The sequence below is a fragment of the Bacillus sp. FSL R5-0286 genome, from assembly GCF_038593245.1.
GTDB lineage: Bacteria > Bacillota > Bacilli > Bacillales > Bacillaceae > Bacillus > Bacillus altitudinis.
Map to the genome: position 1 here is coordinate 864,655 of NZ_CP151977.1, position 57,671 is coordinate 922,325.

The window sequence follows — 57,671 nt, forward strand, 5'->3', positions numbered from 1 at the left end:
CAGAATGTTTAGCATTCGCCCATGGTTGAGGGTAAGCGGTTGTTCTTAATTGAACAAAGTCTTCCATATACGATTTCCCATTTGAACTCATATCTCAAGCACTCCCTTTGGAAAAATTAGCGTTTCCCTGATGCCCTCATACGTTCCTGTGGACGTGTATTCGTCTCACCGTTCGGCCTTTTAGACGCATAAGCATCTGTGGCCCCTGGTTCGCCTTCAAACTTGTGATTCACTTGATTTGGAAAGCCCTTTGCTTTATTACGCATACTGATTCCCTCCAAACAATACAAATCATTTGCGTCTTTTGAAGACGTAAGGGTAGTATATGAAAAAAGAGATTTTTTTAAAAAGGCACTTTCTGCTAGATGAAGGAGGAACCAGTATGGAACAATATTTTGAGCGATTAACCGAACAACTAATGGAAAAAAACAATATGCTCACATATGAAGAAGCACGTACATGGGTAGAGCTCCTTTGGAGTGATTTTGAAACAACTTATGCAAAGGCTGGCCGCAAGTATAAAGGACAAGAAACGACTGAACGGATTGTCCGAGAATGGATCGAAAGCTACGGCGCTCAGCTGCATTTATTTCAAAATAAACAATCGAAGGCAAATGAGCATCTGCAACAAAACGACAAAGGGCTGCTGCATTAAAAGGGTTGCCCTTTTCACTTCCACTCATCTTTTTCAATAAACAGGAAAATATATAATTGACCAAGCAATTTTATGAAACAATACCCAGTCTGTGATCAAAATTACAGGCTTTTTACAATGGATAAACTTAAAATTACATTAAATTCATGTTGGTGAAAATCACTGGAAATAAAACTCTGATATAATGTAACGATTAAGGATACATGAAATTTATGGATAATAAAAAAGGGTTTCGTTTTCTGACAAAAAAGGAATAATGAACATAACAGACTATGTGAAAAAAGTGAAGAGAAGGTGCGATATGGAACGGGAACTGCTCTCTGTTATAATTCCTTCTTACAATGAAGGTGAAAACATCAGACGAATCTTTGAGGCACTCGAGGAAGAGTTTCGCGATTTTCATTATGACTTTGAAATCATCTTTGTGAATGATGGAAGCAAAGACAATACGCTTCAATACATGAGAGAGCTCTCTCACAAAAGTGCAAAAGTCAAATACATTTCCTTTTCTCGTAACTTTGGGAAAGAAGCTGCAATTTTAGCAGGTCTTGAGCATGCAAAAGGGGAAGCTGCGATCATTATGGACGCCGACCTGCAGCACCCAACGTATTTGATTCAGGATTTTGTTAGAGGCTACGAAGAAGGTTATCATCAAGTCATTGCTAAACGAAACCGTAAAGGGGACAGCAAGCTTCGTTCTTACCTATCATCGATGTATTATAAAGTGATGAACAAGGTGGTCGAAGTGGACTTGCGTGATGGTGTAGGAGATTTCCGCTTAATTTCCCGTCAAGCGATCGACGCATTGCTTCAGCTAAAAGAGGGAAATCGTTTTTCAAAAGGCCTTTTTTGCTGGATTGGCTTTGAAGAAAAGGTCATCTATTATGAAAATGTGGAAAGACAGCACGGTGATACAAAATGGTCACTGAAGAAATTATTTAACTACGGGATTGATGGTGTCATTTCCTTTAACAACCGCCCGCTGCGTATTTGTTTTTATACGGGTATTTTGATCTTATTTCTCTCTTTGATTTACATCGTGGCGACCTTTATTCAAATCGTCAGAACGGGCATCATGGTACCGGGTTATTTCACTTTAATCTCAGCTGTGCTTTTCCTCGGTGGTGTCCAGCTCTTGAGTCTAGGTGTGATCGGAGAATACATTGGCCGGATTTACTATGAAACGAAAAAGAGACCGCATTACTTAATTCAAGAATCAAATGTCATGGAACAAGAGACAAGCTCAAAAGAACAAGACCGAGTGTTAACGCAGTTATTTAAATAACGTGGAGTCAAATAACCGGCAAGCACGAATCGCTTGCTGGGTTGTTTTGTTTCAATGAACAGTGGATCTTTTGGAGAAAGGATTTAGATGATGAAACGTAGATGGATACTCATTGGAATGTGCCTCATTCTTGCTTTATTAGGACACTCCTTTTTCTTATATGAATATACGCAAGGCCGATATATGACGGGAGATGGAGATGGCATTTCGCAAATGCTCCCGTTTAAAAAGCTGCTGTATGACGAATACGTCAAAGGAAACTTCTTTTATTCCTATCAATTTGGTCTAGGCGGCGGTACATATACGCAATTAGGTTATTATTTTACAACGTCGATGGTCTTTATGGTCACAGTCGTTGTTGTCTTGCTGTTAAATGTGCTTCACCTTGTACAGTCAACAGACATTCACTTTTGGGCAAATGCTGTTATTTGGCTGAGTGTGATCAAGCTGACAGTCATTCTGTTCATCGCATATCGTGTGCTTCTTTCGATTGTGCAACATAGGCTGGGGGCGCTGACAGGTGCCGGTATTTACGGACTGTCTATTGTGTACTTTCGGCATCAAACGTTTTGGGAGTTTTTCACCGACAGCATGATGTGGCTTCCGCTGCTTGTGCTCGGGGTTGAACGGATTTTTAAAACAGGCAAGCCGGCATGGTTTATTGCGGCTTGCAGTCTCATGCTGATCAATAATTTTTACTTTGCTTACATTCACTTTATCTTTTTAGCCATTTATCTCGTCTTCAGATATATGATTAAGCTTCAAAGCGAGGAGCGAGGCTGGAAGGTGTTCTGGACACTTACGATCTCTACGTTGTTATCGTTTGGGATCAGTGCTGCCTTTTTTATCCCGTCTGTTTACGGCTTTCTCAATAATGTAAGACCGCCGTATGAACAGGCAATTCCTTGGTTTGCGCTGCATGATCATCTGCTGTTTACAAGCAGGGTGTATTTATTGCCGGTCATCTTTCTGATTTGTCTGTTTCTCGTTCCGCTATACCGGAACAGATGGTTTTTCATGTTCACATCGATCAGTGTTCTGCTGATCATTTTTCACTACAGTCCAAAGATGGCGAGCGTGTTTAATGGTTTTTCTGCACCGCAGTACAGATTTGAATACATTCTTGCTTTTACAGTTGGAGCAGTCGTAGCCATCACCATCAAGCATTTCTCGCAAATGGAGTGGAAGTGGAAAAAACGTGCGGTTTTAGGCGCTTGGATTGTATTCCTTCTCGCAGTCGCCCTTTCAGAACGAGCAAAGGGAAATATGGATGTTGTTGTATTTACCGGAATAGGACTGCTTGTGATCAGCTTGTTCTTCCTCTCGATACATGCGGGGAAACGTCTGCACCTTCATCTCTTGTCAGCTGTGCTCATTGTTGTGAGCTTACTGACAGCAGGCGTGTATCAGCAGGGCTACTTATTTGAAAGAAGCAATATTAAGAGCGTATCAGATACGTATCTGAATAGTGAGGCGTATGCTGGACATGAGCAAATGAAGCTCATTCAGCAAATTCAAAGCCGCTCAAAAGAAGATCCGCTTGCCCGGATTGATTGGATGAACGGCGTGCGCAACAACACCCCGTTATTTGAAGGCTTTCAAGGCATGAGTGCGTATTCAAGTATATTGAATCAGCATCTGCTCCAATTCTACTGGAATGACCTGCAAATTGATATGGGACGGGAAAGTGTCAGCCGGTATGCAACAATGGGGGACAGGGCGAATTTATACAGTCTGACCTACGGGAAGTATTATATGAGAGACAAATCGATGTCTTTCTCACCGCCGGTTTATTTTAAGCCCATATTGGAAAGCGAACATTATGAAGTGTATGAAAATACACGCCCGCTCCCATTTGCAAGAACAACGAGTACCGTCTATTCAGAAAAGTCACTAGAGCATGCGTCAGCACTTGATAAAGAACATGCGATGTTGCAAGGTGTGATCTTAAACAAAAAAGGAAATGCTGAAATCGACCAATCGCCTGATCGAATAAAGGATACAAACATTCATACTGAACAAGCTGTATACGAAAATGGCGTGCTTGATGTATACGGGAAAACGGGCGGGCTAAATATCACCCTTCCAGATGATATCGCTCGCGTGGGGGATGTGTATGTGAGCTTTTATGTGAAGCGGACCGACCGTAACGAAGGGTTTCAGTTATCTGTGGATGACTACGTCACATCACGCAAAAGCAATACGTCTATCTATAAAACAGGCGTTAATGACGTGACGATCCGAGTCCCTGCGGAAAAAATCCTTTCCATACGAGTTCCAAAAGGGACGTATGAGCTGAGTCAATTAAAGCTGTATCATGAGCCTTACCGCACCCTCGCGCGGGCATATGAAAAAGAAAAACAGGATGATGGCAGCCAACAGGTGAAACTTAAAAATAACCGCTTTACGATTTCTTATGAGAACAAGCGCGGCGATGATTATATGATTCTGCCTGTTCCATATGAAAAAGGCTGGGAGCTCACGGTGAACGGCCATCAAACCGATATTGAACAAGCCAATTATGCGTTTATCGGTTTTCCAATAGAAAAAGGAAAAAACGAGATCGTGCTAACCTACTATCCGCCTTATATCAGAACTCTCGCATTGATTTCACTCGTCAGTTTGATCGGTGCGATTTTATATGCACGGAGAAAACACAAGAAACACCACTTTTCAGCATAAGTGGTGTTTTTTTTATCTTTCATCTCATACGTAAGTTTCTTCATCCCATTCAATCGTGTATTCGTTCATTTTTTTATCAATATCGTTTTGAATACTCATGTGCTGAAATAGCGCATTCAATTCTTCTGTCCTCTTTCTTCGATCCTTTTCATAATAATAGAACGCATCTCGATACTCATGATCCCTTAGCATCTTTGCTATGAGCATGGCATCTTCTAGACTATACGATGCTCCTTGACCAACAAAAGGGTTCGCCGTATGTACCGCATCACCTACAAGAACAACACGTCCTTTTGACCACACAGGAAAATCCTTTATTTCATAGATACTTCTTGGAAAGAACATGTTTGTATGATCGATGATGTCAGAAAGGTGTTTAGGAATGTTCCAATGTTCCATTTGTTTATATAATAACTGTCGGATGGTTTCTTGATTGGCTTTCTCAAAATGTTTTGTAGGTAACTTCTCAGGACACTGAGAGAAAGCTTGCCATAAAATATTCATTTTATTTGTTGGATGCGCTTTCCCAAAAATGAATTGAAAGTTTCCGTCATTGTAAAAATAACTTGTTGCCTCATCCAATACAAAATCCTTCACAAACGATACTCCTTGTAGTCCCCAAAAACCGCTATAGTCTAATTTAGCATTAAACGCAATAGCCTCTCTTGTTTTAGAAAAAGTTCCATCTGCTCCTATTACGATATCACCTGTTATCTCAGTTTCATCTTCAAAAAGAACCTGAACGGAATGAGGCTGCTGTTTGATTGAGATTAACTTTTTGTTGTACTTCACTTCTATTCCTTGACGGTGAACTTCTTTTAAAAGTGATTTGATGATTTGGTCTCTCATGACGTTCAGTAAAGGGGCATCATAATATTTTTCACTATAATTGTGAAAGATCGCTTCTACTTCATTTTCACTGTTTATTTGCTGGATTTTCTTTATCACTGTTGCATTTGCTATCACTTCATTTTTACACCCGATTCCATCCAAAATCTTTACCCCATTCGGAGACAGTAAAAAACCTGCTCCTGTTTCTAATTCTTCATCTGACCTGCTTTCATAAATCGTACTTTCCATTCCAGCCTTTTTTAAAAATAAAGCAGTAGCCAATCCTGCTACACCACTGCCGATAATGATCACATTTTGAGAATTCATCATTTTTCCTCCCTTTTTATAAACAGACCGGTCGGTTTATTTTGGCGCAAAAAAATAAGCTTTTTCATATAGGACAGCGTATCACAATTCCCCCTTTTCATTTGGTAATTAAAGTATATGATAATATGTTATAAATGATTTAGCAAGAATGAAACTAACCAATTTCTGATCAACTTCTTTTAAAAACATAAAGGGGATAACAAAACATGAACAAAGACACCGTGATAAAACACTATGAACACACCCTTGAATGGGTGCAGTCACTAACGGAAGTAACAGAAGAAGAATGGCGTAGCGCCATCGCTGATGGAAAGTGGAGCATTGCTGAGATCATCGCACATTTCGTTCCATGGGATGAATTTATTTTACACGATCGCCTAAAGGAATTTTGGAACAATAAAGCGTTACCTCAGGCACCTGATGTGCATGAAATGAACCGGCAGTCAGCCGAAAGAGCAAGAAAGGAAGAGAGAAGCGAGACGATCGGGCGATTTATTGCTGTTAGAACAAAATTGCTTCAAGAAATGAAGAAAATCGAAGCATCTCGCTGGAATACATCCTTTTTGATCGGTCAAACCGAGCTGACGTTATCAAGTTATTTTCAAGGTTTGATTAAACATGATCTCCATCATATGGAGCAGGTCAAACAAGCGCTCTCTACAGAAAGACGATAGCGCCTCACGAAGCTTCCTTATCAAACGAAAACGACGCATAATCAAACAAAAAATGAAATAACCAAAGACTTAGCGCAAAGAGAATTTCTTCAGAAGTAGTCAGCAAAATGCCGTCAACCAATTCGTCTGATACATAGACAGCACCCCAAATAAACAAAAGGTGAAATAAAACGGCATAGAAAACGATAGATCGTTTTTTGGACCGACACTTACGAACAAACCGCATGAGCACGTGTTCCAGATGTTCAAAAGAGATCCCAAGTACAACATAGATGCCCATAAACAGAATCAACGATAAAATCGATTGATAAAAAGCACCGGTCAAATGAAAGAACAGCACACAAAACAATAAAAATATGTAACAGACAGCTGACGCCGCCATGAGCCATTTCAGCCCTTGCCATAAAGCGTGAACAGATTGTTGCATGGGTAAACAACACTCCTTTACATGAAGATACCTGCAAAAAGGACAGCCTTTTTGCAGGAAGGTTGGAATTAATCCTCTTTTTTAGGTGCAGCGATGACAGGATGTTTGTCAGTATCAAGCAATTTCAAGAATTCTTCGCCTTGATCTAAATGATCCAAAACAAGCTGTTTCGGTGTGACCGCAAGCCACTGATTGAGCGAGATATCTGCATAATGATCGCTCTTAAAGATTTCTAAGAAATAGAGCGGTTCGTCGCCTGTATTTTCTACATAATGCCCCATCGCAAATGGCACATAGCCAACGTCTCCCGCCTGATAGTTGAAGGTTCTCGCATGTCCATCAGAAGCAAAGACCGTCATTCGTGCCTTTCCAGAAATGAAATATTGCCATTCATCCGTATTTGGATGCCAGTGCAGCTCACGGATGGCACCTGGATCAACTTTCACAAGAGCGGATGCAATCGTTTTAGACGCTTTGAAATTGGTAGAATCCGCAATCCACACTTGTCCGCCGCTTGACGTAATCGGCTCTTGCTTTAACAGCTCATATTTAAAGGAGTTCGGGACTTCTCCTTGCTCTGTTTTCACCTTGTCACACTCAAGGGAACCAGGAATTCCTTTTTGGAAAATATACTTCTCTTTCTCTGGCAGTTTTTCAAATTGCTCCTTTGTCATTCCAAAGTTTTGGAGCACAACTTCCTCTGGCGTATGGGCAAGCCAATCAGTCACTTGGAACGTACTATTTTCAGAGAAGGAACCATCATCAAACACAAGCAAGAATTCAGCTCCCGGTTCAAGTGCTTGAATAGAATGCGGCAAGCCTGAAGGGAAATACCACAAATCACCCTCGGTCACATCCTCTGTAAAATTGCGCCCCTCTGCATCAACCGATGTAATTCGGGCTTCCCCATAAATCATGTACGCCCATTCCGCTTCCTTATGCCAGTGCAGCTCGCGAATCGCACCAGGTTTTAGCCGCATGTTCACAGAGGCAAGACTTTTAGAGATTGGTAGTTCACGTACCGTGACTTCTCTTGCGTAACCGCCTTTTTCTAAACGGTTGTGCGTATCAGAAAAAGAATATTTCATGTTGGGAACCGTTCCATGATCGGTTTCTGGTGGCGTGAGCATATCTGGGTTTTGTCTGTCTCGCTCGAGATTACGTGGAATTTTGACCGTTGCTCCTTTTTCTCCTCGAATCGGCTGCGGTACACCATTTTGCTTTTCACTCATGATAAAATCCCCTTTCAACATCGTATTGTGTGAGGTGACAAAAGGCCTTTCATTTCGCCCTCGTTTTCATAAGGTGAAACGAATCAAGAAGATGTCAATCTGATTCATCATTTTTTTGAACAGCGACCAATCGTTGGATGAGCTTGCTTAATTCATCAAACTTTCGTTCAAAACGTGTCAGCAAATAAATCGTTAAAATAGCAGGAAATCCAGCCTGACCGAGCTGCTTCAGCCATTCCTCCGAAAAAAAGGTCTCCATTTGTCTCACCTCCCAGCGGATGCTCGTCTTCTCTATAAGTGGTATGAAAGAAGAAATAGGAAATCAAAGGGGGAGAAAATGAACCATTAGACCCGTTTCACAAAGTTTACTTTTTTTAACTTTTGTCCACTTAATGCAAGTAGAGAGAACAAAGGGGAGGATGCACATGGATTATCGGCTGTTATTGAAAGCAAAATGGAAGGAGATCATTGATCACCCGCTCATTCAGCAATTTTTAAGTAATCCTAAAAACCAGCAGCTGCTCAGGCAAGTCATGGAAGAGCCAAACGAAGAAAATGCGAAAAAACTAGATTCCGAGTTCAAGCAGTTTTATCAAAAAATCCGCATCATCAAGTATATTTCCACAATGATCCGCATCTTTTCAGTCGACTTTGACAAACGAGTGAAAAAAAAGCAGCAGCGTTTTCCGCTCATACTCGATCATCCTGATACGCAAGAAGTGAAAGATCCTGTTCAAACAGATACGTATGAAGCCGTGCTCTTCAACCAGCAAGACTTAGGGGAGCACCTGCAAGATCAAAGATTGTACAAGGCCTACCAGCAGCTCACAGACAAACAAAAAATGGTCTTAACCCATATTTATGTTGAAGGTCAAACAATGAAAGAAATAGCCGACCGGCTAGGCGAAACGAGACAAAACATCTCAAACATCCACAAAAAAGCGCTCAACAAACTAAAAGAAGAAACAGGGGGAGATGTCCGTGCACGAAGACAAAATGACCAATGGAGAAATGGAAGAACTCATTGAAACCTTCACACCCATGATCAAAAAGAAACTACAAAACACGACATATCAAGAAAGAGAAGACCTCGAACAAGAACTTTATATCAAACTCATCGAAAAAGTAGACTGGCTGATTTACCAAGAAGGACCTGGCTTTTGGGAGTTTATTGTGGAATATATGACGAAGATGTAAGAGGAACTGATGGTGCGAATGTGAGGTGAACATAAAATCCCCGGGACATTCGCACCTTTTTATTCGACAAAATTGAGAAAAAATGTATATTTTATAAAGGGCAAAACAAAATTCTTTATTGAAAGTTGTGGGTTTTGCCTATCATTTCCTAAAAAATGTTACAATTAGGGCAGAAATCGCAGTCGCACTCTATGTGAGTGCGTGGATTGAAATAAGCTGCCTCTTTGCACTAGGTTAGTATCTGTTAGTCGCACTCTATATGGGTGCGTGGATTGAAATAGGTTATATTTTTGAGCGATGTCCAAAAGTTCACGTCGCACTCTATACGAGTGCGTGGATTGAAATCGTATCCAGATACGCCATTGATAAGGGAAAGGCGCGTCGCACTCTATATGAGGCGTGGATTTAAATAATGATTGTGTGACCGTGCTCAGGTGCTTCTATGTGTCGCACTTTACAGGAGTGTATGGATTGAGGTAGCTTGAAAGAAATGTTGACAGTTGCGCTTGATTTAGGTGTGAAAAACATGACTCTGGCTCAGTAGTCATATTTTTAAATGAATTCAAACCTGTTGATGAAATCATGAAAATACCTTTAGAGCAATAGTTTTTATTTAAATAGGATTAAGAAAAATTCGGTGCGAATGTAAGGTGGACACAAAATCCCCGGGACATTCGCACCTTCTCATTCGACAAAAATGATAAAAAATGTATATTGTTTAGAGGTGAAAACAAAATTCTATATAGAAACTTGAGGGTTTTGACGATCATTCCCTAAAAAATGTTACAATAAGGTCGGAAATCGCAGTCGCATTCTACATGAGTGCTTAGCCATTCTTGATTTTAAGTAAGAGAAAACATAGTTAAAGTTAAAGCATGTATGTTTGATCGGAAATTATTAGTGGAGTAACTATACTGATTAAAATTTACTTTTCCTCAAAGATTGGGAGAAGAGTAGTCATTTTAGTTAATAGAGTCAATGAATTAAAAACTTGGTGCGAATGTGAGGTGAACATAAAATCCCCGGGACATTCGCACCTTTTTATTCGACAAAAATGAGAAAAAGTGTATATTTTATAAAGGGGAAAACAAAATTCTTTATTGAAAGTTGTGGATTTTTCCTATCATTTCCTAAAAAATGGTACAATTAGGGCAGAAATCGCAGTCGCACTCTATGTGAGTGCGTGGATTGAAATGTATTGTAATTCCGTTAATTTTTGGATGTTTACTGTCGCACTCTACATGAGTGCGTGGATTGAAATATTGACGCTTTACTTTCATATAGGCTGTCATAGTCGTCGCACTCTACAGGAGTGCATGGATTGAAAATTTGAATTGGTAGCATCATAGACCAAGTAACCCCAGAACTGGCTCAGTAATCCATATTTTTAAATGAATTCAAAGCTGTTGATGAAACAGTGAAATAAGTATGTTTTCAAGAGCAATAGTTTTTATTTAAATAGTATTAATAAAAAATTGGCGCGAATGTGAGGTAAACATAAAACCCCCGGGACATTCGCACCTTTGAAAAAAATGATAAAAAATGTATATTTTATGAAAGGGAAAACAAAATTCTTTATTGAAAGTTGTGGATTTTGCCTATCATTTCCTAAAAAATGTTACAATTAAGGCAGAAATCGCAGTCGCACTCTATATGAGTGCGTGGATTGAAATTTCGCTGCTTGTATATCCTTTTGTTGTTAATGTTGTCGCACTCTATATGAGTGCGTAGATTGAAATCATTTGCCGCTCACCTTCTTTTGAAGCGTGAAACGTCGCACTCTACATGAGTGCGTGATTTTAAAAGATTGTGTCTTAAACGGGTATGACATTCTCAGAGATCATGATCTTACAACACCCTCTTTCAGATACAAAAGCCTTCAAAATAGACTGTTCATATGTACAGTGAAAACATGACTCCTTGCAGTCATGTTTTTTTCTTCTTCTTTTTCCTAAATAAACCTTAAAAAATCTCAAAATAAGTCGAAATGAAAAGTAGTCATTTAGATTCAAATTTTATCCATTCGTAGTGAATGATGAAGGAGGAATTGGTTTGGGTGAAACGGAGCGAACCGGTAAAGTTGAGCAGCTGATCTTAGAGAATTATCAAAGATTAAACAGCATGATATCAGAAGAAGTGGACTTTGCTTCTAATCATGGTGGGCTGACAGGGGATTCTAGAGAAGTGATGTGGATGGAGTTTTTTCGGAAAATCATTCCTAAAAAATATTCATTAGCACAAGGTGTCATCATTATTGACTCAGAAGGAAATCATTCTAACGAAGTCGATATTGCCGTATTTGATGAACAGTATACACCGTATGTGTTCCAACACAATTCGTTGAAGTTTATACCGATTGAGGCGGTTGCGGTTGCTATTGAATGTAAAAGCTCTAATTTGAAAGAAAAAGGTTTAGAAGAATGGTCTAAAAAAATAAAACAGCTAACACCAAAAACAACAGGAATTGCTAGAACGGCCACAGGTTACTTTACAAGTGAAAGTAACACACAAAAGAGGACGCGTCCTTTACTCATTTTAGCAAGTAACTTTAAAAGAGAAGAGGACCAAACAATTTCAAATAAAGCAGCTGAATTAGCGGCGTCTTTTGATTTTATGCTCATGAAAAAAAGCAATGAATTTCAATTAAAAGTACCTAATGAACATGAACATCTAAGATGGTGGTCAAACGAATTAAATTGTTTCAAACAAGAAAAACGATCTAAGGAAGAAGAACAATTTCTAGATGAAAACAAACTCAGCGATTTACGTATTGATGGATACGATCTGTTAACGCTAAACTTCCAATTAAATCAATTGCTGATGCTCATCAACAACCCCATGTTTTTCCCTCACTATGCATATGCCAAGCTGTTTCAGAAACAGATAACAAAGTGAAGAAAGGAGAGCGACATGACAAGGGAATCTAGTAAACCCAAAACGAATTGGCATGATGTGAAACATGCGATTGACACGAAAATTCATGAAGACCAAAGACTTTTTAAAGAGCCGCTCACTATTCATTTGGTTACGCCAATGTTTGGGGGAGGGCCCAAATCAAACTCAATTGATCAAGACAGACCCATTCGAGAAAGTGCAATTCGTGGACATCTTCGTTTCTGGTGGCGTGCAACTCGAGGAGCTGCCTGCAAAAATGCGAATGAATTATCTAAAAGAGAAGCAGAGATATTTGGTCATACAGAAAAAAGCAGCTTAATTAAAGTAATCGTTGAAGAAATATTTAAAGAAAAAAAACAAATCAAATTCCCTCCAACATATATTTTTCAAAAAACACCAAATAAAATGTTTATGGGATATTTCAAAATGAATGTGTATTTGACCGAGAGTGCTTCAATGACTTCACAAGACAAAAAGAAGTTAGGCAATGAAATCGAAGCTGCACTATGGGCGTGGATCAATTTTGGGGGACTTGGCGCAAGAACGAGACGTGGTTGTGGGAGTTTATACTGTGAAACATTTTCTCCTAAAGTGCAAGAAGTCATTAAGGAGCGATTTGATCAATGGTTTAAAGAGAAGATATGTCAATATGCTATCTCTATTCCCGAAGTGCCTCGTGAATGGGCAACGCTAAGCTGGGAGTTTAGATTACAAAATAAAGCTTCTCAAACGCATTTATCCTGGACGAGAACAATGGATACATACATTGAATTTCGTAAAAAACATAATATCCAAAATGGGGAGGCTGGGAGAAGTTATTGGCCTGAGGCAGATTCCATACGTCATCTAGCGAATATGTCACATCCTGATCATGAATTACCATATCCTTCAAATAAACCAAAGGGATATATCGCTTTTCCTAGGGCGCAATTTGGTATGCCGATTGTTTTTAACTTTAAAAAGAAATCGAAAAAAGATAAGGAGCGAAGCGAAGAAGAAATAGCAAAAAGAAAGTGGTTTCAAAAGGAGCCTAATACAAAGACGTTAGTCCCGCGAAATAAAAATCGTTTGGCTTCACCACTCATCTTAAAACCGTTAGCTATTAATCAAAAGGAATCAGTGGGCATGGTGATGGTGTTGCAGCAACCAAAGATCGAAGCGTTATCGCTTTTAGGGTACGGAAAGCCTTTGCCCAATGTGACAGATGAACAAAGTATCTACCCAACAGCCACCTACTCAAACAATCCTTTACGAGACGAGAGTGGCCGGACGCACTCATCGGCGATTCAAGCCTTTTTACATAGCAAGGAGGTGCAAACATTTTGTCAGAAGAATCACAAAAACAAACATTAATGCTATTTTCGATAGGGCCTGTTCAAGAATTTATTGCGCAAGCAAGGCGGACGCGTGATTTATGGTTTGGCTCTTTTCTTCTATCTGAATTAAGTAAAGCAGGTGCGAAGAAATTTCAAGAACTGGGTGGAACGCTTATTTTCCCTGTGTTCAACGAATCATCTGCAGAACCAAACAACGCACCAAATAAAATACTGGGGGAAATCTCATACGAACAGCCTTCATCCGTTGCAAGACAAGTGAAAAAAGCAATATATGACAAATGGAAGGAATACGCAGACTTTGTTAGAGAAATAGTTGATCCTTATATTCAAATAGGCACATGGAATCGACAAGTAGATGATTTAATAGAATTTTATGCTGTGTGGACTGAGGTGCAAAATCAAGACAGAGCGGCAAATGCGTCCGCAAGTCCATATCATTTGGCTCTTCAAGAAGTCGAAGGTTTAATGGCGGCACGGAAGACTTTAAGAGATTTTAAACAAAATGAGCCAGGGGCGTTATTCGGTGAACCAAAATCATCACTTGACGGTGGACGAGAGTCTGTTTTCCAAAAGAAAAAAACACCACAGCAAGTGGCGCAACTAGCGAAATGGGGAATTGGTGAACATGAATCATTAGATGCGATTTCAGTGATCAAACGATTGTCCTTACATAAGCATCCGAGTATGACATTTCCATCTGTATGTGATAAAGCTTTTGCTCCCTATCAAAATATGTTGGACCAAAATGAACAGATGAAGAAAGCAGCCACACAATATGTGAAAGATGTAGAAACATATCTTAAGAATATGAATCTGACAGTAGCCCCTATTGATTTGAGTGAGGCATCGCTTTTTTATGAAAGAAGAATAGAAGATTATCTTGAACAACGTGGACTTGTCGGGACCACACGAACAGAAGCGAAAAATGACATCACACAGCTGCTCGAAAAATATTTCAAAGGTAAATACAGCAAGCATCACGGCCAGCCGATCAAACCACCAGCACCTTCACCTTACTATGCCTTTCTCATGGCGGATGGAGATAAGATGGGCAGCCAACTACGAAATATACAGCATGTAGAAAGCCATATTGCATTTTCTAAAACGCTCTCAACTTTTGCTTCAAAGGCTTGTGGGATTATTTCCAAATGTGAAGGTACATTGATCTATGGCGGTGGAGATGATGTCATGGCTTATGTACCGGTGCATCAATGCTTAGAAGCAGCTGGGAAATTACAAAGTGAATTTGTTTCAACGATGAAGGCTCATCAACATAGTGAGACACCTCCTTCGATTTCAATTGGCATCGCCATCGTTCATATGCTTGAGCCTCTTGAAGAAGTAAGAAGCATGGCACGTCAGGCTGAACAATATGCAAAACAAGAGCGAAATTCATTAGCGATTCAATTCCAAAAACGAGGCGGAGGAGACACAATGAATATCTCAGTCTCATTTCAAATAGATCCAGTGGCCTCTATCCAAGAGATGACGACGTGGTTAAAACAGTCTTATTTCACATCTGGCTTTGCATATGGCTTACGAGAGTTGTATCAAACATACGAACAGTCTTCTTTTATAAAACAGCCGGAAATTTTAGATGAACTCATTCCACTAGAGATAAGACGTCTTGCATTCAAAAAGAAAACGGAAGCAAAAACAGAGCAAGAAACGAAAGAGTGGATCGATCAATTGATTGCGAAGTATATACCGAAGAAGAATACATTAGAAGAATTACATACAATCGCTGAATGTATGATCATTGCTCTTCAACTAGAGGAGGTAAGTGGACATGCCTGAAAGATGGTTTCACATTCAACCGCTTGATCCGCTGCTTATTCGTGATGCACGCCCATTTCAAAGTGTACCGGGTATAAGGGCGCGTTCATTAAACGATGTTCCGCCAAGTGTGGTCGCAGGAACACTTCGTACAGCTTTAGCGAAGAAACGACAATCAATCAAACACACCACGCCACTTTCTTATTATGCAAAATCTCTTGTGCGAGGTCCTTTATATCGTTGGCATGATCATTTATATGTGCCAATGCCTCATGACCTTGAGTTATTCGATGATGAGTATGGCATGTATCAAGTGAGACCAAAGCCAATGATGTCGAAAGGACAGGGCTTTTTTGGTACAGGAAAAACAGGCCGTTTTAGTGAGGCATTATGGCCACCAATTGGAGCTGGTGCTCGTAAAAAAATGAAATCGCCGCCTGCTTTTGTATCACTAAAGTGGATGGTGAACTGGCTGACAGACGCAGTGGATGAGAGTCAGGTGAAGAAAGCCTTGACTGAATACCAACACATGCAGAAGGAAAATCATTCTTTCAAAAAGGAAACACCACCGGCATTTATTCCAGCATTACGGCGTCAGGAACGAACACAAATTGAGGTGGAAACTGGCAGTAAAAGAGCAAAAGATCAGCATCTATTTTCAACTGAATCGCTCTTATTCCCAGATGACTTTAAACTGGAGGCAGGAATAGATTTATCTACTGAAGAGTCAGAAGAATTAAAGCCTTTCTCAGGCATTCACCCAATCGGTGGTGAACGGCGGCTGGCTCATATAGAAGACCGGCCACATGTATACCAACAAGATTGGACATGTCCGGATGCTATTAAAGAATCGATCAAAAACAAGCCGTATGTTCGCATGATATTGGCGACACCCGCTTATTTCAGTAAAGGGTGGCAGCCCGGATGGCTGGATGAACAGCTCATGTCAAAACCACTATTTGATACAAATGTACGACTCAAATTGGTTTGGGCCTCTGTTCCACATTGGCAGCCAATCTCTGGATGGAGTTTAGCAAATAAAGACAAAGGGCGTGAAAAAGCAATACGCCGCTTAGTCCCCGCAGGTAGTGTTTACTTCTTTACAGTAGAAGAAGGAGATCCAGCAGAACTGGCCGAAAAAATGTGGCTTCAATCAGTATCTGATCGTAACCGGCGCAAAGAAGCGTTTGATCGTGAAGATGGCTGCGGGTTAGCACTTTGGGGAACATGGAAACCGAATGAATAAGAGGAGTGAGATGATGGAAGCAAGCCGTTGGTTTTGGATACATTGTTTATCCCCCCTTCATATTGGAGCGGGTGAAGGAGTTGGCGTGATTGATATGCCCATTCAACGAGAAAAAGTCACAGAATGGCCGATTATACCTGGAAGCAGTATCAAAGGCGTGCAGCGTGAACATTATCGCGCGAAAGGACAAGACACATTCGTACAAAAAGTATTTGGTACACAAGGAGATCAAGATGGAAGCGCAGGAGCAGTCGTCATGACAGATGGCCGGTTATTTTCATTCCCGGTGGCGAGTAGATACGGTACATTTGGATATGTGGCAAGTCCACTCATATTAAAAAGATTAGCCCGCGATGCAAAAGCATTAGGTGTATCGCTGGATATCCCTGATCTCATAGAAGAATCAAGCACGCTAGTCACCATGAATTCTAAATTAGTAGAGAATGACGAATTATATCTAGGTGAATTTCAAGGGGCTGCGAAAAAATCTCAACAACTAACCGATTTTGCTGAACAGATGGCAAAACTTTTATTCGACGATAAACAATCACAAACTCTTTGGATAGAGCGATTTGTGATTGTAAGTGATGACGTTTTTCAATACATTGTCACCATGAATTCTGAAGTGACACCTCGTATTAGAATTGATCATGAAACCCAAACAGTTAGTAAAGGTGCTCTCTGGTATGAAGAGTATGTACCAGCAGAAGCCATATTTTATGGGCTAATATGGTGTGATCGTGTCGATGGAAGCAATGATTTATCTGTTAGACATCAACTTTTAAATCAACTAGAAAAACAGATGTATCTTCAATTAGGCGGAAACACAAACGTAGGTAAAGGAAGAGTATCCTGGCGCATGACAGGAGGGGAGGGATCATGAAACTCATTCAACATCATTATGCTGAGAAAGCGTATCAACATGTGATGAATGCCAAAACGAATGAGGAGAATTTCTCAAATCAATATGGACAACTCTGTCACAGATTCGCCTCAATGATCTTAACAAATGGGTTAAGGCTCACCATTACATTTTTTGAAGCAAAATCAAAAAAAGGAAATGCTTATCAACAATTCGTTCAGGATATAAAAGAAACACTAGATATACAAGGAGATTGGTCAGCTTCTAATCGAAATTACTTAATCAAATCAAGACAAGCTTTAAGTGCATCTGTTTGGTTAAAAAGATATGCGGAATCTATTTTAAAGGTGGAGCAAGGGACGGAAAATGTGGAGGACATCCAATGAATCTGTCATTAACCTTAAACAAAAGCAAATGGTCGATTCAAGGCTCTACATTGTCGAGCGTTATAAAGGACAGTGCGAAGAAGCAGTCATTTTATGAAAATGTGATTAGTCTACATCGAAATCAATGGGGAGAAAATCGCTTATTGTATGAAAAATTTTTGGAGCGATATTATACTGACAAGAACCCCACATGCCTAGTCAAATCCATATCACCGTTAGTCATTGGACATGGAGGAGAGGGTGTACTTGAAACGGGATTGTTATTACACCCGATATACGGCATTCCTTATTTACCAGGAACAGCTTTAAAAGGCGTAGCCTCTCATTATGCCCACTCTGTATTAGGTGAAAACTTTCCAGAACTAAAACAAGGTGGTAGTGATTACAACACATTGTTTGGAACAAACGAACGTGCTGGCATCATCGAATTTCATGATGCGCTCATGATGCCTGAGACGGTAGGAGAAGCATTCAAAGTAGATGTGATGACACCACATCATTCAGACTACAACAGCGTCAAGCTAGATAAGATAAACAAAGGGGGAAGTGTTCCAGCCCCTCGAGACGATGACTCACCAACACCGATCCATTTCTTAACGGTGGTCAACGGCCGCTTTCAACTTCTATTGAAAACAAAAAAGAATCTACCAGAAGAAGCGGAATGGCTCGAACTCGCCAAAACCATCTTACTAGGCGCTTTAGAACACGAAGGAATCGGTGCTAAAACAAATGCAGGTTATGGAAGACTTAAAATGGACGACGACATTTCATGAAACTTGGTGCGAATGTGAGGTGAACATAAAATCCCTGGAACATTCGCACCGTTTCATTCGACAAAAATGAGAAAAAATGTATATTTTTCAGGGGTGAAAACTTAATTCCTATATAGAAACTTAAGGGTTTTGACGATCATTCCCTAAAAAATGTTATAATTAGGGCGGAAATTGCAGTCGCACTCTACATGAGTGCGTGGATTGAAATCCCATAGCTCCAACAGTACGCACATCAGCCCACTCGTCGCACTCTCCATGAGTGCGTGGATTGAAATTTCGGTTTCCGGCTTACTAACGCCTGACCAGCCGGGTCGCACTCTACATGAGTGCGTGGATTGAAATCATGATCTTCACAGCTTGTCCCTCCCCTTCAACGTCGCACTCTACATGAGTGTGTGGATTGAAATTCTTCAAACAGATACTTAGCATCTGGATGGGAAGGTCGCACTCTTTATGAGTGCGTGGATTGAAATTTCTTTTTGGCTGTCGTTTTCAATGACATGAAGCGTCGCACTCTATATGAGTGCGTGGATTGAAATAACGAATTTTTTATCAGTATCACCAAACAGCATGGGTCGCACTCTATATGAGTACGTGGATTGAAATTCAAATGGCAACAGGGTGCTTTTTCTTTTCATGCGTCGCACTCTACATGAGTGTGTAGATTAATAATTGTGAAAAACATAACTCTGCCTCTCAGTAGTCATGTATTTAATTAAATTCAAAGTTGTTGCTGAAATAATAAATATGATTATCAAGATTCAAATAGATTTCAGACTAGAAAAAGTCGGTGCGAATGTGAGGTGAACATAAAATCCCTGGAACATTCGCACCGTTTCATTCGACAAAAATGAGAAAAAATGTATATTTTTTAGGAGTGAAAACAAAGTTCTATATAGAAACTTAAGGGTTTTGACGATCATTTCCTAAAAAATGTTATAATTAGGGCGAAAATCGCAGTCGCACTCTACATGAGTGCGTGGATTGAAATATTTCAAAAGGGAATAAAAATCGACCAGGCAACTGTCGCACTCTACATGAGTGCGTGGATTGAAATTGCAACTTCGTTAGATGCTTTAAACGCCAGCTTGTAGTCGCACTCTACATGAGTGCGTGGATTGAAATACGGTTAGGGTTTTCGGTTAAAAATATTCGTCCGTCGCACTCTACATGAGTGCGTGGATTGAAATCGTTCATCCCACATCGGCGACACCTCCGGTTAAATGTCGCACTCTACAAGAGTGCGTGGATTGAAATACTTTGATCACTCCATGTGATATAATTAAGATTCGTCGCACTCTACAAGAGTGCGTGGATTGAAATTCTGAATAGACCTTTTTCAATTCAACGGATTTAGTCGCACTCTCCATGAGTGCGTGGATTGAAATAGCGATGACAAGGCTCGCAAACACATTGTATTTTGTCGCACTCTCCATGAGTGCATAGATCACAGTTTCTGCGTTTTATACAAATTCAAGTACTATCCAGTTCAAAATCTACACATATGAATAATCCAAGCCCTACACAACAAAAAAAGACTCGCTCACACAGAGCCGAGTCTTAATTTTTTTTGCAGTTTTTCTTCACTGAAAATCCAGCCGGTATAGGAATTTTTGATTTGGTGGTCCATGTCGATATGGCAGATCGCAACAAAAGGATAGTGACCTTTGCTGCGGTAGCGCAAATCAATGAACCGTACCTCATAATGATCCTTGTATTTATCTACTTCCCACCGGTAGACAGGGGAGAAGGAGAGAAAGGCTGAAATGTTTTCATCCTGTTTGGCAATTTTCATAATCTCAGTATCAGGGACCGGCACACGGTTAAAGGTGTCTAAAATGATGATCTCACCATTCATACTGCGTCCAACATGGAAAGAGGATTTACATTTCACAGCAATGCGCCATTGTCTGAACTTCATTGTAGGCGAAATAATAATGTCTTCAATCTCATCGAACCGTGCACGCAGCTGACGTTTAATCTGAAGCTGCATGATGACCCTGACGATATAGTAACAAAAAATCACGGCATACAGCGTAATGAACGTATAGCCGGGATGACCGCCAATCGCCCAAACGACAATGGCGACAAGATGTGTAAAAAAGATAAACGGATCAAACGTATTAATGATCCCAAGCGCTACCCATTTCTTTGAAAATGGGCGAATGGCCTGTGTGCCGTATGCATTGAAAATATCGACAAACACATGAAGCACAACGGCTAATAGTGTCCATAACCAAAGGTGGAGTAAATTTGCCCCCGGCACAAATGGGAAAATCACAGCCGGAATTAGCAATGACCAAAACAGTACAGCCGGAATGGAATGAGTAAATCCCCGGTGATTTCTTATATAAACTGCATTATTTTTTAGTTTTAGCACAGTATCAATGTCTGGTGCTTGGGAGCCGGCGATGGTCGCGATCATCACGGCGTGTGCCATGTGTGGATCTGCGCTGACGGCTGGATCTAAAAGCGCAAGTCCCCCAAGAGAAATGCCCATTACTACATGAGTACCAGTGTCCAATTGATTACCTCCTAGTTATCATGCTTAGGAACAATCATACAAAGTATACGTCTCCAATCAAGACTATGTGCAAAATCACTTTTGCTTTATCTCGATTTAATGTAACATGTTAACGTATCTACAAACAGTATACAACAAATAAGGTTCTTTTCAGAACGTTAGCCCTCGGTCCAATGAGAAGGAGTATAGAGATGAAAGACATTCAAGAAAAGCTGGACCGCAAAGATATTGCGGGCTTTCAGCATGATTTAATCGATTGGTATGAAAAAGAACAACGAACACTTCCATGGCGTGAAAATCAAGATCCATATCGCGTTTGGGTATCAGAAGTGATGCTCCAGCAAACGAGAGTGGATACGGTCATTCCGTACTTCAATCGGTTTATGGAGCAATTCCCGACGGTGAAAGATCTTGCTTTAGCTGATGAAGAAAAGGTCATGAAAGCATGGGAAGGTCTTGGCTACTACTCACGAGTGCGTAATTTACAGGCAGCTGTGAAAGAAGTCTATGAATCCTACGGGGGCGTTGTCCCTGATACGAAAGAACAATTTTCAAAACTGAAAGGTGTAGGCCCGTATACGAGCGGCGCAGTGCTGAGTATAGCCTATAACAAGCCATACCCTGCGGTAGACGGCAACGTGATGAGGGTCATTTCCCGTATCTTGTCCATATGGGATGATATTGCAAAACCAAAAACGAGAAACATTTTCGAATTTGCGGTTGATCAGCTCATTTCCCGGGAAAAGCCGTCAGAATTCAATCAAGGGCTAATGGAGCTAGGTGCACTTATTTGCACCCCAACCTCTCCTGCATGCCTCATTTGTCCTGTAAACATGCATTGCTCAGCACTTGAGGAAGGCGTTCAGCATGAGCTGCCGGTGAAAAGTAAAAAGAAAAAGCCGACTGCGAAATCAATGGCAGCAGCGGTGTTATTTGATGATGCAGGCCACCTCTATATTCATAAGCGTCCAAGTACAGGTCTGCTTGCGAATTTATGGGAGTTCCCAAACATGGAAACAATGAAGGGAAGAAAAACGGAAAAAGAGCAGCTGATTGATTTCTTAAAAGAGGAAGCGGGTGTACAAGCAGAACTTGGTGATTTAGAAGGCACCATTCAACATGTATTTACCCACCTCATCTGGAATATTTCTGTTTTCTTTGGACGTGTGAACTCTGTATCTGATGACACGATGCTGAAAAAAGTCACAACAGAAGAATTTGAGGCATATGCTTTGCCAGTCTCACATCAAAAAATATGGAAGATGGCTCTTGAACAACCTAGTCATATTTAACCGTTGTACCATGGGTATAATCGGCTTCATTTCGGTGCAGACCCCCGCGGTTTTCAATTTCAGAAATGATTTCTCGATACTTAGATTGCCCTTCTTCGTTTAAATAAGGTAAAATTTGTTGGAAAGCATGATGAAAAAAAGCAAGCTCAGTATCTTTCCATTGATCCTTTGACATCATGCCAAGCTGGCTTAAATCGCGTCCGACATACATGAATGTAACCTCCTAATAGGAACTTTCCTATTAGTGTGAAGCGAATGGACGAAAACTATTCAAATCAGGAGATGAACCATAATGAACAAGCGTAAATGTGCACTAATTACAGGCAGCAGTAGAGGTGTCGGGAAAGAAGTAGCCCTTCGCCTGGCTGAAAAAGGATATGACATTGTCATTAACTATGCAAGAAGCAAAAAAGCAGCACTTGAAACAGCTGAAGAAATTGAAGCGATGGGTGTTAAAACATTAGTTGTCAAAGCCAACGTTGGTCAGCCAGAGAAAATCAAAGACATGTTCCAGCAAATTGACGAAACGTTTGGCCGTTTAGACGTATTTGTGAACAATGCGGCATCTGGCGTTCAGCGTCCAATCATGGATCTTGAAGAAAATCATTGGGACTGGACCATGAATATCAATGCGAAAGCCTTGTTATTTTGCGGACAAGAAGCAGCCAAATTAATGGAGAAAAACGGCGGCGGACATATCGTCAGCATTAGCTCACTAGGCTCTATCCGCTACCTTGAAAACTACACGGTGGTCGGTGTATCTAAAGCAGCACTAGAAGCTTTGACACGCTACCTTTCCGTTGAGCTGTCACAAAAAAATATCGTTGTGAATGCCGTATCAGGCGGCGCCATTGATACAGATGCACTCAAGCACTTCCCAAATCGTGAAGAGCTATTAGAAGACGCTAAGAAAAATACACCAGCAGGCCGTATGGTGGAAATTAAAGACATGGTCGACAGTGTAGAATTCCTTGTATCAGGCAAAGCAGATATGATTAGAGGACAGACGATTATCGTCGATGGCGGACGTTCTTTGCTTGTTTAAAAAAAATCATGAATAAGATGTACACCTTCTGCACAAATTAATGTGCGTGGAGGTGATAATGATGGATAAACAACAAAACAAAACAAACGCACAACAAGTGAAAAAACAAAACCAAGCTGCTGCACAAGGCGGTCAATATGGCACTGAATTTGCTAGCGAGACTGACGCACAGCACGTAAAAAAATACAACCAAAAAGCTGAGCAAAACAAACAACAAAACAGCTAATCACTGAAACAAAGGGAAGCACTTCATCTACGAATGAAGTGCTTTTCTTTTTGCCTCTCCCCACCATCCGACAAAACCTGTAAAACCTCTACATAAACAGTCAAAGGACTTCTTCCTTCTTTCAAGAAATGGTATAGATACAAAAAGTCGATACGAATGAAAGGGAGGAGTTAGATGTCTGATTTCGACCAGCTTGTCAAAGAACAAATGCAGCTTATGGATCAACTGCTCGATGTACAAGGAGAACTTGATCTGTACTTAGAGACAGAAAAACGATTGCTGCAAGGTGAAAAAAAGGAAGAGCGGCATAAGCTTCATGATCAAATCAAACAGAAACGAGAGGAACTGCAAAAAGTCCAAACACTATTTACAAAACAGACTGAACAAGTCATCAATTCGTATAAACAAATGGAGAAGAGCTCAACCGTGATGTAAAAGAGTGTGCCGTTCAATTGGGTTGAATGGCTTTTTCATTTCATTTTTTAATGATGTAACGGTATAATATAATAGAGACATGTTTAGTTGGGAAATTAGGTCTTTGGACTGTTAGGTTTGTTTGTTATAGAAAGTAGGGGAGAAAATATGGGCTATCCCAAGGAAGGAGAAACCATCCAAATTCAAAGCTATAAACATAATGGCTTGATCCACAGAATTTGGAATGAAACCACCATTCTGAAAGCAACGGAATTGTGTATCATTGGTGCAAACGATCGAACAATGGTGACTGAATCCGATGGCCGAACATGGATGACAAGAGAACCGGCTATTTGCTATTTTCATGCAAAACAATGGTTTAATGTCATTGGGATGCTTCGAGATGATGGGGTGTATTATTACTGCAACATCAGCTCTCCTTTTGCGACAGATGAAGAGGCGATTAAGTATATTGATTACGACTTAGATGTCAAAGTCTTTCCGGACATGACGTATAATATTTTGGATGAGGATGAATATGCAGATCATAAGAGGCAGATGAATTATCCAAAAGAAATCGATAGTATCTTACGAGAGCATCTAAATACATTACTGCATTGGATTCACCAGCGGAAGGGACCGTTTGCTCCAGAATTTGTGGATATGTGGTATGAACGTTTTTTGCGTTATACAAAATAAGTAACAGCAGCTAAAACCTGTTTGGCTTTTCAAAGCCAACAGGTTTTTGATTGCGTACGGATAAGAGGCACTGATAGATTGGGAAGGAGATTTACATGGGGGTCATAAAACGTTACATGGCTTTTGTAACACCGTATAAAAAACAGATTGCATTGACAATGGTGATCGGAATGATTAAGTTCTCGATCCCCTTAACATTGCCTCTGCTTTTAAAGTATGTCATTGATGATGTGATTCAAGGCTCTGGATCGGCTGAAGAAAAAACATCCACTCTCTTTATTATTATGGGAATCATGCTTGTATTATTTTTAGTGATGAGACCGCCTGTTGAGTACTACAGACAATACTATGCGCAGTGGACAGGCAGTAAAGTATTATTTGATATTCGGGAAAAACTGTTCTCGCACATTCAAAAGTTGAGCCTTCGTTATTACGCCAACACGAGAACAGGGGAAATTATTTCAAGGGTCATCAACGATGTTGAGCAAACAAAGGAATTTGTCATCACAGGGCTTATGAACATTTGGCTTGATTTGATGACCGTCCTGATTGTGATAGCCATTATGTGTACACTGGATCTTAAACTCACCATTGTGTCTGTCATTATTTTTCCGCTGTATGCGTTAGCAGTGAAGTATTTTTACGGACGGCTTCGCAAGCTGACAAAAGAGCGGTCGCAGGCACTGGCTGAGGTACAAGGGCACCTGCATGAGCGAGTACAAGGAATGCCTGTCATTCGCAGCTTTGCGATTGAAGAATACGAACAAGAGAATTTTCACGATGAAAATAAAAATTTCTTAAACAAAGCGATCAATCATACGAATTGGAATGCCAAAACATTCGCTGTCGTCAATACGATCACAGACATTGCGCCGCTGCTCATCATTGCTTTTGCTGGTTATACCGTCATTAACGGGTCGCTTTCAATTGGGACAATGATTGCCTTTGTCGGCTACATTGATCGGATGTACAACCCGATTCGCCGTCTCATTAACTCATCGACGACTTTAACTCAGTCAGTAGCATCAATGGATCGTATTTTTGAGTTTATTGATGAACCGTATGAAGTAACAGACAAGCCGAATGCAAAAGAAGCCAATCACTTAAAAGGAGAGGTAGAATTTAAAGATGTGTCGTTCCGTTACGAACATACACAGGAAGAAATTTTACACAATATCTCCTTGAAAGTAGAAAAAGGTCAAACCGTTGCGCTTGTAGGAATGAGCGGCGGAGGGAAGTCGACGCTCGTCAGCTTAATTCCAAGATTTTATGATGTCACAAGCGGATCACTCGAAATTGACGGCATTGATATTAAAGAGTACAAGGCAAGAAGCCTCCGGAATCAAGTCGGGATGGTCCTCCAAGATACATTCTTATTCAGTGACACCATTAAAGAAAATATCGCTGTGGGAGACCCAGAAGCATCCTTTGAGAAAATTGTGTCGGCGGCCAAAGCGGCTAATGCCCATGAGTTCATCATGTCTCTTCCTGAAGGATATGACACAAAGGTAGGAGAACGTGGCGTAAAGCTGTCAGGCGGTCAAAAACAACGAATTTCAATTGCGAGGGTATTTCTTAAAAATCCACCGCTGCTTATTTTAGACGAAGCGACGTCTGCGCTTGATTTAGAAAGTGAACATTATATTCAAGAAGCGATGCAAAAGCTGGCAAAAGATCGCACAACTTTTATTGTTGCGCACCGTTTATCAACGATTACACATGCGGACCTCATTGTGGTCATGGAACAAGGCGAGATTGTGGAAAAAGGAACACATGAGGAATTAATGAACCGAGACAGCCACTATCGCCATCTATTTACCATTCAAACATTAAATTAGTAGAAGCCTATCCGATTCTAGCGGATAGGCTTTTTTATGCTTGTCAAAAACATGACATATTTCCCAGCTTGTCTCAATACAATTTTAAAAAGTATGACGGGGTGGTGAAGATGTGAAAGAACAAGAAGTATTGCTAGATGTCAAACAGCTATCCATTGCCTTTCAGCAAAAAAAGCAGAGAGTGCCGATCGTCCATGACATCTCATTCTCTATTCAAAAAGGAGAAACCTTAGGTATTGTGGGCGAATCTGGCTGCGGGAAAAGCATCACATCGATGTCTTTAATGGGGCTGAATCACCAAACAGAAACAACAGGTCATATACAATTTGAAGGTCAAAACCTGCTGTCACTTTCGGAGAAACAATGGCGAGAGGTCAGAGGGAATGACATTTCAATGATTTTCCAGGAACCCATGACTTCTCTCAATCCACTCATGACCATCGGCAAGCAAATGACAGAAGCCCTTTTTACACATCAGGCTATCAGCCAAAAAGAAGCAAAAGTGAAGGCAGTAGATTTGCTTCAAACGGTTGGCCTGAAACAAGCAGCGTCATTACTCAAAAAATATCCACATGAACTATCGGGCGGCATGCGTCAGCGTGTGATGATTGCGATGGCGATGCTGTGTCACCCAAAGCTCATGATTGCAGATGAACCAACGACTGCACTTGATGTCACCATCCAAGCACAAATTCTTCGTTTGCTCAAAAAGTTAAATGAAGAGATGGACACTGCTATTTTATTTATTACTCATGATTTAGGCGTCGTGCGGCAAATATGCCAGCGTGTCATGATTATGTATGCCGGTCGAATCGTAGAAGAAGGAACCGTTGACCGTATTTTCCAAAAACCTCTCCATCCCTACACGAAAGGTCTTTTCGCCTCTGTTCCATCATTTAAAGAGAAAAAAGAAAAACTCATGTCTATTGCGGGTCATGTACCTAAGCCAGGAGCTATTCGGTCCGGCTGTCAATTTGCACCACGCTGTCCATATCAAATGACGCAATGTCTTGAAAAAGACCCATCTTTACAATCCATTTCACACAATCACCGCGTCGCATGTTTTCTAATGGAAGGAGGAGAAGACACTGAATCACCCACTGTTGCAAGTGAATCAACTGACGAAGCGTTATGACACATCGGCATTTTTTTCTAAACACAAACAGACGACTTTGGCTTTAAATCAAGTGTCCTTTCACGTGAAAGAAGGGGAGACGCTCGGCATTGTGGGCGAATCTGGCTGCGGGAAATCAACCCTTGGCAAAAGCTTAATGAGATTAATCGAACCGACTTCTGGCTCAATCCAAATGAAAGGAAAAGAAGTGACGCTTCTGAAAGAACGAGACATGCGTTCCTTCAGAAAAGACATTCAAATGATTTTCCAAGATCCATACGCTTCCTTAAATCCACGAATGAAAATCAGAGACATTTTAGAAGAACCACTCATTGTTCATAAACATGGAACAAAAGCAGAAAGACAAAAGCGTGTAAAAGAGATGCTGCACATTGTTGGGTTTGACCCATCCTATGGAGACCGTTATGCGCACCAATTCAGCGGCGGTCAGAGGCAGCGTATTGGAATTGCTAGGGCGCTGATTACTCATCCAAGTCTTGTGATTGCCGATGAGCCAGTTTCCGCTTTAGATGTATCGGTTCAAGCGCAAATATTGAATTTAATGCTGGAATTGCAAAAGACGCTTTCTCTGACGTATCTGTTTATTTCTCACGATCTAGGCGTTGTCAAGTATATGAGCGACCGAATTGCAGTGATGTATGCTGGCCGTATTGTAGAAATGGGTCCTGCGGAGGACGTATTTCACAAGCCCCTTCATCCTTATACATCGCTTCTTCTGAAATCCATTCCACATATGGATCACGTGCTGGAAACGCAGGATGTGTCAGCGGAAGAATCCACCCTGGTGTCAGAAGATGGCTGTCCTTTCTATAAAAGATGTCCAAAAAGGTGGGCGCAATGCTTGCAAGCTGTTCCGCCTTTGTATGAGGAGGAAACAGGTCATGCAGCTGCGTGTTATTTATATCAAAAGGAGGAACACAATGAAGAAGACATGGTTATTCAGTAGTTTCATTTTTGTGCTGGCACTTGCGTTATTTTTAGGGGGCTGTTCATCTTCATCAACATCAGAAGAAAAAGCCACAAAAGACACTCTCGTATTCGGTAGAGGAGGAGACTCTACATCACTTGATCCGATTACAACAACAGAAGGCGAAACCTTCAAGGTCACAGAGAATATGTTTGAAAAACTTTTGAATTACGGTGAAAAAGACACGACCATCCATCCAGGCCTCGCAACAGAATGGGATGTTGCGAAGGACGGAAAATCGTACACGTTCTACTTAAGAGAAGGTGTGAAATTTCACGATGGCACAGACTTTAATGCAGAAGCAGTGAAATTCAACTTTGACCGCTGGATGAATGGAGATGCCGAAAAATTTCCTTACTACGGCATGTTTGGCGGCTATAAAAAAGATAAAGGGCATGTCATTAAAGACATCATCGTCAAAGGAGAGCATGAAATTGAATTTCAACTCAAACGCCCGCAAGCAACATTTCTGAAAAACATCGCCATGTCACCATTTGGTATCGCTAGTCCTGCAGCAGTTGAAAAAAGCGGTGATTCATTTAGAGAAAACCCAGTGGGCACAGGACCATTTAAGTTTAAAGAATGGAAGCAGAACGACCGTATTGTCTTAGAAAAGAACGAAGATTACTGGCAAAAAGATAAACCAAAACTGAAACAAATCATCTTCCGCTCTATTCCTGAAAACTCTGCTCGTTTAAATGCGCTTAAAACAGGCGAAATCGACTTAATGGATGGCGTCAATCCGTCCGATTTAGATGGCATTAAAACAGACAAAGCGCTCCAGCTGATTGAAAGACCATCCATGAACGTAGGTTATATCGGGCTGACAGTGACGAGAAAGCCGCTTGATAACAAGTTGGTTCGTCAGGCGCTCAATTATGCAGTTGATAAAGAATCAATCATCGAGTCGTTTTATGGAGGGCTTGCTGAGCCAGCAAAAAATCCACTTCCTCCGTCATTAGAAGGCTACAATGACGAGATTGAGCCATATCCATATGATCCGGAAAAAGCAAAAGAACTATTGAAAGAGGCAGGCTTCCCTGACGGTTTTCGCATCAAGCTTTGGGCAATGCCTGTGCCGCGTCCATATATGCCAGACGGGATGAAGGTAGCTGAAGTCATTCAGTCAAACTTTGAAAAAGTTGGTGTCAAAGCCGAAATCGTCACATATGATTGGGCGACTTATTTAGATAAAGCAAGTAAAGGCGAAGCAGATGTGTTCTTATTAGGATGGACAGGGGACAATGGCGATCCTGATAATTTCATCTACACACTATTGGATAAAGACAGTATTGGCGGTAACAACTATACATTCTTCCAAAACGATAAAATGCATGACATCCTCATTGAAGCGCAGACCGATACGGATCAAAAGAAGCGAAATGAATTATATCAAGAAGCTCAAGAAATCATTCATGATGAAGCGCCTTGGATTCCATTAGTCCATTCAATTCCAATGCTCGCCGCATCTAAAGATTTAAAAGGCTACCAGCCGCATCCGACTGGTTCCGAAGCATTGACTGACGTATATTTCGAATAAGCAAATAAGGGAGATCGTTCGATCTCCCTTACCCAAACAATGAAAAGGCGGTGAAAGCTGTTTGTTTGCTTATTGTATGAAGCGAGCAGGAATGCTCATTCCAGTACTGATCGGAATGACCTTAGTTGTATTTTCTATTATTCGGTTTATCCCTGGAAATCCGGCGCAGGTCATCTTAGGACAGCGGGCAACGAAAGAAGCAGTAGAGCAATTGACGATTCAGCTTGGTTTAGACCAGCCGTGGTACGTACAATATGGTCACTACATGCTGGGGCTTTTAAAAGGTGATCTAGGGACTTCCATACGAACAGGAGCGGCTATTGCCCAGGAAATGAAGCCTTACTTATTCGCTACATTAGAATTGACTTTCTTCGCTATGTTGCTGGCGATTATTGTCGGTGTGAATGCCGGAATCATTAGTGCGTGGTTTAAACATTCTTTCTTTGATTATGTGGCCATGTTTATTGCTCTCATTGGGGTGTCCATGCCGATTTTCTGGTTAGGCTTAATGGGACAGTGGCTATTCTCGATTGAATTAGGTATTTTGCCGACTACAGGACGAGAAAACGTAAGAAATCCGGTAGAGTCGATCACCTATATTCATACGCTGGACACGCTTTTGCAAGGACGATTTGATCAATTCTTTGACAGCATCAAGCATTTAATTTTACCAAGTACCGCTCTCGCAACGATTCCTGCTGCGATTATTGCAAGGATTACGAGGGCAAGTATGCTGGAAGTTCTTCATTCAGATTTTATTCGAACAGCAAAAGCAAAAGGGGTACGTTCATTTTTCATCATTTATCAGCATGGGCTGAAAAATGCGCTCATTCCGATTTTAACGATTATTGGTCTTCAAACAGGTCTCTTGCTAGGCGGAGCCATTTTAACAGAAACGATCTTTGCTTGGCCGGGAATTGGGCGGTATATTTACGATGCAATTAGCTATCGTGATTATCCTGTCATTCAAACTGGCATTCTTGTTGTTGCGCTCATATTTGTGCTGATCAATTTCATTGTGGATATCTTGTATGCAGTCATTGATCCGAGGATTAAATACTAGAGAAGGGAGAGTGACGACATGGAAGCGCAAAAAGAGCTTCAAGCACCTGAACAAAAGGAAGAACGCTCTCAATCACTGATTCTTGAATCGATGAAACTGTTCTTTCAGCACAAGCTGGCGGTCATTGGCACTGTGATTGTCTTTTTATTTCTTATCCTAGCAATCTTTGCACCGCTCATTGCTCCTTATGGAATCAACGAGCAGTCACTAGGCGAACGATTTAGTGCCCCTTCGGCTGCACATTGGTTTGGTACGGATGATTTCGGGAGAGACATATTTTCTAGAGTCGTGCATGGAGCTCGGATTTCATTATGGGTGGGTTTCTTCTCCGTTCTCGGGTCGGTTATTTTAGGGACATTGCTTGGATTGATGGCAGGTTACGGCGGCAGATTGCTGGATGCTGTCATCTCAAGACTATTTGATATTTTACTCGCTTTTCCTAGCATTCTATTAGCGATTGCGATCGTTTCCATCTTAGGCCCTTCCTTACAAAATGCCCTTATTGCCATAGCGATTATTAACGTCCCGACTTTTGGGCGGCTGGTTCGTTCAAAGGTGCTGAGCATTAAGCAAGAAGAATATGTTTTAGCAGCAAAGGCAGTCGGGATGTCACACCGCCGCATTGTTCTTCGTCACATTCTACCAAATAGTATGGTGCCGGTGATCGTTCAGGCGACGCTTGCGATTGGTACAGCCATTATCGAAGCGGCCGCCTTGGGGTTTTTAGGATTAGGTGCACAAGCGCCAAGCCCAGAGTGGGGGAAAATGCTTGCAGATGCGAGACCTTATCTCGTACAAGCGCCATGGACTTTATTTTTCCCGGGGATTGCGATCATGCTGACGGTTCTTGGTTTTAACTTGATGGGAGATGGATTAAGGGACACCCTTGATCCTAAAATGAAGAAAATAAAATAAGACCGATTCTAAGAATCGGTCTCAGCGTGTAGGCAAACCCTCGCATTCGTTGTTAGTCCTGCGTGCCGGTGCTCACGAATGTCAGATTCGCTCCGCTCCGGTACTCGTCCTTCCTAGACTGCAAGAGTTTTCAACTACGCTGAAATGAAGACAAATGTCTAAAATAAAGATCATTTTAGACATTTGTTAAATCGAAAAGCCCGATTCTAAGAATCGGGCTTTTGTATTTAAGCTTCTTTTTCTTCTGTCTCAATCTCACTATCTTTTGGGTGATATGTTTGGAAGCTTGTAATCAAAGTATCTAGATGCTCCAATTCATCACGGTATTCAATAATACTCGACATCACATTCAGCATATTGTAATCGAGTAAGTCGTTTTCTTGATTTTGCTGGTGCTGAATAAATGATTTCGTTAATGTTTCAAGACGAAGAGAGCATTCATTTTGGAAGTCATCGTCCTGCGGTTTCATTTTTCCAACAAATTTCATTAAGGTACGTTCATGCCAATAAAGCAAATAATCAATCTCATCTGTTAAGCTCTCTCTGAAATGCTCTGGCATCAAATGAATTTCATTTTCTAACTTATGAAGCTTTTTCAGCAAGTACAGTGCTCGATTAGACGTCATGATTGCCTGTCTGAATAAAACAAGCTTTCTAGATTTGACATAGGTCGTTTTCTTTAAATAGCTTCGTTCTTCTTTGTATAACAAGTAAATGTGATCTAATTTGATCATGCGTTCTTTTATTTGATCGATGTCATCCTTTAAAGTGGAATGATCAGTAGACTGTCTGGAGCTCAGACGGATCCATTTTAAAATCTCCTCCGTATTTTCCATAATGTGATGAACAAGCTTTGTTTCATACTTTGGCGGCAGGAAAATCAAATTCACTAAAAATGAAGAAAGTACGCCTAACACCACAGTTGCTGTTCGAATTAAGGCAAAGGAAAGGAAATGATCCCCTGCACTTTCTAAAATCGCGATGACGGTTACGAGTGCAATCGGAATCGTGTGTTCAATCTTCAGCTTTAAATTAATCGCAATGACCATGACGGCAGTTAAGCCGATGATGACTGGTCCTGTGCCAAAAAGCAGACCGAACGTAATGGCAAGTGCTGCTCCAATAATATTGGCTTGCACTTGATCAACAATCGTTAAAAATGATCGATAAATAGATGGCTGGATAGCAAATACAGCTGCAATTCCCGCGAAGACGGGTGTCGGCAACCCAAGCCATGTTGCCAGGTAAAGCGCGAGTACAATGGCAATACCAGTTTTTAAAATACGGGCTCCAAGTTTCATTGGTTTTGTCCCTGCATTCCTTTCTTTTCGATAATAGATGACCATTTGTCATATATCATAAATATTTTGATGAAACAACTAAGTAATATACAGCGGTCTTCCGAAATATTCAAGTGATTTTTGAAAGTTCATGAAAACATCAAAAGAAGGTATTGAGAAAAAATGTAACAGATTCACTCGCTTTTGACAATCAAGAGCTGGTAAATAAAAAAACAGACGCATGAATTTACGTCTGTTTTTCTCTTCATTATGATTGTTTCAGTTGTTCAAACGCATGATCTACTGCTTTTAGCGTTTCAGAAATATCATTTTCAGTATGTGCAATGGTTAAGAACCACGCTTCATATTTAGAAGGAGCGAGGTTAATACCTTGTGCGAGCATGAATTTAAAGAAACGGGCGAACATTTCGCCATTCGTATTTTCAGCCTGCTCGTAGTTCACAATCGTTTCCTTTGTAAAATAAATGGTGAGAGCACCTTTTAAGCGATTCACTGTAATATCTACTTGATGTTTTTTTGCGTGGGCTAAAATTCCCTCTTCTAACATTGCCCCGAGCTGATCCAGACGTTCGTAGACCCCGTCTTCTTTTAACACTTCCAAGCATGCAATACCAGAAAGGATGGAGGCGGGATTTCCTGCCATCGTACCAGCTTGGTAGGCTGGTCCAAGCGGAGCGACTTGCTCCATAATTTCTTTTTTGCCGCCGTAAGCGCCGATTGGAAGACCGCCGCCGATAATTTTACCTAATGCAGTGAGGTCAGGTTTTACTTGAAGCAAGTCCTGTGCACCACCATACATAAAGCGGAAAGCTGTAATGACTTCATCATAGATGACTAGAGCCCCTTTTTCATGAGTCAGGTCATTAACTTGCTGCAGGAAACCGTCTTTAGGCTCTACGATGCCAAAGTTCCCGACAATTGGCTCAACTAGAACAGCTGCTACTTCATCACCCCAGCGGTCTAATGCTTCTTTGTAGCTGTCTATATCGTTGAATGGAACGGTAATGACTTCATTGGCAATACTTTTAGGCACGCCCGCTGAATCTGGTGTTCCTAAAGTGGAAGGTCCAGAGCCGGCCGCAACTAGCACAAGATCAGAATGACCGTGGTAACATCCGGCAAACTTAATGATCTTTGTTCTGCCTGTATAAGCGCGAGCGACACGGATTGTCGTCATCACAGCTTCTGTACCTGAATTGACAAAACGAACTTTATCCAAAGCAGGCATCGCTTCCTTCAGCATCTTAGCAAAAGTGACTTCATGCTTCGTTGGTGTTCCGTAAAGGACACCTGTCTCGGCTGCTTTCGTGATGGCTTTTGTAATATGAGGATGAGCATGTCCCGTAATAATTGGACCGTATGCTGCCAAATAGTCGATATAACGGTTTCCGTCAACATCCCAAAAATAAGCGCCTTCGCCTTTTTCCATTGCAACAGGTGACCCGCCGCCCACTGCTTTATATGAACGAGATGGGCTGTTAACCCCTCCAACAATATGCTCCAGCGCCTCTTGATGTAATTTTTCTGATTCGGTGAATTTCATAAATAGCCTCCTATCTCAACGTATCACGTCGTCTATCATTATTTTAACATGCCGATGCAAGCGTATTTAGTTGAATATCTTCTCGAAATTGGATAGGCTAATGAAAAAATAGGTTGGAGGGATTGTATCATGACAATCGAAGTGGGGCAGCAAGTACCTGATATTGAATTACTTGGTGATAATGGAGAGAAAGTAAAGCTCTCTGATTTTAAAGGGAAACACATTGTCCTTTATTTTTATCCAAAAGATATGACGCCGGGGTGCACAACGGAAGCCTGTGATTTCCGTGACCGCCATCAAAGCTTTGCGGAATTAGATGCTGTCATCATCGGCGTAAGCCCAGACGGTCAAGACAAGCACCAAAAGTTTAAAGAAAAACATGACTTACCTTTCCTGCTTCTTGTAGATGACGAACAAAAATTGTCTGAAGCTTTCGGTGTATGGAAGCTGAAAAAGAACTTTGGTAAGGAATACATGGGAATTGAACGCTCAACGTTTCTTATTAATAAAGAAGGAAAGCTTGTGAAAGAGTGGCGTAAAGTAAAGGTGAAAGATCATGTGGAAGAAGCGCTTGAGGAACTGAAAGCTCACGCTTAATATGTTGACGAGATGAGATCGGCAGTCGTGCCGGTCTTTTTGTATAGAAGAATAGGTAAAAAAGAGGATTGTAATTGACAAAGTTTCGGCTCTGGGGGTACACTATTTATAAAGATTATAATATAAGAATATTTTTGAAAAGAGAGGTGCATGATGAAATGGCTGCTCACGAACTAAAAGATGCTTTAGACGCTCTAAAAGAAACCGGTGTTCGAATTACTCCGCAGCGCCATGCCATCTTGGAGTTTCTCGTAAATTCTATGACACACCCAACCGCGGACGATATATATAAGGCACTTGAAGGAAAATTTCCTAATATGAGTGTAGCAACGGTTTACAACAATTTACGAGTCTTCCGGGAATCTGGATTAGTAAAAGAATTAACGTATGGGGATTCCTCAAGCCGATTTGATTTTGCGACATCTGACCATTACCATGCGATTTGTGAAAACTGCGGAAAGATTGTGGACTTTCACTATCCTGGCCTTGATGAAGTAGAACAGCTTGCATCCCATGTGACAGGCTTTACAGTAAGTCATCATCGCTTGGAGATCTATGGCACTTGTCAAGAATGTGCAAAAAAAGAAAATCATTAATGAAAAAGCTGACCAGTTGAATGGTCAGCTTATTTTTATGACTTTTTTCGATTGTAGGATTCATCAAACTCTTTGCCTTCTAATGCTGGATCGAGTGTAAGTGGCTCTCTGCAATGCATGCACATGTCCACCCGCCCAAGCACTTTTGTTTCCTTCTCACAGCCTGGACATACGACACGGACTGCCTTCGTAGAAAGCATACCGATCCAAAAGTAAACGGCTGTACTCAATCCAATCGATAACACGCCGAGTAGCATAAAGAAGGTCGACAGCCAGACCGATTCCTTAAAGAACACACCGATATACATGATCAAAAAACCAACAAAAACCAAACTAAGTGCAAATGTTCTGATTTTATTAATCTTACTGGAGTATTTCGCCATCCCTAGTCCCCCTTATCTCCAATATAGCACATTTTACCTTTCTGTTTGAATTAGTTATAGAGTTTTGTGAATAAATTGCTTATAATGATTCAACGATCTTTTTTCATGTATTGAAGGAATTTTGATTCTATGAGGAGAAATACATAGCATTAGAGAAGAACCTTACACCCGAGTATTGGAGGAATCACTATGGAAAATCTTCTCCGTCCTATTTATCAAGAGAGAGCAAGTCATCCAGATACATTAGCTGTGATTATAGTAGAAAGAAGGCATAAAGTATCTTCTGAGACGGATAACTTTGATGCAGCGCTTCTAGTCATCGTAAAGGATGCGGAAGAACCTTTATTTATTAAGCACTATGAATCCGATCACCAGACAGCTTCTTTAAATGTTGTCACAGATGATCAGTTGAAGGAATGGATTACCTTAGGTACCAACAGGCGGATTATTGATTGGATTTTAAACGGAAAAGTCCTGTTTGATCGAAATGAATATATTTTCAACTTGATTGATGAACTGAGTACATTCCCGTTTTCTAACCGTAAGCTCAAAATTGGTTTAGAATATGGCAAGCTCATTCGCAGATATATAGAAGGAAAAGCATTTTTTGAATCAAATCAATTCCTCGATGCATATAATTCCATTGTGCATGCCCTGCATCATCTGGCGCGTATTGAAGTGATTGATAAAGGCTTCCACCCAGAAGTGACCGTTTGGAACCAAGTACGTCATATGGAGCCGGAAGTATATAAACTTTATTCAGAGTTGATTGAAAGCCACGAAAGTCTTCATAAACGGTTAGAACTTTTATTCCTAGCGAATGATTTCTTGATTCATTCAAAAGCAGAAATTGGTGCGGCTCATTTGCGTCATGTCATGGAACAGCAGGATATTTGGCTGTTTGGCGAGCTTCTTGCACATCCTGATCTCAAACATTTCACACCTGATCTTAGTGTGATGATTGATTTCTTTGTGGAAAAAGGAATTGTGCTAGTAGAGCCAATTGAGACGAAGGGGCAAAAAATCTATCATCGAGGATATTTTGTTAAAAAAGATATTGACGTATGAATATTATGATGGTATATTATTAAACGTCGCTAATGAGCAACTGAGTTGCTTTTAAAGAAAAGCGGACAAAAAGAAATTCAGAAAAACACTTGACGCACACGATGCTCAAATGTTATATTAAGAAAGTCGCCTCTGAGCGATAACGAAGATGATCTTTGAAAACTAAACAAGACAAAACGTACCTGTTAATTCGAGTTTTTATAAAAAAATCCTATGATACATCATAGGTAGTCAGTCAAACGCTGACGAAAAACAAAACTTCGGTTTTGTACTTTTTCGGAGAGTTTGATCCTGGCTCAGGACGAACGCTGGCGGCGTGCCTAATACATGCAAGTCGAGCGGACAGAAGGGAGCTTGCTCCCGGATGTTAGCGGCGGACGGGTGAGTAACACGTGGGTAACCTGCCTGTAAGACTGGGATAACTCCGGGAAACCGGAGCTAATACCGGATAGTTCCTTGAACCGCATGGTTCAAGGATGAAAGACGGTTTCGGCTGTCACTTACAGATGGACCCGCGGCGCATTAGCTAGTTGGTGAGGTAACGGCTCACCAAGGCGACGATGCGTAGCCGACCTGAGAGGGTGATCGGCCACACTGGGACTGAGACACGGCCCAGACTCCTACGGGAGGCAGCAGTAGGGAATCTTCCGCAATGGACGAAAGTCTGACGGAGCAACGCCGCGTGAGTGATGAAGGTTTTCGGATCGTAAAGCTCTGTTGTTAGGGAAGAACAAGTGCAAGAGTAACTGCTTGCACCTTGACGGTACCTAACCAGAAAGCCACGGCTAACTACGTGCCAGCAGCCGCGGTAATACGTAGGTGGCAAGCGTTGTCCGGAATTATTGGGCGTAAAGGGCTCGCAGGCGGTTTCTTAAGTCTGATGTGAAAGCCCCCGGCTCAACCGGGGAGGGTCATTGGAAACTGGGAAACTTGAGTGCAGAAGAGGAGAGTGGAATTCCACGTGTAGCGGTGAAATGCGTAGAGATGTGGAGGAACACCAGTGGCGAAGGCGACTCTCTGGTCTGTAACTGACGCTGAGGAGCGAAAGCGTGGGGAGCGAACAGGATTAGATACCCTGGTAGTCCACGCCGTAAACGATGAGTGCTAAGTGTTAGGGGGTTTCCGCCCCTTAGTGCTGCAGCTAACGCATTAAGCACTCCGCCTGGGGAGTACGGTCGCAAGACTGAAACTCAAAGGAATTGACGGGGGCCCGCACAAGCGGTGGAGCATGTGGTTTAATTCGAAGCAACGCGAAGAACCTTACCAGGTCTTGACATCCTCTGACAACCCTAGAGATAGGGCTTTCCCTTCGGGGACAGAGTGACAGGTGGTGCATGGTTGTCGTCAGCTCGTGTCGTGAGATGTTGGGTTAAGTCCCGCAACGAGCGCAACCCTTGATCTTAGTTGCCAGCATTTAGTTGGGCACTCTAAGGTGACTGCCGGTGACAAACCGGAGGAAGGTGGGGATGACGTCAAATCATCATGCCCCTTATGACCTGGGCTACACACGTGCTACAATGGACAGAACAAAGGGCTGCGAGACCGCAAGGTTTAGCCAATCCCACAAATCTGTTCTCAGTTCGGATCGCAGTCTGCAACTCGACTGCGTGAAGCTGGAATCGCTAGTAATCGCGGATCAGCATGCCGCGGTGAATACGTTCCCGGGCCTTGTACACACCGCCCGTCACACCACGAGAGTTTGCAACACCCGAAGTCGGTGAGGTAACCTTTATGGAGCCAGCCGCCGAAGGTGGGGCAGATGATTGGGGTGAAGTCGTAACAAGGTAGCCGTATCGGAAGGTGCGGCTGGATCACCTCCTTTCTAAGGATATATGGAGCAGCGTACGTTTTTCGTCTTGTTTAGTTTTGAAGGATCATTCCTTCAAAACATGTCTCTAGCGAGACAGGATTGTTCTTTGAAAACTAGATAACAATAAGTAATACATTCACATTGAATGCAATGCAAAGTTCATCACACATAGTGATTCTTTCTAAAGTAAGAAATGGTTAAGTTAGAAAGGGCGCACGGTGGATGCCTTGGCACTAGGAGCCGATGAAGGACGGGACGAACACCGATATGCTTCGGGGAGCTGTAAGCAAGCTTTGATCCGGAGATTTCCGAATGGGGAAACCCACTGCTCGTAATGGAGTAGTATCCATACTTGAATACATAGAGTATGAGAAGGCATACCCGGGGAACTGAAACATCTAAGTACCCGGAGGAAGAGAAAGCAAATGCGATTCCCTGAGTAGCGGCGAGCGAAACGGGAACAGCCCAAACCAAGAGGCTTGCCTCTTGGGGTTGTAGGACACTCTATACGGAGTTACAAAGGAACGATATAAGCGAAGAGGTCTGGAAAGGCCCGCCAAAGAAGGTAACAGCCCTGTAACTGAAATGTTGTTCTCTCCAGAGTGGATCCTGAGTACGGCGGAACACGTGAAATTCCGTCGGAATCCGGGAGGACCATCTCCCAAGGCTAAATACTCCCTAGTGACCGATAGTGAACCAGTACCGTGAGGGAAAGGTGAAAAGCACCCCGGAAGGGGAGTGAAATAGATCCTGAAACCGTGTGCCTACAAGTAGTCAGAGCCCGTTAACGGGTGATGGCGTGCCTTTTGTAGAATGAACCGGCGAGTTACGATCCCGTGCAAGGTTAAGCAGAAGATGCGGAGCCGCAGCGAAAGCGAGTCTGAATAGGGCGCATGAGTACGTGGTCGTAGACCCGAAACCAGGTGATCTACCCATGTCCAGGGTGAAGTTCAGGTAACACTGAATGGAGGCCCGAACCCACGCACGTTGAAAAGTGCGGGGATGAGGTGTGGGTAGGGGTGAAATGCCAATCGAACCTGGAGATAGCTGGTTCTCTCCGAAATAGCTTTAGGGCTAGCCTCAAGGTAAGAGTCTCGGAGGTAGAGCACTGATTGGACTAGGGGCCCCTACCGGGTTACCGAATTCAGTCAAACTCCGAATGCCGATGACTTATCCTTGGGAGTCAGACTGCGAGTGATAAGATCCGTAGTCGAAAGGGAAACAGCCCAGACCGCCAGCTAAGGTCCCAAAGTATACGTTAAGTGGAAAAGGATGTGGAGTTGCTTAGACAACCAGGATGTTGGCTTAGAAGCAGCCACCATTTAAAGAGTGCGTAATAGCTCACTGGTCGAGTGACTCTGCGCCGAAAATGTACCGGGGCTAAACGTATCACCGAAGCTGCGGACTGTTCTTACGAACAGTGGTAGGAGAGCGTTCTAAGTGCAGTGAAGTCAGACCGGAAGGACTGGTGGAGCGCTTAGAAGTGAGAATGCCGGTATGAGTAGCGAAAGACGGGTGAGAATCCCGTCCACCGAATGCCTAAGGTTTCCTGAGGAAGGCTCGTCCGCTCAGGGTTAGTCGGGACCTAAGCCGAGGCCGAAAGGCGTAGGCGATGGACAACAGGTTGATATTCCTGTACCACCTCCTCACCATTTGAGCAATGGGGGGACGCAGGAGGATAGGGTAAGCGCGGTATTGGATATCCGCGTCCAAGCAGTTAGGCTGGGAAATAGGCAAATCCGTTTCCCGTGAAGGCTGAGCTGTGATGGCGAGCGAAATTTAGTAGCGAAGTTCCTGATTCCACACTGCCAAGAAAAGCCTCTAGCGAGGTGAGAGGTGCCCGTACCGCAAACCGACACAGGTAGGCGAGGAGAGAATCCTAAGGTGATCGAGAGAACTCTCGTTAAGGAACTCGGCAAAATGACCCCGTAACTTCGGGAGAAGGGGTGCTTCTTAGGGTGTTAAAGCCCCGAGAAGCCGCAGTGAATAGGCCCAGGCGACTGTTTAGCAAAAACACAGGTCTCTGCGAAGCCGTAAGGCGAAGTATAGGGGCTGACGCCTGCCCGGTGCTGGAAGGTTAAGAGGAGCGCTTAGCGTAAGCGAAGGTGCGAATTGAAGCCCCAGTAAACGGCGGCCGTAACTATAACGGTCCTAAGGTAGCGAAATTCCTTGTCGGGTAAGTTCCGACCCGCACGAAAGGCGCAACGATCTGGGCACTGTCTCAACGAGAGACTCGGTGAAATTATAGTACCTGTGAAGATGCAGGTTACCCGCGACAGGACGGAAAGACCCCGTGGAGCTTTACTGCAGCCTGATATTGAATGTTGGTACAGCTTGTACAGGATAGGTAGGAGCCTTGGAAACCGGAGCGCTAGCTTCGGTGGAGGCATCGGTGGGATACTACCCTGGCTGTATTGACCTTCTAACCCGCTGCCCTTATCGGGCAGGGAGACAGTGTCAGGTGGGCAGTTTGACTGGGGCGGTCGCCTCCTAAAATGTAACGGAGGCGCCCAAAGGTTCCCTCAGAATGGTTGGAAATCATTCGCAGAGTGTAAAGGCACAAGGGAGCTTGACTGCGAGACCTACAAGTCGAGCAGGGACGAAAGTCGGGCTTAGTGATCCGGTGGTTCCGCATGGAAGGGCCATCGCTCAACGGATAAAAGCTACCCCGGGGATAACAGGCTTATCTCCCCCAAGAGTCCACATCGACGGGGAGGTTTGGCACCTCGATGTCGGCTCATCGCATCCTGGGGCTGTAGTCGGTCCCAAGGGTTGGGCTGTTCGCCCATTAAAGCGGTACGCGAGCTGGGTTCAGAACGTCGTGAGACAGTTCGGTCCCTATCCGTCGCGGGCGCAGGAAATTTGAGAGGAGCTGTCCTTAGTACGAGAGGACCGGGATGGACGCACCGCTGGTGTACCAGTTGTTCTGCCAAGGGCATCGCTGGGTAGCTATGTGCGGACGGGATAAGTGCTGAAAGCATCTAAGCATGAAGCCCCCCTCAAGATGAGATTTCCCATTCCGCAAGGAAGTAAGATCCCTGAAAGATGATCAGGTTGATAGGTCTGAGGTGGAAGCGTGGTGACACGTGGAGCTGACAGATACTAATAGATCGAGGACTTAACCTATATTCTAATGTGAAAAATGAACATTGTTATCTAGTTTTGAGAGAACATTTTTCAAAAATCTCTTGATTTATTTGTAATACATAGTATAATATCTTTTGTCACTAAATTGTCTGGTGATGATGGCGAAGAGGTCACACCCGTTCCCATACCGAACACGGAAGTTAAGCTCTTCAGCGCCGATGGTAGTTGGGGGTTTCCCCCTGTGAGAGTAGGACATCGCCAGGCTTTCTTCATTCCGCAGTAGCTCAGTGGTAGAGCTATCGGCTGTTAACCGATCGGTCGTAGGTTCGAATCCTACCTGCGGAGCCAATTTGGAGAGCTGTCCGAGTGGCCGAAGGAGCACGATTGGAAATCGTGTAGGCGGTAACCCCGTCTCAAGGGTTCGAATCCCTTGCTCTCCGCCACAATTTACATAATAAAGGGCCCGTTGGTCAAGCGGTTAAGACACCGCCCTTTCACGGCGGTAACACGGGTTCGAATCCCGTACGGGTCACCATTTTTATAGAAATACATACCAGCATTTTATTCGGAGGATTAGCTCAGCTGGGAGAGCATCTGCCTTACAAGCAGAGGGTCGGCGGTTCGAGCCCGTCATCCTCCACCATATCTTTTATATCGTCGCGGGGTGGAGCAGTTCGGTAGCTCGTCGGGCTCATAACCCGAAGGTCGCAGGTTCAAATCCTGCCCCCGCAACCAAATTTCTCTTTATTGGTCCGGTAGTTCAGTTGGTTAGAATGCCTGCCTGTCACGCAGGAGGTCGCGGGTTCGAGTCCCGTCCGGACCGCCATTTTTCAAAAAGAATACTTGGCTCGGTAGCTCAGTTGGTAGAGCAACGGACTGAAAATCCGTGTGTCGGCGGTTCGATTCCGTCCCGAGCCACCACTATTTGCCGGTGTAGCTCAATTGGTAGAGCAACTGACTTGTAATCAGTAGGTTGGGGGTTCAAGTCCTCTTGCCGGCACTGTTTTTCAAATGTGGAGGGGTAGCGAAGTGGCTAAACGCGGCGGACTGTAAATCCGCTCCCTCCGGGTTCGGCGGTTCGAATCCGCCCCCCTCCACCATTTTTATTTTCATAGGGGCATAGTTTAACGGTAGAACAGAGGTCTCCAAAACCTCCGGTGTGGGTTCGATTCCTACTGCCCCTGCCAATTATATGATTCATAACATCTATGGCGGTTGTGGCGAAGTGGTTAACGCACCAGATTGTGGCTCTGGCACTCGTGGGTTCGATTCCCATCAATCGCCCCATTTTATTATTGGGCTATAGCCAAGCGGTAAGGCAACGGACTTTGACTCCGTCATGCGTTGGTTCGAATCCAGCTAGCCCAGTTGATATGCGGAAGTAGTTCAGTGGTAGAACACCACCTTGCCAAGGTGGGGGTCGCGGGTTCGAATCCCGTCTTCCGCTCCAATTATGGCGGCATAGCCAAGTGGTAAGGCAGAGGTCTGCAAAACCTTTATCCCCGGTTCAAATCCGGGTGTCGCCTTTTTTGAAAAGACTGCCGGGGTGGTGGAATTGGCAGACACACAGGACTTAAAATCCTGCGGTAGGTGACTACCGTGCCGGTTCAAGTCCGGCCCTCGGCACCATTTTTTATTTATTATAAGTTGCGCTCTTTAATGATCATGCCGGTGTGGCGGAATTGGCAGACGCGCACGACTCAAAATCGTGTTCCTCACGGAGTGCCGGTTCGACCCCGGCCACCGGTATCTAGTTTTAGATATTCTTTATTATCGTCAATTACAGAAGAATTAAAGAATATTAACGTTTAAAACGTCTTTCTACAGATTGTAGAGAGGCGTTTTTTATTTGTTTTTAGCTAGTTTTTCACATGACAAAATTACTTCAAATGGTGAAAAAACGGTTTTTGCTGAGGGCCATTCTAAGGAGATTAACTTTTACTTTATTGATGGTTACCTTATGATTAAACTAAAGGGGCAGGACAATTGAAGATGGATTGGATCAATTGTACATAAGAGGTGTTGTAATGATTACGGTTAAAAATGCTGAAAGTTATCTTAAAGATAGCATCGGTGAAGATACCGATGAGATAAAAAAAGTTTGGGAAACATTTAAGGCTTTTTCAAAGGAGACCGTTGAGGGCGAAGAAGATAAAGAAATTTTATTTCAGTGTGGTGTCTATGATTTTACAGGAGAGGAACTATTTCATCTTGATTTTGTACGTCAGTTTACAATTTATGAAGAAGATGATTATTCTCACATGGAACAACTGCACTGTGAATTTTTATTTAAACCAACAAGCGAGTTAAAAAAGTTAAAGGTGGTAGAAGAATGGTCAATGGATTATGACGATATAGATCATTTTTTTAATCATATTGAAAGTATTCATGAGTTTAAAATTCCTTTGACTTTAAAGCCGATAAAATCAGCAATATATCAAGAAGAACTTTAATTCTTATTTCATTAACGGCTGCTTTACCTTAAGAGGGTATACCTTGCCTTTTTGGAAACATTTATCACGGAGTGCCGGTTCGACTCCGGCCACCGGTATCTATTAAAAGTTTGGTTTTTACCGTGAACCTAACGTTTCACCCTCGTGGTGAAACGTTTTTTTGTGGTTTAAATGAGTTATTTAGATGAAAATAGAATCCTATTAGAAGAGAATGAGCATGTACTACTTTTAACAGAATAAACTTTAGATGATTTGCAACATTTGGTACGATACATTTAGCCATATAAGGAAACAAAATGGATTAGCGCATTCACATAAAACAGTGAATTACCTTTGTGTAACTAAATGAATATTTGTGGGTACATACGCATCTTTAGCTGGCATCATCATTGTGACCCAGTTTGGAGGAGAAGTTATGAAAAAACAAAATGATCATGAAGAGTTATTGACAGGTGGAAATGTCTCGAACGTATATCGTTCGGGAGATACGGTTCGCAGAGAGGTAAAGTCAGACAATATGAATATACAAAAGCTGCTAAAGCATTTAGAAAAAAAGAATTTCTCTTATGCTCCAAAGTTTTTAGGGGTTGATGAAAAAGGTAGAGAGATCTTGTCCTTCATTGAAGGTGTGGCCGGTCATGATCCCTTAAAAGAATACATGTGCTCTCACAATGCTTTAAAAGAAATAGCGAAAATGCTTAGACTGTATCATGATGCTGTTTGTGATTTTCCCATTTCAGACGATTGGGAACGATTGGATAATACGCCTAACAACATAGAGGTTGTGTGCCATAATGATTTTGCGATGTACAATATTATTTTCAAAAATAAAAAGCCAGTGGGAATCATTGATTTTGATGTAGCTGCCCCTGGTCCAAAGCTTTGGGATATTGCATATACTCTCTATACTTGTGTCCCTCTCAGTAGGTTTTTTCGTACTGAAACAGGGGAGGTCGTAAATTATCATTCATTAGAGCATGCAGCCCATATAAAGTATAGAGTCAAACTGTTTTTTGAAGCTTATGGTGAGGAAATACCAGAAGATTATGTGGACATGGTGTTGCTGCGTTTAGAAGGTTTATGTCAATACATGAAGCGAAAAGCGAATGAAGGGGATAGAGCCTTTCAAAAAATGATTCATGAGGGGCACCTTGAACATTATCAAAAAGACATACAATTCATTTATGAACACAGAAAAGAATGGGTTTGAGGATGCCAAGGGTTTTCTAAAAGAAAAAGGACAAACTCATCTTTTTACTAGTTTCATGTGGATGTTACAATTGGTTATAATAGTTCAATAGAATGAATGTAAAGAGGCGGAGTTGTTATCTTGCAAACGAAGACGATATTACAGACTATGATTGAAGATGAGCGATCACATGATTATCCGCTTTTTAGACAGTACTGTGTAAGGAAAGAACAGGGTCTGCGTAAAGATGCGTTAAAGGTTCTTCAGTCTTTTGTTGAAGAGATGAATAAGAACGAATTTACAGCACGGCGTTCATTTGTTGTTTGGCTGTTTGATTACATTGAACGTTTTGAGAATGGTCATCATTTGCTTGTGTATCCATTGGTACATGGGGTGATCCATCCTGTTATTCGAGAGTGGGAAAATATTGATCCAATGGATGTGAGACCGTATCGCTGGCAAGGCTTGTTTGTGCATCAGGGGGAAGGGCTGCCCTATTTATTGAAGGCACTAGAGATGGGAGGCAGCAAAGAGCAGCGAGTGATTGTTCAAATTTGCGAAACCTATTTCTCGGCTTTGTGGTATTCGTTTCATCATATACATGAAGATCTTTATTTAAGCACCTATGAGAAAGATCATGAGCGAATTCAAGGGATTCAAGATGTCATGAAACTGATCGAAGATAAAAATGTTCAAAGCAATGTTGAAAAACTAGCAGTCTACTATAACCAGCTTTTATCGGACTGGAAGGAATTTCAGCAGACGCAGACAAGAGGTTTTGTGAAATGGTGTGCGGATCGTAAGAAGCCCTATGAGTGGGTACAGACATTTTACTATCACCAATAGTTGTTTTTCATAAGAAAAAGGCAGGGATCAACCCTGCCTTTTTTATTTATGCCATATTCTTTCTATTTCTACATGGTCTGGTTTAAAATATTTCAGGATGTAGACATCTGGATTGCTTAGTTGTTCCCACTCCTTGAATCCAATTGCAGGATCGGCGTGTTTTAGAAGCAGGCTCATAATATTGCCATGAGTGGCGAATAAAGTATGATCTCTTCCTAATTTTATTTGTTCATAGAGTGCCTCTACAATGCGATTCATCGCTTCTTGGCTCGATTCTCCGCCTTCACAGGTCATATGCAAGTCCGAAAAACTGAGCTTTAGTTTTTCATACCAATCCTTCATTGGTTGACTGCTTAACCTACGTTCAGAGAGACGCTTATCCATTTGTACCTTGATCTGTTTGGCATGAGCAAGGGGCTCAACGGTTTGAATCGCTCGTTTATAAGGACTTGAGATGATGTGGTTGAGCTGAATGCCGGAAAAAAACTGTGCGAGTTCATGCGATTGTGTGATGCCTTGAGGCGTTAAAGACGCATCCTCGGATTGTCCATCTGCTTGACAGTGTCTGACGAAATAATATGTCTTCATAGGGGGACACCTTCCTCTAAGTATAAAAAAATCATCCAATATTGGATGAGGGTTCACGAAAGTTTAGGTTCTATTTGTTCGTGCCTGCTTCTTTGTATGGATCTATCAGTTTTGAGGTTAGGTCTAAGTTGAACAAAAAATCATCTACGGTGTCTGTGCCAAAGGGAAGGGTGGAAAAATTAATTGGGATGCTGTCTTCTTGCGTATCTGAAGTAATCGGCTGTTTGTGCTTCTTTTTTCTCCAGTTCTTAAACAAGTGCATGTGAGGTCCCCTTTTCTAAAAAAAGATGGATTTATACATAATATACGGGGAGAGTTGTCCGAGCGTCAATTGTTTTCTTCAAAAGGATTTATTACATTTGTACGGAAAGAGCCACAGCTAAGTGCGGCTCTTTCCATGTTTTGACATGGCACGGTGTATGGCTTGTTGTACCTTTCGTTCGCATCTGATGTTGTATGGTTTCTTATGGAGTTTACTCGTCTTAAATTGACCAATTACACGGCGGACTCCTTGATCATAAATGATCAGCTCTCTGCTCGTTTGATCACTTAATAACGCTTGAAACCAGCTGTATTTTTTTAGCTGTGCTGCATTTCGTGATATATCATCTTCATCTACCTGTAAAAAAGGGATATACAGAGCAAGATTGAAGATGTCTAAAATGAATCCCATACCTCTGGCCCCCTTCATATCGTTTATTACGTTTAGAAAGGGGAGTGGTTCCATACAATTGGTTTTAAAAACAATCCCAGTGCATGAACCATTCTTTATTGTTTTTGTCGTAATAGAAATACATCGTGCCGTTATCACCAATCATGAACCGAGGTTTTTCTTCTGAGGCGATTTGTAGCATGAATTCTCCTGACATCTGGTGGGGAGGAGATTGGATGTAAGCTCCGTATCCACCGATTTTTGTGAACGAGTAGTTTGAGTAATGCTCGAAGAAATGATCTGTCGCTTCTTCACTTTCATTAACCTCTGATAAGTCAACGTATGACCAAGCTTCCTCCCAGCATGGATAATCCGGTTGTTCCCCTTCGAGCCACTCTATCTGAAAAGGTTTAATTCCTTTCACGTCTTCAGGGGTCTCAGCGATTTCTAATCCTTCCATTGATGAATATTCAATGAGTTTCCAGCCATCACCGTTTTTGGCGATATCGATCGGAAGGGTTTTCTTGTTGATGAAAATTTGAATCATCTTACATTCATCAAAGCCGTTCATTCCCCCTGGTACTTCGGGTAAATACATTTGTAAAATGGGAATCATAGCTCCATCTTGATCTGCCGGCCACCCTTTATCACGTTGGATGAAAAAATGACCAGCAAACCAGCTGTACTTAGATGGATCAGGGCGAAACCCGCCTATTTTGGCTACAATAGGTGTTTTTCCTAGTTGATTTAATTCGTCAAAAGCTTTGATCTTCATTTATCTATCCTCCATTCTTTAGCCAGCAATGTGTGCATCTTGAAACGTTCCATTCATATTGCCAGAGACAATGATGACATGTCCCCAAAATAAATCTCCGTCATGATAGTAGGCTTCGAATTCTCCATTTGGATAAGCATGGAGGCTTTCAAGAGAGATGCGGCTGATAAATTGATCCGGTGTGATCTCTTCTGAATGTTCAGCGGAGTCGTCTTGTTCCTGCCAATCTTTTGCTAGTTCAATCAGCTGATTTGCTGCATATGACTTCATGGAGGCATCCCATGTTGTCTGCTCTTCTACGAGTTGTCTAGCCGTTTTCAGAGAGTCATTCATTTCTTCCTCTTCTTCAAGATTGAAGTAAAGAAGGCACTCCTCATTGCCCCACTGGATGGTTGTTTCAAATAAGTCTAGTCCTTTCACTAATTCAAAGGTACCCAGCTTGTCATCGTGGTAAAAGATAGGTTGTTGAGCTTCTTCTAATATTTCTTGAAGTTCCTTATCTTCAGTATCTGTATCAACAAGTGAAACGAGCATAAATTCACCTTCACCTTTACGTACTTGAAGTGTGACGATAGATTCTTTATGTAATTGCGCTTGTTTTTCTCGTAATCCCTTTTCATCTGTTAACCAGCACAGTCTCACTTTTTCGGTTATGATGCGGTCTTTTTCCTTCCATGCAATGAGCGGGATTGAAGCAGTCCAAAGAGTTTCTTTTCCCGCTTTTCCTGCGCCGACTCCAGAAGGTCCTGTAACAGCCATGATGTCTATCACTTCTTCTGAGAATCTTTGTTCAAATATGTTGATTTGTTTGTTTGATTTCATAGGATGTCCCCCAGCTTGATTTATTTGATGGAGCTATACCTTTATCACACCGTACATTGGCAGGGGAAATCAAGCTTTTTTTGCTTAAAACTGTTTTTTAGGTTTGTGGCAACAGAGAGGATACATGGATTGCTGGAGGTTGAGTCACAATAAAAAAGCAAATCGGTTCGGATTTTGTATAAATTTGGCTAAGTGGGTCGAAAAGCCTAGGTGATTCTTCCTTTTCTTTATAATTACTTTGACACGATTAGATGAAAAAAGTAAAGTAGTACTGAGTGATTTACAAAACCTTCATCATTCTCTGAAACATGAAGCGGCAGTAAATTTAATGTAAATGGATATTTTTCCTTTTATTTACTCGTATTTTTTTTGAAACTTATGATGCTTCTTATTCGTTATATTAAAGGAGCACATGTAACCTGCGGAGAAAAGAGCATCGGAATGCTTGGTGCAGAAGATTTACATTTGCAAAATCAATGTAAATTTTTTATGATTTCATTTATATCAGATCGAAAATAAGAAAGAAGAGGTTTTATGAAAAAAATATTTGCGAACAAATATAGCTTTTTTGTTTTGGCTGTTCTTCTATTTTGGGCGAAATCGTACACAGCCTACAAAATGGACTTTAATTTAGGAGTGAAGGGATCTTTTCAAGAGGGTCTTCTCTTATTAAATCCATTCAGTTCAGCCATCGTGTTTTTAGGACTTGCTCTCTTTTTGAAGGGGCGTAAATCGGCCATTGTTTTAATTGTCATTGATTTTATTATGACCGCACTTTTATATGCGAATGTAGCGTACTATCGTTTCTTTGATGATTTTTTAACATTCCCGACAATGAAACAAGCCGGTAATCTTGGGGGAGGTATGACTGGCGGTGTGTTAGCAAGTATTAAGCCGCATGACCTTTTGTACTTCCTTGATATCATCATTTTAATTGCCATTGTCATTTGGAGACCAGAAGTGAAGAAGTTCCAAATGAAAAAAACTTTCGCACTGCTGATTGTGGCTGCAGGTGTTGGACTATTCTTCGTTAACCTACACTTAGCTGAAAAAGATCGTCCAGAATTATTGACGAGAACATTTGATCATAAGTACATTGTGAAATATTTAGGTGTTTATAACTATGCGATTTATGACGGCGTTCAAACCGCACAAAATGCAACGCAGGTAGCAAATGCGAGCAGTGATGATTTAACGGATGTTGTGAACTATACAACCTCTCACTATGCGAAACCAAATGCAGAATACTTTGGTCAAGCAAAAGGGAAAAACATCATTAAAATCCATTTAGAAAGCTTCCAGTCATTTTTAATTGACTACAAGTTAAATGGAGAAGAAGTGACGCCGTTTTTAAACAAACTAGCTCATGGAAAAGAAGATTTTACGTATTTTGATAACTTCTTCCACCAGACTGGTCAAGGGAAGACTTCTGATGCTGAGCTCATGATGGATAATAGTATGTTTGGCTTACCAGAGGGTGCAGCGTTTGTGACAAAAGGTGAAAATACTTTCCAATCACTTCCTGCCATTTTAGATCAAAAAGCAGGCTATACGAGTGCAGTGCTTCACGGGGATTATAAATCTTTCTGGAACCGTGACACGATTTATAAACATATGGGAATTGATCAATTCTTCGATGCATCTTATTACAACATGGATGAAGAAAACCTTGTAAACATGGGTCTGAAGGATAAACCATTCTTTAAAGAATCAATCCCAATGTTAGAATCAATGAAAAAGCCATTTTATGCACACTTAATGACATTGACCAACCATTATCCATTTAATTTAGATGAGAAAGATGCGACAATCGCTAAGGCAACAACTGGCGATAAAACAGTGGATAATTATTTCCAAACAGCGAGATACTTGGATGAATCATTAGAACAATTCTTTAAGGACTTGAAAAAATCAGGTCTGTATAAAGACTCAGTGATTCTATTATATGGTGACCATAACGGTATTTCTGAGAACCATAACCGTGCAATGAGTGAGATTCAAGGGAAAGAAATTACGCCATATCAAAATGCACAAAATCAGCGTGTACCGCTCATGATTCGTATCCCTGGGAAACAAGGCGGCGTGAATCATACGTATGGCGGTGAAGTAGACGTGATGCCAACGCTTCTTCACTTACAAGGTATTGATTCAAATGAGTACGTGAATTTTGGAACAGATTTATTCTCTAAGAAGCATGATCAAACTGTTGCATTCCGTAACGGAAACTATGTGACACCAAAATATACCCTTGTAGATAATACGGTCTACGATACAAAAACGGGTAAAGTGGTGAAACAAAACAAAAAGACAGAAGCGATTAAAGCCCGTGTTGATAATCAGTTAAGCCTGTCAGATAAAGTACTGTACAGGGATCTTCTTCGATTCCATAAGCTATCTGATTTTAAACCAGTGAATCCATCTGATTATTTCTATGGTAAAACAAACAAAGAGACAGAAGCGGATTCTTCTGCTAACTAACTGAGTTTTGGGCAAGCACAGAAAGGTGCTTGCCTTTTTCTCTCTTACAGCTTGATTTGTTGGCAAAATATGTTTATATTTAGGGAGAAACAAGCGTGGCGTCAGCGGTCAGCTGGCGATAACTCATTTTGTCCTAGGGGATTTCAGGAGGAGCTTATGACAACAAATACAAAAACACAAAAAAAGAAATCAGAATTATGGGGCTGGATCAAAGCCATCTTAATCGCATTTATTGCTGTTTTTATCATTCGTAACTTTTTATTCGCACCGTATATTGTGAAGGGGACTTCTATGGAACCGACACTGCATAATACAGAGCGGGTGTTTGTGAATAAAACAGTTGATTACTTCGGCGATTATAAACGCGGACAGATCATTGTTCTTGATGGGGAAGACCGTAGTACTCACTATGTGAAACGATTGATTGGTTTACCTGGTGATAAAATCGAAATGAAAAATGACCAGCTATATGTGAACGGTCAAAAAGTGGCGGAGCCTTATTTAGCATCAAACAAAAAGAAAGCTGCCGCAGATGGCACCTTGCTGACACCTGATTTTGGTCCTCTTACAGTCCCTAAAGGAAAGTACTTTGTCATGGGTGACAATCGCCAAAACTCAATGGACAGTCGCAATGGTTTAGGTCTTTTTACAAAGAGTGACATTCAAGGGACAACATCATTCGTGTTTTATCCCTTCCAAGATATTCGATTAATCAATCACTAATCAATAAGAAAAAGCACACAGGCGTGTGCTTTTTTTGTTTGGTTAAGACTGACTTTTTGAAATCGCCTGTTCTAGATCTGCCAGAATATCTTCAATCGCTTCTGTTCCAACAGATAAACGAATAAGTTCTGGTGTCACCCCTGTGGCTTTTTGCTCTGCTTCACTTAATTGCTGATGCGTTGTGCTGGCAGGGTGGATGATGAGTGACTTAGAGTCGCCTACGTTTGCAAGATGTGAGAAAAGCTGAACCGAATCAATGAGTTTTTTTCCTGCGTCTTTGCCACCTTTAATGCCGAATGTGAGGATGGCACCTTGTCCTTTTGGTAAATAAGTTTGAGCCAGCTCAAAGGATTCATGGCCTTCAAGACCTGGATAGCTGACCCATTCTACAAGAGGATGATCTTGTAAAAATTGTGCTGTCTTCAATGCATTTTCACTGTGGCGTTCAAGGCGAAGGTGCAATGTTTCTAAGCCTTGCAAGAGTAAAAATGAGTTGAATGGTGATAAAGCCGCCCCTAGATCACGTAAGAGCTGTACACGTGCTTTTGTGATATAAGCCGCTTCGCCAATTGCTTCCGTATACGTCAGGCCATGATAGCTTGGGTCTGGTTCAGTCAGGCCTTTGAACTTATCGCTATCACCCCAAGGAAACTTACCGCTGTCGACGATGACTCCGCCAATGGATGTGCCGTGGCCGCCGATGAATTTCGTCGCTGAATGGACGACAATGTCTGCGCCAAATTCAATCGGTCTTAACAAATAAGGGCTGGCAAGTGTGTTATCCACAATTAGAGGGATATGGTGCTTGTGTGCAATGGCTGATACGGCTTCAATATGTAAAATGTCGCCTTTTGGATTTCCGATGCTCTCTGCATACACTGCTTTTGTTTTATCTGTAATGGCTGCTTCAAGTTCTTCAAGGTTTGAGGAATCCACAAACTTTACTGTTATTCCAAGTTTTTTCAAGGTATGAGCAAATAAATTATATGTGCCGCCATACAGACTGCTGGAGGATACGATTTCGTCTCCAGCTCCCGCAATGTTTAAAATGGAGTAAGTGGTCGCTGCTTGTCCTGAGGAGACAGCAAGTGCACCAATTCCACCTTCAAGCTCAGCGATCCGTTTTTCAAACACATCATTTGTCGGGTTCATAATACGTGAATAAATATTACCGGGTTCCTGAAGTCCGAATAAATTCGCCGCATGCTCACTATCTCTAAAACCGAAAGAGCTTGTTTGGTAAATAGGTACAGCTCTTGAATAGGTGGCTGAATCCAGTTCTTGACCTGCGTGTATTGCTTTTGTTTCTAAACGAAATTGAAGTTCTTCTGACATGTGTGTATCCTCCTTTTGTTAGATAAAACCAACTACTTTAATAAGAAATATTTAATAAGACTATAAATCTTGTTTACTGCCCGGTCAATCATTTTTTAGATAAATCTGAAAAAACAATAAATATAGTTGACATGTCGGAATAGTATGTATTAACATAAGCATACTGAAAATACCAACAAAAATCGCTGATCGGTCAACCGAAGGCTCGTTCACTCAGGCATGAGTGAAGGGCCTTTTTTTATTTTAATCAGGAGGGAAGCTGAAGATGGAGAAAAAGAAAAAACGAAAAAAATACAGAAAACATTTGGATATCACATTAGACATTTTGATTGAGCGGAACAAATATGAGATTTACAGCAATCAAGAACGAATAGAAGAAATTTACGATCGTATTGATGAAAAGCATACAAGGTCGAAATAACCATTTTATAAAATATAGTTGATTTATAGGAATAATATGATTTGGGATGGTGCTAACAACTCAATATGAATAGCTGATCGGACAACACGAAGGCTCTTATCTCTCTTTTGGGATAAGGGCCTTTCTGTGTATCTATCTGATGACAAGAGGAGTGAACTTGCAATGACTATTTCCATTGATATTGTGGATAAGTCTTTTTGGAAAGACAAACAAACCATTCAAGTGCTTGAAAACGTAAGGCTCACCATCGTTCCTGGTGAATTCGTGACGGTGATTGGTCCGAGCGGATGCGGGAAAAGTACATTGCTGAAGATGATTGGAGGCCTTGATACAGATTATGATGGGCAGATCGTGATAGGAGAAAGGCGTGTGGTAGAACCAGGAATGAAACAGGGCTTTATCTTTCAAGAGCATCGCTTGTTTCCATGGCTGACGGTCGAAGAAAATATCGCTGCCAATTTCAATTTAAAACAGGCGTCTGTTCGCCGCAAAGTGGATGAATTAATTGAAATTGTTCGGTTAAAAGGTTTTGAACACGCCTATCCACATGAGCTTTCAGGCGGGATGTCACAACGTGTTGCTATTGCAAGAGCACTCCTGCGTGATCCGGAGATTTTATTGCTTGATGAACCTTTTGGTGCGCTAGATGCATTTACACGGAAACACTTACAGGATGTACTGCTGGATATTTGGCAGGAGAAAAGAACAACGATGGTGCTTGTCACTCATGATATTGACGAATCCATTTATTTAGCCAATGAAATTGTGCTGTTACAAGCAAGACCCGGTCGAATTCATAAAATCCTTCCCGTGAACTTACCATTCCCGCGGAATAGAACGTCAACAGCTTTTCAGAGCTTAAGACAAAAGGTGCTTTCAGAATTTGAGAAAACAGATGAGCTGTTACTGACGAATGGCTCAGGAATCTAAGGAGGTCAAATTGAATGAAAAGGCAAAAAAGGATCGTTCTCTTTCTGGGTATCCTCCTTGTATTAGCTGGGTGTGGTCAAGCAGCGAATGGATCAGAAGACAAGCCGAAAGAGATTCGGATTGGGATTCAGCAAAGTCTAAGCCCACTTCTTTTAGCAAAGGAAAAAGGGTGGTTTGAGCAATCATTTGAAAAAGAAGGTGTGAAAGTCAAGTGGGTGGAGTTCCAAAGTGGTCCTCCCCAATTCGAAGGACTCGCCGCCAATCAATTAGATTTTTCACAGGTTGGTAATTCACCTGTTATAGCTGGTCAGGCAGCAGGTATTGATTTTAAGGAAATTGGTTTATCTCAGGATGGGTTAAAGGCGAATGGGATTTTAGTGAATAAGAACAGTGAGATTCAAAAAGTAGAAGATTTAAAAGGGGAAAAAATCGCCGTTGCCAAAGGGAGCAGTGGTTTTGACTTCTTATACAAAGTATTAGATCAGGCAGGTTTATCTGCAAAGGATGTCCAGATCATTCAGCTTCAGCCGGATGAGGCAATATCTGCGTTTGAAAATGGGTCAGTTGATGCTTGGTCGATCTGGGAGCCGTTCTTATCACTTGAAACGATAGAAAAGGGAGCAAAGCTGCTGGTTAATGGAGAAGCGACCGATTTATATTCACCTGGATTCACACTTGTCAGAACCAAGTTTGCCGATGAGTACCCTGAACTAGTGGTGCAATTTTTAAAAGTATATGACAAAGCGGTGAAATGGCAGAAAGACCATCAACAGGAAGCCATTACACTTTATGCTCGTTTGAAACAATTAGATCAGAAGGTGGTGACACAAGTATTAAACAATACAGAGCCGCTCAATGAGCCTATTTCTAAGAAGATCATAAACGCTCAGCAGCATACAGCTGATTTTCAATATCAAACAAAGGCGATTCAGCGGAAGATTGATGTCAATCAGGTGGTAGATAATTCGTTTATTGAAAAAATGCTGAAAGAGGAGAAGAGTTGATGAAAGCTGCATCTAACCCAGCCCTTGTGACTAAAACCGAGCGAATGAAGAAAAAAAGGAGAAAAGCTTCATCCTTCATCATGTTAAAAGGACTTGTATTACCTGCTTTACTCATTGCGATTTGGCAGGGAGCTGCTGCTTCCCAAATCGTTTCTTCTACTGTACTACCTGCACCCACTGTCATTGCGGAATCTTTTCGTGAGTTGATTCGTTCCGGTGAGCTGTTTGGCCATCTTTACATCAGTCTCTACAGAGCAATATGCGGGTTTTTACTTGGGGGAGGTTTAGGACTTGCGATGGGTCTGTGTGTCGGTTTTTCTAGGAAAACCGAGCAGTATGTAGATCCGACCTTGCAAATGCTGAGAACAGTTCCTCATTTAGCGGTGACTCCTTTATTTATTCTTTGGTTTGGTTTTGATGAATCAGCGAAAATTTTATTGATTGCACTTGGGGCTTTTTTTCCGATCTATATCAATACTTTTCTAGGAATTCGCAGTGTAGATAACAAGCTTTTCGATGTGGCTCGCGCTTTAGAGTTTAATCTGTATCAAAATATCACAAAGCTCATTTTACCTGCTGCCCTTCCTCATATTCTTCTGGGCGTGAGGCTTTCATTAGGCATTGCCTGGCTTGGTTTAGTGGTGGCTGAATTGATGGGGTCGAGTAGTGGAGTCGGCTACATGATTATGGATGCAAGACAATTCTCGCAAACGGATAAAGTGTTTGTAGGGATTATCATCTTTGCGGTAGTTGGTAAGATGACTGATTCATTTGTACGGCTGTTAGAAAAGCGACTGCTCAAATGGCGCACAAGTTATCAAGGTGAA

Annotated in this window: 52 protein-coding genes, 16 tRNA genes, 3 rRNA genes, 1 pseudogene and 1 CRISPR repeat array (2 of these 73 only partly in view); of the genes and pseudogenes, 55 read left to right on the forward strand and 17 right to left on the reverse strand. The window is 41.8% G+C overall.

The features are described from left to right. Both NST24_RS04270 and NST24_RS04275 read right to left on the reverse strand, forming a co-directional pair. Nucleotides 1-91: the 5' portion of a YpzG family protein gene (locus tag NST24_RS04270; RefSeq protein ID WP_003217811.1), read on the reverse strand. The gene continues 83 nt to the left of window position 1, outside the view; the window shows 91 of its 174 coding nt (coding positions 1-91); the start codon lies at nt 89-91; its stop codon lies off the left edge, out of view. A gap of 25 nt (nt 92-116) precedes the next feature. Further along, nucleotides 117-266 (reverse strand): small, acid-soluble spore protein K, encoded by a 150-nt coding sequence (locus NST24_RS04275; protein WP_003217849.1) that lies wholly within the window; start codon nt 264-266, stop codon nt 117-119. Between the two features lie 116 nt (nt 267-382). On the opposite strand from NST24_RS04275, the gene NST24_RS04280 reads away from it, so the two are divergent. From NST24_RS04280 to NST24_RS04290, 3 genes are all read left to right on the forward strand, one after another. Beyond that, complete coding sequence (locus NST24_RS04280) at nt 383-655, forward strand: YfhJ family protein (RefSeq protein WP_017366871.1); 273 nt, start codon at nt 383-385, stop codon at nt 653-655. A 301-nt stretch (nt 656-956) separates the two neighbouring features. After that, a complete protein-coding gene (locus tag NST24_RS04285; RefSeq protein ID WP_008341983.1) occupies nt 957-1,940 on the forward strand; it encodes a glycosyltransferase family 2 protein in 984 nt (327 codons plus the stop codon). 87 nt (nt 1,941-2,027) lie between these two features. Next, on the forward strand, nt 2,028-4,622 hold the full coding sequence (locus tag NST24_RS04290; protein ID WP_342462380.1) for a YfhO family protein: 2,595 nt from the start codon (nt 2,028-2,030) through the stop codon (nt 4,620-4,622). Between the two features lie 24 nt (nt 4,623-4,646). Here NST24_RS04290 and NST24_RS04295 read toward each other — a convergent pair whose 3' ends face one another. Then, nucleotides 4,647-5,780 (reverse strand): NAD(P)/FAD-dependent oxidoreductase, encoded by a 1,134-nt coding sequence (locus NST24_RS04295; RefSeq protein ID WP_342462381.1) that lies wholly within the window; start codon nt 5,778-5,780, stop codon nt 4,647-4,649. A 206-nt stretch (nt 5,781-5,986) separates the two neighbouring features. Between NST24_RS04295 and NST24_RS04300 the strand changes: the two genes are divergently transcribed. After that, nucleotides 5,987-6,454: a DinB family protein gene (locus NST24_RS04300; protein ID WP_342462382.1), complete on the forward strand. Its 468-nt coding sequence runs from the start codon at nt 5,987-5,989 to the stop codon at nt 6,452-6,454. A 4-nt stretch (nt 6,455-6,458) separates the two neighbouring features. Here the strand turns inward: NST24_RS04300 and NST24_RS04305 are convergent, their stop codons facing one another. The 3 genes from NST24_RS04305 to NST24_RS04315 all read right to left on the reverse strand — a co-directional run bounded on the left by NST24_RS04305 (nt 6,459) and on the right by NST24_RS04315 (nt 8,372). Beyond that, on the reverse strand, nt 6,459-6,881 hold the full coding sequence (locus tag NST24_RS04305) for a regulatory YrvL family protein (protein ID WP_024718269.1): 423 nt from the start codon (nt 6,879-6,881) through the stop codon (nt 6,459-6,461). Between the two features lie 68 nt (nt 6,882-6,949). Next, nucleotides 6,950-8,113 (reverse strand): oxalate decarboxylase family bicupin, encoded by a 1,164-nt coding sequence (locus NST24_RS04310; RefSeq protein WP_024718268.1) that lies wholly within the window; start codon nt 8,111-8,113, stop codon nt 6,950-6,952. A 94-nt stretch (nt 8,114-8,207) separates the two neighbouring features. Continuing rightward, nucleotides 8,208-8,372, reverse strand: a complete 165-nt coding sequence (locus NST24_RS04315; RefSeq protein ID WP_073415715.1) for a YvrJ family protein — start codon at nt 8,370-8,372, stop codon at nt 8,208-8,210. A gap of 166 nt (nt 8,373-8,538) precedes the next feature. Here NST24_RS04315 and NST24_RS04320 point away from each other — a divergent pair, with 166 nt between their 5' ends. The 9 genes from NST24_RS04320 to cmr6 all read left to right on the forward strand — a co-directional run bounded on the left by NST24_RS04320 (nt 8,539) and on the right by cmr6 (nt 18,585). Beyond that, entirely contained in the window at nt 8,539-9,141 is a 603-nt protein-coding gene (locus NST24_RS04320) for a sigma-70 family RNA polymerase sigma factor (protein WP_165378789.1), read from the forward strand. Then, nucleotides 9,089-9,310, forward strand: a complete 222-nt coding sequence (gene rsoA, locus NST24_RS04325; RefSeq protein WP_202734625.1) for a sigma-O factor regulator RsoA — start codon at nt 9,089-9,091, stop codon at nt 9,308-9,310. The genes NST24_RS04320 and rsoA overlap by 53 nt, the downstream gene beginning before the upstream one ends. A gap of 2,052 nt (nt 9,311-11,362) precedes the next feature. Next, on the forward strand, nt 11,363-12,205 hold the full coding sequence (locus NST24_RS04330) for a DUF6602 domain-containing protein (RefSeq protein ID WP_342462383.1): 843 nt from the start codon (nt 11,363-11,365) through the stop codon (nt 12,203-12,205). Nucleotides 12,206-12,220: 15 nt separating this feature from the next. After that, nucleotides 12,221-13,558 carry a type III-B CRISPR module RAMP protein Cmr1 gene (gene cmr1, locus NST24_RS04335; RefSeq protein ID WP_342462384.1) on the forward strand — a complete coding sequence of 446 codons (1,338 nt, stop codon included), beginning with the start codon at nt 12,221-12,223 and terminating at the stop codon, nt 13,556-13,558. Then, nucleotides 13,528-15,339, forward strand: a complete 1,812-nt coding sequence (gene cas10 / locus NST24_RS04340) for a type III-B CRISPR-associated protein Cas10/Cmr2 (RefSeq protein WP_342462385.1) — start codon at nt 13,528-13,530, stop codon at nt 15,337-15,339. The genes cmr1 and cas10 overlap by 31 nt, the downstream gene beginning before the upstream one ends. After that, nucleotides 15,332-16,564 carry a type III-B CRISPR module-associated protein Cmr3 gene (gene cmr3, locus NST24_RS04345; protein WP_342462386.1) on the forward strand — a complete coding sequence of 411 codons (1,233 nt, stop codon included), beginning with the start codon at nt 15,332-15,334 and terminating at the stop codon, nt 16,562-16,564. The genes cas10 and cmr3 overlap by 8 nt, the downstream gene beginning before the upstream one ends. A gap of 13 nt (nt 16,565-16,577) precedes the next feature. Next, nucleotides 16,578-17,447, forward strand: coding sequence for a type III-B CRISPR module RAMP protein Cmr4 (cmr4, locus tag NST24_RS04350; RefSeq protein ID WP_335364340.1), 870 nt, complete (start codon nt 16,578-16,580; stop codon nt 17,445-17,447). Further along, nucleotides 17,444-17,812 carry a type III-B CRISPR module-associated protein Cmr5 gene (cmr5, locus tag NST24_RS04355; RefSeq protein WP_335364341.1) on the forward strand — a complete coding sequence of 123 codons (369 nt, stop codon included), beginning with the start codon at nt 17,444-17,446 and terminating at the stop codon, nt 17,810-17,812. The genes cmr4 and cmr5 overlap by 4 nt, the downstream gene beginning before the upstream one ends. Then, nucleotides 17,809-18,585, forward strand: a complete 777-nt coding sequence (gene cmr6 / locus NST24_RS04360; protein WP_289346039.1) for a type III-B CRISPR module RAMP protein Cmr6 — start codon at nt 17,809-17,811, stop codon at nt 18,583-18,585. Before cmr5 ends, cmr6 begins: the two co-directional genes overlap by 4 nt. Nucleotides 18,586-19,544: 959 nt before the next feature. Next, nucleotides 19,545-20,039: direct repeats of the CRISPR family, unit length 32 nt; unit sequence GTCGCACTCTACATGAGTGCGTGGATTGAAAT. Nucleotides 20,040-20,128: 89 nt separating this feature from the next. Here the strand turns inward: cmr6 and NST24_RS04365 are convergent. Further along, nucleotides 20,129-21,109 carry a metal-dependent hydrolase gene (locus NST24_RS04365; protein WP_008341965.1) on the reverse strand — a complete coding sequence of 327 codons (981 nt, stop codon included), beginning with the start codon at nt 21,107-21,109 and terminating at the stop codon, nt 20,129-20,131. 191 nt (nt 21,110-21,300) lie between these two features. Between NST24_RS04365 and mutY the strand changes: the two genes are divergently transcribed. After that, a complete protein-coding gene (mutY, locus tag NST24_RS04370) occupies nt 21,301-22,401 on the forward strand; it encodes an A/G-specific adenine glycosylase (protein WP_326110968.1) in 1,101 nt (366 codons plus the stop codon). Here mutY and NST24_RS04375 read toward each other — a convergent pair. After that, nucleotides 22,388-22,612, reverse strand: a complete 225-nt coding sequence (locus tag NST24_RS04375; RefSeq protein ID WP_008341962.1) for a hypothetical protein — start codon at nt 22,610-22,612, stop codon at nt 22,388-22,390. The two genes, mutY and NST24_RS04375, sit on opposite strands and share 14 nt — an antisense overlap. Before the next feature lie 81 nt (nt 22,613-22,693). On the opposite strand from NST24_RS04375, the gene fabL reads away from it, so the two are divergent. The 10 genes and pseudogenes from fabL (at nt 22,694) to NST24_RS04425 (ending at nt 32,243) form a co-directional block, all read left to right on the forward strand. Beyond that, on the forward strand, nt 22,694-23,446 hold the full coding sequence (gene fabL / locus NST24_RS04380; protein ID WP_007496726.1) for an enoyl-[acyl-carrier-protein] reductase FabL: 753 nt from the start codon (nt 22,694-22,696) through the stop codon (nt 23,444-23,446). Between the two features lie 76 nt (nt 23,447-23,522). Beyond that, nucleotides 23,523-23,672 (forward strand): annotated as a pseudogene (locus NST24_RS04385) (gamma-type small acid-soluble spore protein); the annotation flags it as partial. Between the two features lie 174 nt (nt 23,673-23,846). Next, complete coding sequence (locus tag NST24_RS04390; protein WP_039167929.1) at nt 23,847-24,107, forward strand: YgaB family protein; 261 nt, start codon at nt 23,847-23,849, stop codon at nt 24,105-24,107. A gap of 147 nt (nt 24,108-24,254) precedes the next feature. Further along, nucleotides 24,255-24,785, forward strand: coding sequence for a DUF402 domain-containing protein (locus NST24_RS04395; RefSeq protein WP_008341956.1), 531 nt, complete (start codon nt 24,255-24,257; stop codon nt 24,783-24,785). 95 nt (nt 24,786-24,880) lie between these two features. Then, nucleotides 24,881-26,623, forward strand: a complete 1,743-nt coding sequence (locus tag NST24_RS04400) for an ABC transporter ATP-binding protein (protein WP_008341950.1) — start codon at nt 24,881-24,883, stop codon at nt 26,621-26,623. A gap of 112 nt (nt 26,624-26,735) precedes the next feature. Further along, nucleotides 26,736-27,758 carry an ABC transporter ATP-binding protein gene (locus NST24_RS04405; RefSeq protein ID WP_025206976.1) on the forward strand — a complete coding sequence of 341 codons (1,023 nt, stop codon included), beginning with the start codon at nt 26,736-26,738 and terminating at the stop codon, nt 27,756-27,758. Beyond that, nucleotides 27,727-28,704, forward strand: a complete 978-nt coding sequence (locus NST24_RS04410) for an ABC transporter ATP-binding protein (RefSeq protein ID WP_178896524.1) — start codon at nt 27,727-27,729, stop codon at nt 28,702-28,704. Before NST24_RS04405 ends, NST24_RS04410 begins: the two co-directional genes overlap by 32 nt. Continuing rightward, nucleotides 28,679-30,265, forward strand: coding sequence for an ABC transporter substrate-binding protein (locus NST24_RS04415; RefSeq protein ID WP_017358851.1), 1,587 nt, complete (start codon nt 28,679-28,681; stop codon nt 30,263-30,265). Before NST24_RS04410 ends, NST24_RS04415 begins: the two co-directional genes overlap by 26 nt. A gap of 61 nt (nt 30,266-30,326) precedes the next feature. After that, the gene (locus tag NST24_RS04420; RefSeq protein ID WP_007496737.1) at nt 30,327-31,328 is read left to right on the forward strand and encodes an ABC transporter permease; all 1,002 of its coding nucleotides are present in this window, start codon (nt 30,327-30,329) and stop codon (nt 31,326-31,328) included. A gap of 18 nt (nt 31,329-31,346) precedes the next feature. Further along, nucleotides 31,347-32,243 (forward strand): ABC transporter permease, encoded by an 897-nt coding sequence (locus tag NST24_RS04425; protein WP_008341942.1) that lies wholly within the window; start codon nt 31,347-31,349, stop codon nt 32,241-32,243. Between the two features lie 227 nt (nt 32,244-32,470). On the opposite strand, the gene NST24_RS04430 is transcribed toward NST24_RS04425, so the two are convergent. Next, nucleotides 32,471-33,544: an aromatic acid exporter family protein gene (locus tag NST24_RS04430; RefSeq protein WP_024718258.1), complete on the reverse strand. Its 1,074-nt coding sequence runs from the start codon at nt 33,542-33,544 to the stop codon at nt 32,471-32,473. Between the two features lie 247 nt (nt 33,545-33,791). Next, nucleotides 33,792-35,087 (reverse strand): glutamate-1-semialdehyde 2,1-aminomutase, encoded by a 1,296-nt coding sequence (locus tag NST24_RS04435; protein WP_342462387.1) that lies wholly within the window; start codon nt 35,085-35,087, stop codon nt 33,792-33,794. Nucleotides 35,088-35,216: 129 nt separating this feature from the next. On the opposite strand from NST24_RS04435, the gene bcp reads away from it, so the two are divergent. Continuing rightward, complete coding sequence (gene bcp / locus NST24_RS04440; RefSeq protein ID WP_007496746.1) at nt 35,217-35,684, forward strand: thioredoxin-dependent thiol peroxidase; 468 nt, start codon at nt 35,217-35,219, stop codon at nt 35,682-35,684. A 158-nt stretch (nt 35,685-35,842) separates the two neighbouring features. Then, nucleotides 35,843-36,280 carry a peroxide-responsive transcriptional repressor PerR gene (gene perR / locus NST24_RS04445; RefSeq protein WP_003217782.1) on the forward strand — a complete coding sequence of 146 codons (438 nt, stop codon included), beginning with the start codon at nt 35,843-35,845 and terminating at the stop codon, nt 36,278-36,280. 35 nt (nt 36,281-36,315) lie between these two features. On the opposite strand, the gene NST24_RS04450 is transcribed toward perR, so the two are convergent. Continuing rightward, entirely contained in the window at nt 36,316-36,663 is a 348-nt protein-coding gene (locus NST24_RS04450) for a YgzB family protein (protein WP_007496750.1), read from the reverse strand. A 189-nt stretch (nt 36,664-36,852) separates the two neighbouring features. Between NST24_RS04450 and NST24_RS04455 the strand changes: the two genes are divergently transcribed. The 23 genes from NST24_RS04455 to NST24_RS04565 all read left to right on the forward strand — a co-directional run bounded on the left by NST24_RS04455 (nt 36,853) and on the right by NST24_RS04565 (nt 47,116). Beyond that, complete coding sequence (locus NST24_RS04455) at nt 36,853-37,731, forward strand: nucleotidyltransferase-like protein (RefSeq protein WP_025206981.1); 879 nt, start codon at nt 36,853-36,855, stop codon at nt 37,729-37,731. Between the two features lie 273 nt (nt 37,732-38,004). Further along, nucleotides 38,005-39,553, forward strand: a 16S ribosomal RNA gene (locus tag NST24_RS04460). 183 nt (nt 39,554-39,736) lie between these two features. Continuing rightward, nucleotides 39,737-42,667: ribosomal RNA gene (locus NST24_RS04465) — 23S ribosomal RNA — on the forward strand. Nucleotides 42,668-42,776: 109 nt separating this feature from the next. Next, a 5S ribosomal RNA gene (rrf, locus tag NST24_RS04470) occupies nt 42,777-42,892 on the forward strand. Together the 16S, 23S and 5S rRNA genes with 16 tRNA genes alongside form the textbook arrangement of a ribosomal RNA operon. Nucleotides 42,893-42,901: 9 nt before the next feature. After that, a tRNA-Asn gene (locus NST24_RS04475) sits at nt 42,902-42,976 on the forward strand. 4 nt (nt 42,977-42,980) lie between these two features. After that, nucleotides 42,981-43,071, forward strand: a tRNA-Ser gene (locus NST24_RS04480). A gap of 17 nt (nt 43,072-43,088) precedes the next feature. Next, nucleotides 43,089-43,163: transfer RNA gene (locus NST24_RS04485), tRNA-Glu, on the forward strand. Between the two features lie 32 nt (nt 43,164-43,195). Continuing rightward, nucleotides 43,196-43,271 (forward strand) — tRNA-Val (locus NST24_RS04490). A gap of 15 nt (nt 43,272-43,286) precedes the next feature. After that, nucleotides 43,287-43,363: transfer RNA gene (locus NST24_RS04495), tRNA-Met, on the forward strand. A gap of 14 nt (nt 43,364-43,377) precedes the next feature. Next, nucleotides 43,378-43,454, forward strand: a tRNA-Asp gene (locus NST24_RS04500). Between the two features lie 19 nt (nt 43,455-43,473). Then, nucleotides 43,474-43,549: transfer RNA gene (locus tag NST24_RS04505), tRNA-Phe, on the forward strand. Nucleotides 43,550-43,555: 6 nt separating this feature from the next. Next, nucleotides 43,556-43,628, forward strand: a tRNA-Thr gene (locus tag NST24_RS04510). 15 nt (nt 43,629-43,643) lie between these two features. After that, nucleotides 43,644-43,728 (forward strand) — tRNA-Tyr (locus tag NST24_RS04515). A gap of 13 nt (nt 43,729-43,741) precedes the next feature. After that, nucleotides 43,742-43,815, forward strand: a tRNA-Trp gene (locus NST24_RS04520). Between the two features lie 24 nt (nt 43,816-43,839). Continuing rightward, nucleotides 43,840-43,915: transfer RNA gene (locus NST24_RS04525), tRNA-His, on the forward strand. A gap of 9 nt (nt 43,916-43,924) precedes the next feature. Next, nucleotides 43,925-43,996: transfer RNA gene (locus NST24_RS04530), tRNA-Gln, on the forward strand. Nucleotides 43,997-44,003: 7 nt separating this feature from the next. Beyond that, nucleotides 44,004-44,078, forward strand: a tRNA-Gly gene (locus NST24_RS04535). Between the two features lie 5 nt (nt 44,079-44,083). Next, nucleotides 44,084-44,154, forward strand: a tRNA-Cys gene (locus tag NST24_RS04540). Between the two features lie 14 nt (nt 44,155-44,168). After that, a tRNA-Leu gene (locus tag NST24_RS04545) sits at nt 44,169-44,257 on the forward strand. Nucleotides 44,258-44,295: 38 nt separating this feature from the next. Beyond that, nucleotides 44,296-44,377 (forward strand) — tRNA-Leu (locus NST24_RS04550). 278 nt (nt 44,378-44,655) lie between these two features. Beyond that, nucleotides 44,656-45,081 (forward strand): hypothetical protein, encoded by a 426-nt coding sequence (locus NST24_RS04555; RefSeq protein ID WP_038475046.1) that lies wholly within the window; start codon nt 44,656-44,658, stop codon nt 45,079-45,081. 415 nt (nt 45,082-45,496) lie between these two features. Continuing rightward, the gene (locus tag NST24_RS04560) at nt 45,497-46,291 is read left to right on the forward strand and encodes a phosphotransferase (protein ID WP_342462388.1); all 795 of its coding nucleotides are present in this window, start codon (nt 45,497-45,499) and stop codon (nt 46,289-46,291) included. Nucleotides 46,292-46,411: 120 nt separating this feature from the next. After that, a complete protein-coding gene (locus NST24_RS04565; RefSeq protein WP_342462389.1) occupies nt 46,412-47,116 on the forward strand; it encodes a hypothetical protein in 705 nt (234 codons plus the stop codon). A gap of 42 nt (nt 47,117-47,158) precedes the next feature. On the opposite strand, the gene NST24_RS04570 is transcribed toward NST24_RS04565, so the two are convergent. From NST24_RS04570 to NST24_RS04590, 5 genes are all read right to left on the reverse strand, one after another. Next, nucleotides 47,159-47,704, reverse strand: a complete 546-nt coding sequence (locus tag NST24_RS04570; protein WP_039170147.1) for a histidine phosphatase family protein — start codon at nt 47,702-47,704, stop codon at nt 47,159-47,161. A gap of 70 nt (nt 47,705-47,774) precedes the next feature. Further along, nucleotides 47,775-47,966: a hypothetical protein gene (locus tag NST24_RS04575; RefSeq protein ID WP_342462390.1), complete on the reverse strand. Its 192-nt coding sequence runs from the start codon at nt 47,964-47,966 to the stop codon at nt 47,775-47,777. 117 nt (nt 47,967-48,083) lie between these two features. After that, the gene (locus NST24_RS04580; protein WP_008349126.1) at nt 48,084-48,377 is read right to left on the reverse strand and encodes a hypothetical protein; all 294 of its coding nucleotides are present in this window, start codon (nt 48,375-48,377) and stop codon (nt 48,084-48,086) included. Nucleotides 48,378-48,441: 64 nt separating this feature from the next. Continuing rightward, nucleotides 48,442-49,131, reverse strand: a complete 690-nt coding sequence (locus NST24_RS04585) for a DUF1963 domain-containing protein (RefSeq protein WP_178929964.1) — start codon at nt 49,129-49,131, stop codon at nt 48,442-48,444. A gap of 18 nt (nt 49,132-49,149) precedes the next feature. Continuing rightward, entirely contained in the window at nt 49,150-49,953 is an 804-nt protein-coding gene (locus tag NST24_RS04590) for a DUF2262 domain-containing protein (protein WP_019743961.1), read from the reverse strand. Between the two features lie 534 nt (nt 49,954-50,487). Between NST24_RS04590 and NST24_RS04595 the strand changes: the two genes are divergently transcribed. Next, nucleotides 50,488-52,431 (forward strand): LTA synthase family protein, encoded by a 1,944-nt coding sequence (locus tag NST24_RS04595; protein ID WP_007497007.1) that lies wholly within the window; start codon nt 50,488-50,490, stop codon nt 52,429-52,431. A gap of 156 nt (nt 52,432-52,587) precedes the next feature. Further along, entirely contained in the window at nt 52,588-53,154 is a 567-nt protein-coding gene (gene lepB / locus NST24_RS04600) for a signal peptidase I (RefSeq protein WP_017360387.1), read from the forward strand. Between the two features lie 42 nt (nt 53,155-53,196). Here the strand turns inward: lepB and NST24_RS04605 are convergent, their stop codons facing one another. Then, on the reverse strand, nt 53,197-54,489 hold the full coding sequence (locus NST24_RS04605; protein WP_019743963.1) for a homocysteine synthase: 1,293 nt from the start codon (nt 54,487-54,489) through the stop codon (nt 53,197-53,199). A 265-nt stretch (nt 54,490-54,754) separates the two neighbouring features. Here NST24_RS04605 and NST24_RS04610 point away from each other — a divergent pair, with 265 nt between their 5' ends. The 4 genes from NST24_RS04610 to NST24_RS04625 form a co-directional block, all read left to right on the forward strand. Beyond that, the gene (locus tag NST24_RS04610) at nt 54,755-54,910 is read left to right on the forward strand and encodes an FbpB family small basic protein (RefSeq protein ID WP_034647783.1); all 156 of its coding nucleotides are present in this window, start codon (nt 54,755-54,757) and stop codon (nt 54,908-54,910) included. Between the two features lie 162 nt (nt 54,911-55,072). Further along, nucleotides 55,073-55,840 (forward strand): ABC transporter ATP-binding protein, encoded by a 768-nt coding sequence (locus NST24_RS04615; RefSeq protein ID WP_041093312.1) that lies wholly within the window; start codon nt 55,073-55,075, stop codon nt 55,838-55,840. A gap of 14 nt (nt 55,841-55,854) precedes the next feature. Beyond that, a complete protein-coding gene (locus NST24_RS04620) occupies nt 55,855-56,844 on the forward strand; it encodes an aliphatic sulfonate ABC transporter substrate-binding protein (protein WP_342462391.1) in 990 nt (329 codons plus the stop codon). Nucleotides 56,845-56,888: 44 nt separating this feature from the next. Then, nucleotides 56,889-57,671, forward strand: partial view of an ABC transporter permease gene (locus NST24_RS04625; RefSeq protein WP_225310416.1) — the 5' portion only. The gene runs 6 nt beyond the window's last position; only the first 783 of its 789 coding nucleotides appear in the window; it begins with the start codon at nt 56,889-56,891; its stop codon lies beyond the right edge, outside the window.

Excerpts from the sequence above, each read along its gene's own strand:
- rsoA (WP_202734625.1), top strand. The coding sequence starts at position 9,089 with ATGTCCGTGCACGAAGACAAAATGACCAATGGAGAAATGGAAGAACTC.
- NST24_RS04595 (WP_007497007.1), top strand. The coding sequence starts at position 50,488 with ATGAAAAAAATATTTGCGAACAAATATAGCTTTTTTGTTTTGGCTGTT.
- NST24_RS04305 (WP_024718269.1), bottom strand. The coding sequence starts at position 6,881 with ATGCAACAATCTGTTCACGCTTTATGGCAAGGGCTGAAATGGCTCATG.
- NST24_RS04605 (WP_019743963.1), bottom strand. The coding sequence starts at position 54,489 with ATGTCAGAAGAACTTCAATTTCGTTTAGAAACAAAAGCAATACACGCA.
- NST24_RS04560 (WP_342462388.1), top strand. The coding sequence starts at position 45,497 with ATGAAAAAACAAAATGATCATGAAGAGTTATTGACAGGTGGAAATGTC.
- NST24_RS04320 (WP_165378789.1), top strand. The coding sequence starts at position 8,539 with ATGGATTATCGGCTGTTATTGAAAGCAAAATGGAAGGAGATCATTGAT.
- NST24_RS04450 (WP_007496750.1), bottom strand. The coding sequence starts at position 36,663 with ATGGCGAAATACTCCAGTAAGATTAATAAAATCAGAACATTTGCACTT.
- NST24_RS04310 (WP_024718268.1), bottom strand. The coding sequence starts at position 8,113 with ATGAGTGAAAAGCAAAATGGTGTACCGCAGCCGATTCGAGGAGAAAAA.
- perR (WP_003217782.1), top strand. The coding sequence starts at position 35,843 with ATGGCTGCTCACGAACTAAAAGATGCTTTAGACGCTCTAAAAGAAACC.
- NST24_RS04590 (WP_019743961.1), bottom strand. The coding sequence starts at position 49,953 with ATGAAATCAAACAAACAAATCAACATATTTGAACAAAGATTCTCAGAA.
- mutY (WP_326110968.1), top strand. The coding sequence starts at position 21,301 with ATGAAAGACATTCAAGAAAAGCTGGACCGCAAAGATATTGCGGGCTTT.
- NST24_RS04615 (WP_041093312.1), top strand. The coding sequence starts at position 55,073 with ATGACTATTTCCATTGATATTGTGGATAAGTCTTTTTGGAAAGACAAA.
- NST24_RS04425 (WP_008341942.1), top strand. The coding sequence starts at position 31,347 with ATGGAAGCGCAAAAAGAGCTTCAAGCACCTGAACAAAAGGAAGAACGC.
- NST24_RS04315 (WP_073415715.1), bottom strand. The coding sequence starts at position 8,372 with ATGGAGACCTTTTTTTCGGAGGAATGGCTGAAGCAGCTCGGTCAGGCT.
- bcp (WP_007496746.1), top strand. The coding sequence starts at position 35,217 with ATGACAATCGAAGTGGGGCAGCAAGTACCTGATATTGAATTACTTGGT.
- NST24_RS04275 (WP_003217849.1), bottom strand. The coding sequence starts at position 266 with ATGCGTAATAAAGCAAAGGGCTTTCCAAATCAAGTGAATCACAAGTTT.
- NST24_RS04580 (WP_008349126.1), bottom strand. The coding sequence starts at position 48,377 with ATGGGATTCATTTTAGACATCTTCAATCTTGCTCTGTATATCCCTTTT.
- NST24_RS04610 (WP_034647783.1), top strand. The coding sequence starts at position 54,755 with ATGGAGAAAAAGAAAAAACGAAAAAAATACAGAAAACATTTGGATATC.
- NST24_RS04300 (WP_342462382.1), top strand. The coding sequence starts at position 5,987 with ATGAACAAAGACACCGTGATAAAACACTATGAACACACCCTTGAATGG.
- cmr4 (WP_335364340.1), top strand. The coding sequence starts at position 16,578 with ATGGAAGCAAGCCGTTGGTTTTGGATACATTGTTTATCCCCCCTTCAT.
- NST24_RS04435 (WP_342462387.1), bottom strand. The coding sequence starts at position 35,087 with ATGAAATTCACCGAATCAGAAAAATTACATCAAGAGGCGCTGGAGCAT.
- NST24_RS04285 (WP_008341983.1), top strand. The coding sequence starts at position 957 with ATGGAACGGGAACTGCTCTCTGTTATAATTCCTTCTTACAATGAAGGT.
- NST24_RS04585 (WP_178929964.1), bottom strand. The coding sequence starts at position 49,131 with ATGAAGATCAAAGCTTTTGACGAATTAAATCAACTAGGAAAAACACCT.
- NST24_RS04555 (WP_038475046.1), top strand. The coding sequence starts at position 44,656 with ATGATTACGGTTAAAAATGCTGAAAGTTATCTTAAAGATAGCATCGGT.
- NST24_RS04455 (WP_025206981.1), top strand. The coding sequence starts at position 36,853 with ATGGAAAATCTTCTCCGTCCTATTTATCAAGAGAGAGCAAGTCATCCA.
- NST24_RS04430 (WP_024718258.1), bottom strand. The coding sequence starts at position 33,544 with ATGAAACTTGGAGCCCGTATTTTAAAAACTGGTATTGCCATTGTACTC.
- NST24_RS04620 (WP_342462391.1), top strand. The coding sequence starts at position 55,855 with ATGAAAAGGCAAAAAAGGATCGTTCTCTTTCTGGGTATCCTCCTTGTA.
- NST24_RS04390 (WP_039167929.1), top strand. The coding sequence starts at position 23,847 with ATGTCTGATTTCGACCAGCTTGTCAAAGAACAAATGCAGCTTATGGAT.
- NST24_RS04280 (WP_017366871.1), top strand. The coding sequence starts at position 383 with ATGGAACAATATTTTGAGCGATTAACCGAACAACTAATGGAAAAAAAC.
- NST24_RS04375 (WP_008341962.1), bottom strand. The coding sequence starts at position 22,612 with ATGTATGTCGGACGCGATTTAAGCCAGCTTGGCATGATGTCAAAGGAT.
- lepB (WP_017360387.1), top strand. The coding sequence starts at position 52,588 with ATGACAACAAATACAAAAACACAAAAAAAGAAATCAGAATTATGGGGC.
- NST24_RS04400 (WP_008341950.1), top strand. The coding sequence starts at position 24,881 with ATGGGGGTCATAAAACGTTACATGGCTTTTGTAACACCGTATAAAAAA.
- NST24_RS04290 (WP_342462380.1), top strand. The coding sequence starts at position 2,028 with ATGATGAAACGTAGATGGATACTCATTGGAATGTGCCTCATTCTTGCT.
- NST24_RS04575 (WP_342462390.1), bottom strand. The coding sequence starts at position 47,966 with ATGCACTTGTTTAAGAACTGGAGAAAAAAGAAGCACAAACAGCCGATT.
- cmr5 (WP_335364341.1), top strand. The coding sequence starts at position 17,444 with ATGAAACTCATTCAACATCATTATGCTGAGAAAGCGTATCAACATGTG.
- cmr6 (WP_289346039.1), top strand. The coding sequence starts at position 17,809 with ATGAATCTGTCATTAACCTTAAACAAAAGCAAATGGTCGATTCAAGGC.
- NST24_RS04395 (WP_008341956.1), top strand. The coding sequence starts at position 24,255 with ATGGGCTATCCCAAGGAAGGAGAAACCATCCAAATTCAAAGCTATAAA.
- NST24_RS04415 (WP_017358851.1), top strand. The coding sequence starts at position 28,679 with ATGAAGAAGACATGGTTATTCAGTAGTTTCATTTTTGTGCTGGCACTT.
- fabL (WP_007496726.1), top strand. The coding sequence starts at position 22,694 with ATGAACAAGCGTAAATGTGCACTAATTACAGGCAGCAGTAGAGGTGTC.
- cmr3 (WP_342462386.1), top strand. The coding sequence starts at position 15,332 with ATGCCTGAAAGATGGTTTCACATTCAACCGCTTGATCCGCTGCTTATT.
- NST24_RS04570 (WP_039170147.1), bottom strand. The coding sequence starts at position 47,704 with ATGAAGACATATTATTTCGTCAGACACTGTCAAGCAGATGGACAATCC.
- cmr1 (WP_342462384.1), top strand. The coding sequence starts at position 12,221 with ATGACAAGGGAATCTAGTAAACCCAAAACGAATTGGCATGATGTGAAA.
- NST24_RS04295 (WP_342462381.1), bottom strand. The coding sequence starts at position 5,780 with ATGAATTCTCAAAATGTGATCATTATCGGCAGTGGTGTAGCAGGATTG.